Source organism: Pseudomonas sp. NFACC13-1 (assembly GCF_900104425.1).
Classification (GTDB): Bacteria; Pseudomonadota; Gammaproteobacteria; order Pseudomonadales; family Pseudomonadaceae; genus Aquipseudomonas; species Aquipseudomonas fluorescens_AA.
In genome coordinates, this window is record NZ_FMXV01000037.1 from 1 (window position 1) to 54,586 (window position 54,586).

48 protein-coding genes, 1 tRNA gene and 1 pseudogene are annotated in these 54,586 nt (G+C 61.2%); 15 read left to right on the plus strand and 35 right to left on the minus strand.

Translation table 11 applies throughout. The features are described from left to right. Positions 1 to 76, minus strand: a tRNA-Glu gene (locus tag BLQ55_RS28550). Positions 77 to 447: 371 nt separating this feature from the next. Between BLQ55_RS28550 and BLQ55_RS28555 the strand changes: the two genes are divergently transcribed. Beyond that, positions 448 to 1,206, plus strand: coding sequence for a hypothetical protein (locus tag BLQ55_RS28555; RefSeq protein WP_072406400.1), 759 nt, complete (start codon positions 448 to 450; stop codon positions 1,204 to 1,206). A gap of 226 nt (positions 1,207 to 1,432) precedes the next feature. On the opposite strand, the gene BLQ55_RS33015 is transcribed toward BLQ55_RS28555, so the two are convergent. The 4 genes and pseudogenes from BLQ55_RS33015 to BLQ55_RS28570 all read right to left on the minus strand — a co-directional run bounded on the left by BLQ55_RS33015 (position 1,433) and on the right by BLQ55_RS28570 (position 5,867). Beyond that, on the minus strand, positions 1,433 to 2,314 hold the full coding sequence (locus BLQ55_RS33015; RefSeq protein ID WP_371128556.1) for a methyl-accepting chemotaxis protein: 882 nt from the start codon (positions 2,312 to 2,314) through the stop codon (positions 1,433 to 1,435). Between the two features lie 27 nt (positions 2,315 to 2,341). Beyond that, a pseudogene (locus tag BLQ55_RS33020) lies at positions 2,342 to 3,400 on the minus strand (methyl-accepting chemotaxis protein); the annotation flags it as partial. Between the two features lie 110 nt (positions 3,401 to 3,510). Further along, the gene (locus BLQ55_RS28565; RefSeq protein ID WP_092201841.1) at positions 3,511 to 4,899 is read right to left on the minus strand and encodes an aminotransferase-like domain-containing protein; all 1,389 of its coding nucleotides are present in this window, start codon (positions 4,897 to 4,899) and stop codon (positions 3,511 to 3,513) included. A gap of 206 nt (positions 4,900 to 5,105) precedes the next feature. After that, positions 5,106 to 5,867 (minus strand): SDR family oxidoreductase, encoded by a 762-nt coding sequence (locus tag BLQ55_RS28570; RefSeq protein WP_092201840.1) that lies wholly within the window; start codon positions 5,865 to 5,867, stop codon positions 5,106 to 5,108. Between the two features lie 224 nt (positions 5,868 to 6,091). Between BLQ55_RS28570 and BLQ55_RS28575 the strand changes: the two genes are divergently transcribed. Continuing rightward, on the plus strand, positions 6,092 to 7,096 hold the full coding sequence (locus BLQ55_RS28575) for an NADP-dependent oxidoreductase (protein ID WP_092258833.1): 1,005 nt from the start codon (positions 6,092 to 6,094) through the stop codon (positions 7,094 to 7,096). 117 nt (positions 7,097 to 7,213) lie between these two features. Here BLQ55_RS28575 and pyrF read toward each other — a convergent pair whose 3' ends face one another. Next, positions 7,214 to 7,912: an orotidine-5'-phosphate decarboxylase gene (pyrF, locus tag BLQ55_RS28580; RefSeq protein WP_060741184.1), complete on the minus strand. Its 699-nt coding sequence runs from the start codon at positions 7,910 to 7,912 to the stop codon at positions 7,214 to 7,216. A gap of 289 nt (positions 7,913 to 8,201) precedes the next feature. On the opposite strand from pyrF, the gene BLQ55_RS28585 reads away from it, so the two are divergent. Then, positions 8,202 to 8,960: a response regulator gene (locus BLQ55_RS28585; protein WP_092258836.1), complete on the plus strand. Its 759-nt coding sequence runs from the start codon at positions 8,202 to 8,204 to the stop codon at positions 8,958 to 8,960. Further along, complete coding sequence (locus BLQ55_RS28590; RefSeq protein WP_092258839.1) at positions 8,960 to 10,003, plus strand: sensor histidine kinase; 1,044 nt, start codon at positions 8,960 to 8,962, stop codon at positions 10,001 to 10,003. The genes BLQ55_RS28585 and BLQ55_RS28590 overlap by 1 nt, the downstream gene beginning before the upstream one ends. Positions 10,004 to 10,038: 35 nt before the next feature. Here BLQ55_RS28590 and BLQ55_RS28595 read toward each other — a convergent pair whose 3' ends face one another. From BLQ55_RS28595 to BLQ55_RS28630, 8 genes are all read right to left on the minus strand, one after another. Continuing rightward, positions 10,039 to 11,076, minus strand: a complete 1,038-nt coding sequence (locus tag BLQ55_RS28595) for an AI-2E family transporter (protein ID WP_092258841.1) — start codon at positions 11,074 to 11,076, stop codon at positions 10,039 to 10,041. Positions 11,077 to 11,139: 63 nt separating this feature from the next. Beyond that, positions 11,140 to 11,958, minus strand: a complete 819-nt coding sequence (locus BLQ55_RS28600; RefSeq protein ID WP_092201830.1) for a DUF4892 domain-containing protein — start codon at positions 11,956 to 11,958, stop codon at positions 11,140 to 11,142. A 129-nt stretch (positions 11,959 to 12,087) separates the two neighbouring features. After that, on the minus strand, positions 12,088 to 12,939 hold the full coding sequence (locus BLQ55_RS28605) for an alpha/beta hydrolase (RefSeq protein ID WP_092201828.1): 852 nt from the start codon (positions 12,937 to 12,939) through the stop codon (positions 12,088 to 12,090). Next, entirely contained in the window at positions 12,936 to 13,730 is a 795-nt protein-coding gene (locus tag BLQ55_RS28610) for an alpha/beta fold hydrolase (protein ID WP_092258844.1), read from the minus strand. Before BLQ55_RS28610 ends, BLQ55_RS28605 begins: the two co-directional genes overlap by 4 nt. A gap of 292 nt (positions 13,731 to 14,022) precedes the next feature. Further along, positions 14,023 to 14,466: a hotdog fold thioesterase gene (locus tag BLQ55_RS28615; protein WP_092258847.1), complete on the minus strand. Its 444-nt coding sequence runs from the start codon at positions 14,464 to 14,466 to the stop codon at positions 14,023 to 14,025. Between the two features lie 52 nt (positions 14,467 to 14,518). Beyond that, complete coding sequence (gene sixA, locus BLQ55_RS28620) at positions 14,519 to 14,971, minus strand: phosphohistidine phosphatase SixA (RefSeq protein ID WP_092201824.1); 453 nt, start codon at positions 14,969 to 14,971, stop codon at positions 14,519 to 14,521. Then, positions 14,968 to 15,315, minus strand: coding sequence for a DUF4389 domain-containing protein (locus BLQ55_RS28625; RefSeq protein WP_053123936.1), 348 nt, complete (start codon positions 15,313 to 15,315; stop codon positions 14,968 to 14,970). Before BLQ55_RS28625 ends, sixA begins: the two co-directional genes overlap by 4 nt. A gap of 30 nt (positions 15,316 to 15,345) precedes the next feature. Further along, a complete protein-coding gene (locus tag BLQ55_RS28630) occupies positions 15,346 to 16,371 on the minus strand; it encodes an NAD(P)H-dependent glycerol-3-phosphate dehydrogenase (protein WP_092201822.1) in 1,026 nt (341 codons plus the stop codon). Positions 16,372 to 16,570: 199 nt separating this feature from the next. Between BLQ55_RS28630 and BLQ55_RS28635 the strand changes: the two genes are divergently transcribed. The 5 genes from BLQ55_RS28635 (at position 16,571) to fabB (ending at position 23,521) form a co-directional block, all read left to right on the plus strand. Beyond that, positions 16,571 to 18,694 (plus strand): TonB-dependent receptor plug domain-containing protein, encoded by a 2,124-nt coding sequence (locus BLQ55_RS28635; RefSeq protein WP_092258850.1) that lies wholly within the window; start codon positions 16,571 to 16,573, stop codon positions 18,692 to 18,694. Next, complete coding sequence (locus tag BLQ55_RS28640) at positions 18,695 to 19,627, plus strand: ABC transporter substrate-binding protein (protein ID WP_092201818.1); 933 nt, start codon at positions 18,695 to 18,697, stop codon at positions 19,625 to 19,627. Beyond that, positions 19,624 to 21,525, plus strand: coding sequence for an ATP-binding protein (locus tag BLQ55_RS28645; protein ID WP_092201816.1), 1,902 nt, complete (start codon positions 19,624 to 19,626; stop codon positions 21,523 to 21,525). Before BLQ55_RS28640 ends, BLQ55_RS28645 begins: the two co-directional genes overlap by 4 nt. Before the next feature lie 248 nt (positions 21,526 to 21,773). Beyond that, the gene (gene fabA / locus BLQ55_RS28650) at positions 21,774 to 22,289 is read left to right on the plus strand and encodes a 3-hydroxyacyl-[acyl-carrier-protein] dehydratase FabA (protein WP_003204400.1); all 516 of its coding nucleotides are present in this window, start codon (positions 21,774 to 21,776) and stop codon (positions 22,287 to 22,289) included. An 11-nt stretch (positions 22,290 to 22,300) separates the two neighbouring features. Then, a complete protein-coding gene (fabB, locus tag BLQ55_RS28655; protein WP_092201814.1) occupies positions 22,301 to 23,521 on the plus strand; it encodes a beta-ketoacyl-ACP synthase I in 1,221 nt (406 codons plus the stop codon). 240 nt (positions 23,522 to 23,761) lie between these two features. On the opposite strand, the gene BLQ55_RS28660 is transcribed toward fabB, so the two are convergent. Together BLQ55_RS28660 and BLQ55_RS28665 are read right to left on the minus strand one after the other, a co-directional pair. Continuing rightward, on the minus strand, positions 23,762 to 24,226 hold the full coding sequence (locus BLQ55_RS28660) for a DUF3859 domain-containing protein (RefSeq protein WP_018610122.1): 465 nt from the start codon (positions 24,224 to 24,226) through the stop codon (positions 23,762 to 23,764). A 136-nt stretch (positions 24,227 to 24,362) separates the two neighbouring features. Then, positions 24,363 to 25,379 (minus strand): amidohydrolase family protein, encoded by a 1,017-nt coding sequence (locus BLQ55_RS28665; RefSeq protein WP_092258853.1) that lies wholly within the window; start codon positions 25,377 to 25,379, stop codon positions 24,363 to 24,365. A 126-nt stretch (positions 25,380 to 25,505) separates the two neighbouring features. On the opposite strand from BLQ55_RS28665, the gene BLQ55_RS28670 reads away from it, so the two are divergent. Beyond that, positions 25,506 to 26,366 carry a pirin family protein gene (locus tag BLQ55_RS28670; protein WP_092201810.1) on the plus strand — a complete coding sequence of 287 codons (861 nt, stop codon included), beginning with the start codon at positions 25,506 to 25,508 and terminating at the stop codon, positions 26,364 to 26,366. A 159-nt stretch (positions 26,367 to 26,525) separates the two neighbouring features. On the opposite strand, the gene BLQ55_RS28675 is transcribed toward BLQ55_RS28670, so the two are convergent. The 4 genes from BLQ55_RS28675 to BLQ55_RS28690 form a co-directional block, all read right to left on the minus strand. Further along, complete coding sequence (locus tag BLQ55_RS28675; protein WP_060741166.1) at positions 26,526 to 27,254, minus strand: dienelactone hydrolase family protein; 729 nt, start codon at positions 27,252 to 27,254, stop codon at positions 26,526 to 26,528. 146 nt (positions 27,255 to 27,400) lie between these two features. Continuing rightward, entirely contained in the window at positions 27,401 to 29,305 is a 1,905-nt protein-coding gene (gene htpG / locus BLQ55_RS28680; protein ID WP_092258862.1) for a molecular chaperone HtpG, read from the minus strand. A gap of 87 nt (positions 29,306 to 29,392) precedes the next feature. Continuing rightward, complete coding sequence (locus BLQ55_RS28685) at positions 29,393 to 29,854, minus strand: PaaI family thioesterase (RefSeq protein WP_092258856.1); 462 nt, start codon at positions 29,852 to 29,854, stop codon at positions 29,393 to 29,395. After that, on the minus strand, positions 29,851 to 30,327 hold the full coding sequence (locus tag BLQ55_RS28690; protein ID WP_092201806.1) for a PaaI family thioesterase: 477 nt from the start codon (positions 30,325 to 30,327) through the stop codon (positions 29,851 to 29,853). The genes BLQ55_RS28685 and BLQ55_RS28690 overlap by 4 nt, the downstream gene beginning before the upstream one ends. Before the next feature lie 158 nt (positions 30,328 to 30,485). Between BLQ55_RS28690 and BLQ55_RS28695 the strand changes: the two genes are divergently transcribed. After that, complete coding sequence (locus BLQ55_RS28695; RefSeq protein ID WP_092201804.1) at positions 30,486 to 30,737, plus strand: hypothetical protein; 252 nt, start codon at positions 30,486 to 30,488, stop codon at positions 30,735 to 30,737. Between the two features lie 70 nt (positions 30,738 to 30,807). On the opposite strand, the gene BLQ55_RS28700 is transcribed toward BLQ55_RS28695, so the two are convergent. From BLQ55_RS28700 to sdhC, 11 genes are all read right to left on the minus strand, one after another. Next, complete coding sequence (locus BLQ55_RS28700) at positions 30,808 to 31,545, minus strand: DUF599 domain-containing protein (RefSeq protein ID WP_092170908.1); 738 nt, start codon at positions 31,543 to 31,545, stop codon at positions 30,808 to 30,810. A 232-nt stretch (positions 31,546 to 31,777) separates the two neighbouring features. Next, positions 31,778 to 33,091 (minus strand): branched-chain amino acid transport system II carrier protein, encoded by a 1,314-nt coding sequence (gene brnQ / locus BLQ55_RS28705; RefSeq protein ID WP_092201802.1) that lies wholly within the window; start codon positions 33,089 to 33,091, stop codon positions 31,778 to 31,780. Between the two features lie 399 nt (positions 33,092 to 33,490). After that, positions 33,491 to 34,375, minus strand: a complete 885-nt coding sequence (gene sucD, locus BLQ55_RS28710; RefSeq protein WP_003179236.1) for a succinate--CoA ligase subunit alpha — start codon at positions 34,373 to 34,375, stop codon at positions 33,491 to 33,493. Beyond that, positions 34,375 to 35,541, minus strand: a complete 1,167-nt coding sequence (sucC, locus tag BLQ55_RS28715) for an ADP-forming succinate--CoA ligase subunit beta (RefSeq protein WP_003179235.1) — start codon at positions 35,539 to 35,541, stop codon at positions 34,375 to 34,377. Before sucC ends, sucD begins: the two co-directional genes overlap by 1 nt. A 196-nt stretch (positions 35,542 to 35,737) precedes the next feature. Then, positions 35,738 to 37,174: a dihydrolipoyl dehydrogenase gene (gene lpdA, locus BLQ55_RS28720; protein ID WP_092201800.1), complete on the minus strand. Its 1,437-nt coding sequence runs from the start codon at positions 37,172 to 37,174 to the stop codon at positions 35,738 to 35,740. A gap of 111 nt (positions 37,175 to 37,285) precedes the next feature. After that, complete coding sequence (gene odhB, locus BLQ55_RS28725; RefSeq protein ID WP_092258859.1) at positions 37,286 to 38,512, minus strand: 2-oxoglutarate dehydrogenase complex dihydrolipoyllysine-residue succinyltransferase; 1,227 nt, start codon at positions 38,510 to 38,512, stop codon at positions 37,286 to 37,288. Between the two features lie 43 nt (positions 38,513 to 38,555). Beyond that, entirely contained in the window at positions 38,556 to 41,387 is a 2,832-nt protein-coding gene (locus tag BLQ55_RS28730; protein WP_092201796.1) for a 2-oxoglutarate dehydrogenase E1 component, read from the minus strand. Between the two features lie 262 nt (positions 41,388 to 41,649). Beyond that, a complete protein-coding gene (locus BLQ55_RS28735; protein ID WP_053123967.1) occupies positions 41,650 to 42,354 on the minus strand; it encodes a succinate dehydrogenase iron-sulfur subunit in 705 nt (234 codons plus the stop codon). Between the two features lie 11 nt (positions 42,355 to 42,365). After that, positions 42,366 to 44,138, minus strand: a complete 1,773-nt coding sequence (sdhA, locus tag BLQ55_RS28740; protein ID WP_092170923.1) for a succinate dehydrogenase flavoprotein subunit — start codon at positions 44,136 to 44,138, stop codon at positions 42,366 to 42,368. A 3-nt stretch (positions 44,139 to 44,141) separates the two neighbouring features. Then, complete coding sequence (gene sdhD, locus BLQ55_RS28745) at positions 44,142 to 44,510, minus strand: succinate dehydrogenase, hydrophobic membrane anchor protein (protein WP_003204438.1); 369 nt, start codon at positions 44,508 to 44,510, stop codon at positions 44,142 to 44,144. Further along, positions 44,504 to 44,878: a succinate dehydrogenase, cytochrome b556 subunit gene (gene sdhC, locus BLQ55_RS28750; RefSeq protein WP_003179220.1), complete on the minus strand. Its 375-nt coding sequence runs from the start codon at positions 44,876 to 44,878 to the stop codon at positions 44,504 to 44,506. The genes sdhD and sdhC overlap by 7 nt, the downstream gene beginning before the upstream one ends. A 365-nt stretch (positions 44,879 to 45,243) precedes the next feature. Between sdhC and gltA the strand changes: the two genes are divergently transcribed. Continuing rightward, positions 45,244 to 46,533: a citrate synthase gene (gene gltA / locus BLQ55_RS28755; protein ID WP_003204440.1), complete on the plus strand. Its 1,290-nt coding sequence runs from the start codon at positions 45,244 to 45,246 to the stop codon at positions 46,531 to 46,533. Positions 46,534 to 46,838: 305 nt separating this feature from the next. On the opposite strand, the gene BLQ55_RS28760 is transcribed toward gltA, so the two are convergent. From BLQ55_RS28760 to BLQ55_RS28770, 3 genes are all read right to left on the minus strand, one after another. After that, positions 46,839 to 48,497 (minus strand): cation acetate symporter, encoded by a 1,659-nt coding sequence (locus BLQ55_RS28760; protein WP_092201794.1) that lies wholly within the window; start codon positions 48,495 to 48,497, stop codon positions 46,839 to 46,841. Further along, positions 48,494 to 48,805 (minus strand): DUF485 domain-containing protein, encoded by a 312-nt coding sequence (locus BLQ55_RS28765; protein WP_092201792.1) that lies wholly within the window; start codon positions 48,803 to 48,805, stop codon positions 48,494 to 48,496. The genes BLQ55_RS28760 and BLQ55_RS28765 overlap by 4 nt, the downstream gene beginning before the upstream one ends. A gap of 318 nt (positions 48,806 to 49,123) precedes the next feature. Continuing rightward, a complete protein-coding gene (locus BLQ55_RS28770; protein WP_092201790.1) occupies positions 49,124 to 49,978 on the minus strand; it encodes a glycine betaine ABC transporter substrate-binding protein in 855 nt (284 codons plus the stop codon). A gap of 423 nt (positions 49,979 to 50,401) precedes the next feature. On the opposite strand from BLQ55_RS28770, the gene BLQ55_RS28775 reads away from it, so the two are divergent. Beyond that, a complete protein-coding gene (locus tag BLQ55_RS28775; RefSeq protein WP_092201788.1) occupies positions 50,402 to 51,700 on the plus strand; it encodes an alpha/beta fold hydrolase in 1,299 nt (432 codons plus the stop codon). Beyond that, on the plus strand, positions 51,693 to 52,481 hold the full coding sequence (locus BLQ55_RS28780) for an MlaA family lipoprotein (protein WP_092201786.1): 789 nt from the start codon (positions 51,693 to 51,695) through the stop codon (positions 52,479 to 52,481). The genes BLQ55_RS28775 and BLQ55_RS28780 overlap by 8 nt, the downstream gene beginning before the upstream one ends. Positions 52,482 to 52,613: 132 nt before the next feature. Here BLQ55_RS28780 and BLQ55_RS28785 read toward each other — a convergent pair whose 3' ends face one another. Then, positions 52,614 to 53,528 (minus strand): DUF808 domain-containing protein, encoded by a 915-nt coding sequence (locus tag BLQ55_RS28785; RefSeq protein WP_092201784.1) that lies wholly within the window; start codon positions 53,526 to 53,528, stop codon positions 52,614 to 52,616. 131 nt (positions 53,529 to 53,659) lie between these two features. Here BLQ55_RS28785 and BLQ55_RS28790 point away from each other — a divergent pair, with 131 nt between their 5' ends. Continuing rightward, complete coding sequence (locus tag BLQ55_RS28790) at positions 53,660 to 54,265, plus strand: TetR/AcrR family transcriptional regulator (protein ID WP_092201782.1); 606 nt, start codon at positions 53,660 to 53,662, stop codon at positions 54,263 to 54,265. The last annotated feature ends 321 nt before the right edge of the window (positions 54,266 to 54,586 follow it).

Consider the following 54,586-nt stretch of genomic DNA (forward strand, 5'->3'; position numbering starts at 1 on the left):
TGGCGTCCCCTAGGGGACTCGAACCCCTGTTACCGCCGTGAAAGGGCGGTGTCCTAGGCCACTAGACGAAGGGGACACACGTACAACATTCACTGCCTAGAGCGTTTGGCTGAGTGCTTTACGCTGTAAGTGGCGCGCATTCTATGGATGGATTGAAGGGTCGTCAACCCCCAGATATAAATTTATTTAAATCAATGACTTCGCCCGGTTTGGGGGCGATCCGCGCATTTTGCTCGTCCGGTCTCTGACGCCTATATTCTGTCGCCCGCCGAGACGCTATAGTCGCGCCCGACAAATGATGGCAATGTGCTCTTACCCGATCATGCATCCTATAAACAGCACGACGCCCGTCTAATCACGTCGCTCGGGCCTATGCGCTTAAAAGCCAAGCCACTACACTCATGACATGCGTACCCTAATAAAGAGGTCTTACCGGTGACACCACTCATGATCACCCTGCTCGTCGTAGCCGGGATCGCCCTGTTGATCGCCATTGGCTACATGAACCACGTGGTGGAAAACAACAAGCTGGAAAAGGCCCGCACCAAGGTAGAACTCAACGACCGCATGCGTCGCTGTGGCGAGCTCACCGAAACATTCCCCGGGCAGTTGATGACCCCTGCCCTGAAGTTGTTGATGACGCGCCTCGAGATGAATGTCTGCCAGCGCCTGCTGAACCTGGAAAAAACCAATTCCGCGGTCAAGGCACGCCTGGATGAACTGAGCGCACTGGCTGCCCAGGGGGAGTCGATCCCGGTGAGCAATCCACCGGCACCGATCCAGACCGAAGCCAAGGCCAAGGACGTTCGCTTTCTGCTCGAGGCCTTGCATGGCCAGATCACCCGCGCCGCCCAGGACGGTTTCCTGCCGCCCAACGAAGCCAAGCGCTGGATCCGCGAAGTGCGGCACATCCTGGTGCTGCTGCACATCGAGTTCTTCAACAACCTCGGCCAGCAGGCTTTGCAGCAAGAACAACCCGGTCAGGCTCGCCTGGCCTTCGAGCGCGGCGTGCAGTACCTGCGCAAGCAACAGGAACCACAGGTCTACGCCGAGCAACTGGCCTACCTGGAGAAACTCCTGGCCCGCGCCAATGCCCAGGTCCTGGCCAGCACCCAGCCGGTCGAGGGCGAGGTCAACCAGTTGACCGAAGGCTTGAAGGACGACGAAATAAACGACGAGTGGAAGAAGAAGAAGGTCTACGACTGAGGCAACGCAGCCTCATCGTGGCGAAAGTACGAGCTTGTAGGAGCTGTCGAGTGCAACGAGGCTGCGATCTTTTGATCTTTCGCTTGAGGCTCAAGCGTTAGGGGAAAGATCGCAGCCTCGTTGCACTCGACAGCTCCTACGGTTCCTACGGCTCACAAGTTCATACCGCCCCATGAGGGCGCGGCACCCAACGGATGCCCTCTCGTAACAAGCTCTCGTTACTGCGTCACAACTTGAAATGCCCCACCATTCCTTTCAACTCAACCCCCAACTGCGCCAGCTCGATGCTGGAAGCGGCATTGCCGCGCATCGCCAGGGACGATTGATCAGCACTGGCGCGAATGCTGGTGACACTGCGGTTGATCTCTTCGGCCACCGAGCTCTGCTGCTCGGCTGCCGCGGCGATCTGTTGGTTCATCTGCTGGATCAACGACACCGCCGCCGCAATGCTGCCCAACGCGCTCTCGGTCTGCAGCGCGTCGCTGACCGCCATCTTCACCAGCTCGCCACTGCTCTGGATCTGCTGCACAGAAGCCTGGGCCGCTGAACGCAAGGCGCTCACCAGTCGCTCGATTTCCTCGGTGGACTGTTGCGTGCGCCTGGCCAGGGCCCGCACCTCATCGGCCACGACCGCGAAGCCCCTGCCCTGCTCCCCGGCACGGGCCGCCTCGATAGCGGCGTTGAGGGCCAACAGGTTGGTTTGCTCGGCCACGCTCTTGATCACACTCAGCACCGTGCCGATGTTCTGGATCTCGGCGCTGAGACTTTCGATGCTGGAACTGGCCGACGTGGCCGAATCGGCCAGTTGTTCGATGCGCACCATGCTCTGGCGCACCACCTGCTGGCCGCTTTCGACCTTGTCGTCGGCCGTCTGGGCCGCTTGTGCCGCTTCTTCGGCATTGCGCGCCACATCGTGCACGGTGGCCGTCATCTGGTTCATGGCCGTGGCGACCTGCTCGGTTTCCTCTTTCTGGCTGCTGACTTCCAGGTTGGTCTGCTCGGTCACAGCCGACAGCGACTGCGCCGAATTGGCCAACTGCTCGATCCCGGCCTGCAAGCCGCTGACGATACTGCTCAGCCCTGCGCCCATCTGTTGCATCGCCTGCATCAACTGGCCAATCTCGTCCCGGCGCGTCACTTCCACCGTGGCGCTCAAGTCACCCGCCGCGATCCGCTGGGCAACACGAATGACACTGCGCAGCGGCGTCACGATCAGCCGGGTGATGACCCACGCCGCGATCAATCCCACCAGCAACGCCAAGGCCGACGAACCAATGATCAGCAGCGAATTCTTCTTCAGTTCGGTCTGCATGGCCTGGTCTTCGGCACCGAAGGCCTGGTCGACCCGCGCCACCACTTGGTCGGCACGCTCGTGCAGTTGCTGGTAGACGACTTTTTCCTTCGCCAACAGGCCGGTGTACTCGGCCAGTTGCTCATTGAACCCAGCGATATGCCCGGCCACTTCATTAAGCACGGTCTGGTAACCGGGGTCCTTGACCGTGGTCTTGAGCGCTTCAGCCAGTTTCATGGCCTGCTCGGCCTGTTCGATGCTACCTTCTCCGGCGCCCTCGACATTGCCTTTGCGGCTCTGGTCCAAACGGACCCGCGCTTCGTTCATGGCCTGCAACATCAACCGCGACACTTCGCTGATCTGGTTGGCCTGCTCGATGAACTCGGCCCCTTCCTTGCCTTCGGAGTCCTTCAAGGCATAGGTACCGTCATCCGCCAGCCCGGCCTGCAATACATCGAGATTGTTGGCCACGCTGGACACCGACCAACTGGCCATTTCCAGCGCCAGGTCCTTGCTCTGGCTCAACCCGACAAACTCGTCGAATGCCTTGCGATACGCGCCCAGCGCCTGTTCAACGTCGTTCATCACCGGCACGTTGGCAGGCGACTGCGCCTTGAGCTCGTTCGCCATGGCCAGCAGCCCGTCGACACCCTGGCGCAGGGCATCGGCCGTCTTGGGGTCGGAGCGCGAGGCGTACTCCTGCTCCAGCAGCCGGACCTTGAGCAACCCGCTGTTGAGGGACGACATCTGCTTCAGGCCATCGAAGCGATAGCTGATGGTCTGCAGGGACCAGACGCCGATGGCCGCGACCACAGCGGTCAACAGCAGCACCAGGACAAATCCGATACCCAGTTTTTTTGCCATACCCAGGTTGGCAAAACGTCCTTGCACGGCCGAAATCATTGCGCTCAGTCCTCTGCCAGTGTGTGTTGATTGCAGATTCGCAACGAGACGCCCTGCAACACAAGATGCTGGCGTCGGAATAATGGCAAAAAGCTACAGCCGCGTCGTTTTCAGGACACTTGAGGTCGATCCAGAGCCGCGGCCCGGAAAAAACCCAGCGCCCGGGGATCACGGGCATAGGCTACGTTGATCCGTAGCCAGTCGCTGTCGGCGCCCGAAGGGCTGAAGGCCGTGGGCGAAGACAACAATACGCCGAACCGCTTGGCCAGACGCTGTAATCCAGCGTAGTCACTGATTGGCGGTCTTGCCCAAATGAAAAGCCCGCCGGCCGGTTTGCCAAAGACCTCCCAGTCGGCATCCTCCAATACCTGCAACAACGCCGCCGTATCGACGCCCAAACGCTGGCGCTGGCGCTGGACCAGTTTGCGATAGGCCCCATTGGCCAGGAGATTGGCCAGCACCGACTCACAGAACCGCGACCCACCCATGCTGGTGATGCCCTTGACCTCGCTCAGGCGCGCGATGATGGACGGCCCGGCCACCACGAAACCGACGCGCAACGAACTGCTCAGGGTCTTCGAGAAACTGCCCACGTAGACCACGTCGGCATCCAGCGCTGCCAACCGGGTCCGTGCCGAGTTCTGGAAGTCGCCATAGGCGTCGTCTTCGATCACCAGCACGGCGTGTTGCTTCGTCAGTTGCAACAACCGTTGGGCCACGGCCGGGGCCAGGTTGCTGCCGGTCGGGTTGTGACAGGCACTGTTGACGAACAGCGCACTGGGCCGGTGGGTCGCCAACAAGTCTTGCAACACATCGACGTCCGGACCGCGCGGGGTCCTGGGCAGCTCGATCATATCGATCTTGTGCAACCTGAGCAGGTCGAACAGGCTTGAATAGCCAGGGCTCTCCACCACCACGCAGGCGCCTGGCTGCAACAGTGTCCGCACGATCAGGTCCAGCCCATGGGTCGCCCCGGTGGTGGTCAGGATCAGGTCTTTATCGGCCTCGATATTGAATTGCTTCAGGCGCCTGGACAGTTGCTCACGCAGGGCGGGCAGCCCCAGCGACGTGCTGTAGTTGAACAACCCCGCCATGTCGGTGCGAGTGACCTGCCGGATCGCATAACCCAGGTCATCGCTTTCACGCCAGCTCTCGGGCAACCCGCCACACCCCAGCTTCAACGCCCCGGACGGGGAATCACCGCCCTCGGCGGGCCTATCCTGCCGCCGATCCGGGTCGATGCACGCGTGCCCGGATGTGGCGGCTGGCGCGACAAAAAAGCTGGAGCCATGCCGGGACGCCAACAGGCCTTGGGCAACCAGGCGCTCACACGCTTCATTGACGCTGGACTGGCTGAGCAGGTTCTGCCGCGCCAGTTGGCGCACCGACGGCAGGCGAGTCCCCGGTTGCACCGCATCCTGTCGGATCCAGCCGGTCAGTGCGTCGACGATTTGCTGCACGACAGGCACCAAGGCCTGCCGGTCGATTCTCAACTCCATGAGTAACCAAACTCCTAAGCGTTTGTTTTATTTCCGGAAACAGTTAAGCACAGGCCACCCGCGAACGATGTACGACAACGTCGCCAAAACCGCCGATTCTCACCCTTTGAAACACATTGATAGGCCGCTCCGAGGATGTTTCCCCCGGCCAAAGAAAAAGCCCGCAACCAGTGCGGGCTTCTTCCTACAAGCTCAGGGAAACGTCCTCAGAACGCCGTGACGCCGCCGTCCACCGCCAGGGAGTGGCCGGTGGTGAACGCCGCGCCATCGCTGCACAAATAGAGCACGGCGCTGGCGATTTCCTCGACCTTGCCGATACGCCCCACCGGGTGCATGGCATTGGCGAACTCGCCCTTTTTCGGATCCGCCTCATAGGCACGACGGAACATGTCGGTATCGATCACCGCCGGACACACTGCATTCACGCGGATCTTCTTCTTGGCGTATTCGATGGCGGCCGATTTGGTCAGGCCGATCACAGCGTGCTTGGAAGCGGCATAGATGCTCATCTTCGGCGCAGCGCCCAGGCCCGCCACCGAGGCCGTGTTGACGATGGCACCGCCGCCCTGGGCCAGCAGCAGGGGCAGCTGGTACTTCATGCACAACCAGACGCCCTTCACATTGACCCCCATGATCGCGTCGAACTCATCGAGGGTACCATCGGCCAATTTGCCCTTCTCGATCTCGATCCCGGCGTTGTTGAAGGCGTAGTCAAGGCGCCCATAGGTCTTGATCACCTGGTCCATCAGCTGCTGCACATCGCTTTCCAGCGTCACGTTGCAGCGCACGAATACCGCTTCGCCGCCCGCATCGCGAATCGACTGCACCGTACGCTCGCCGCCTGCCACGTCCAGGTCGGCCACGACCACTTTCAGGCCCTCTGCCGCGAACGCCTGGGCCGTGGCGCGGCCAATGCCGGCGGCGCCGCCGGTTACCACGGCGACCTGTCCGGAAAACGTCATGCTCATTGTCTGTTCCTCGAAGAATGCGGGGTCGCGCCAGTGTAGCCACAGCCTGGCGCGGCACGGCAGCACTATCCAGATGCCGGTTGGGCGTTCATGGGCGCCAGTGATAAGAGCCCTGGAGGCACTATCACTGGGTTGGATCGAAGTGCATTCGCTGGGGCGGCGAACCTTGCGGCAAACGCCTCGAAGGTCTATCAACAAGTCTTCATTCATCTTGAGTGCCAACCATGACTGCCCAGACCAATCGCCAGTTCCTGCTCGCCAAACGCCCGGTAGGCGCCGCGACCCGCGAGACTTTCACCTATCAGCAAGTACCGGTGGGCGAACCGGCAGCCGGCCAGATCCTGGTGAAGAACGAATACCTGTCCCTGGACCCGGCCATGCGCGGCTGGATGAACGAGGGCAAGTCCTACATCCCGCCGGTAGGCATCGGTGAAGTGATGCGGGCGCTGGGTGTCGGCCAAGTGATTGCCTCGAACAACCCGGGGTTCGCGGTCGGGGACTACGTCAACGGTGCCCTGGGTGTGCAGGATTATTTCCTCGGCGAGCCAAGGGGTTTCTACAAAGTCGATCCGAAACTGGCACCGCTGCCACGTTATTTGTCCGCCCTGGGCATGACCGGCATGACCGCTTATTTCGCTCTGTTGGAGGTCGGCGCGCCCAAGGCCGGCGAGACCGTGGTGCTGTCGGGCGCCGCCGGTGCGGTGGGGAGCATCGCCGGGCAGATTGCCAAGATCAAAGGCTGTCGTGTGGTGGGCATCGCTGGCGGTGCCGACAAATGCAAATTCCTGGTCGATGAATTGGGCTTCGACGGCGCCATCGACTACAAGAACGAAGACGTCCACGCCGGCCTCAAGCGTGAATGCCCCAAAGGCGTGGATGTGTATTTCGACAACGTCGGGGGCGACATCCTGGATGCCGTGCTCAGCCGCCTGAACCTCAAGGCCCGCGTGGTGATTTGCGGTGCCATCAGCCAGTACAACAACAAGGAAGCGGTGAAGGGCCCCGCCAACTACCTGTCACTGCTGGTCAACCGGGCCCGCATGGAAGGTTTCGTGGTGATGGACTACGCCGCGCAGTTCGCCGCCGCCGGGCAGGAAATGGCCGGCTGGATGGCCAAAGGGCAGCTCAAGAGCAAGGAAGACATTGTGGAAGGGCTGGAGACCTTCCCCGAGACGCTGACCAAATTGTTCAGCGGGGAAAACTTCGGAAAACTCGTACTCAAGGTCTGACACAAAACAACTGTGGGAGCGAGCTCGCTCGCGATGAGGCCCTGTCAGTCAACATTGCTATTGATTGACATACCGCTATCGCGAGCAAGCTCGCTCCCACAAGGGATATCAGTTTGCTCAGGCCAGTTCGGCCACGACCGCCGCCAGCGCCTGCGCCGGATCGGCGGCCTGGCTGATCGGGCGACCGATCACCAGGTAGTCGGAACCGGCATCCAGCGCCTGACGCGGGGTCAGGATGCGACGCTGGTCGTCCTGGGCGCTGCCCGCCGGACGAATCCCCGGGGTCACCAGTTGTAACGACGGGTGGGCCGCTTTCAGGGCGCCAGCTTCCAGGGCCGAACAGACCAGACCGTCCAGGCCGGCCTTCTGCGCCAGCGCCGCCAACCGCAGCACCTGCTCCTGAGGCTCGATGTCCAGTCCGATCCCGGCCAGGTCCTCGCGCTCCATGCTGGTCAGCACGGTCACGCCGATCAGCAACGGTTTCGGGCCGCTGCGCTGATCCAGCACTTCACGGCAGGCCGCCATCATGCGCAGGCCACCGGAGCAATGCACGTTGACCATCCATACGCCCATCTCCGCAGCCGCCTTGACCGCCATGGCGGTGGTGTTGGGAATGTCGTGGAACTTCAGGTCCAGGAACACTTCGAAACCCTTGTCACGCAGGGTCCCGACAATTTCCGAAGCGCAACTGGTGAACAGTTCCTTGCCGACTTTGACCCGGCAAAGCGTGGGGTCCAACTGGTCGGCCAGCTTCAGGGCGGCGTCACGGGTGGGGAAATCCAGGGCGACGATAATGGGCGTCTGGCAGGCGGACATGAGCGGGCTCTCAGGCAAGTCGAAATCGGCGCGCATTGTAGCGGAACGAGCGCCCGTGCGGGACCCGATGATCGGTAAATCTCATCGCCCCCCAGCAGCATGGACGATAGCGGCCTTTGTGTCGAAGCCGATACATTCATGACATGCGTACAACACGTCGACACGCTACCGTCCGCCGCCGCAACCCGCTCTTTCAGCGCTTCACGCCGCGCGGCACGACGCCTATGCTGAAGCCTCTACCTCGCCGCCTTCTTCGCGGTTGGCAGCCTACCTGGCAGATGATGCATCCATGCAGAACACCCCTGTTGCAAATTCTGACTATCAAAAAGTGTCCGACGACGAAAAGCGCTGGAGCACCCGTGCGCTGATCGTCGACGACGACGTGCCGATCCGCGAGCTGCTGATCGACTACCTGGCCCGTTTCAGCATACGGGCCAGCGGCGTGACCGATGGCGCGGCCATGCGCCAGGCGATGCAGGCCGAGCACTTCGACGTGGTCGTGCTCGACCTGATGCTGCCGGGTGAAGACGGTTTGCAGTTGTGTCGCTGGTTGCGCGCCGAATCGGACATCCCGATCCTGATGCTCACCGCCCGCTGCGAACCCACCGACCGCATCATCGGCCTGGAACTGGGCGCCGATGACTACATGGCCAAGCCGTTCGAACCCCGTGAACTGGTGGCGCGTATCCAGACAATCCTGCGCCGGGTACGTGACGACCGTACCGAGCAACGGGCCAATATCCGTTTTGACAACTGGCGGCTCAACAGCGTGCTGCGCCAACTGATCTCGGTCGATGGGCTGGTGGTCCCCCTGTCCAACGCCGAGTTTCGCCTGTTGTGGGTCTTCATCGAACGGCCGCGCCGGGTGCTCAGCCGCGAACAGCTGCTGGACGCGGCACGCGGCCGCTCCATCGAAGCGTTCGACCGCAGCATCGACTTGCTGGTATCGCGCCTGCGCCAGAAGCTGGGCGACGATCCCAAGGCCCCCCAACTGATCAAGACCGTACGCGGTGAGGGCTACTTGTTCGATGCCCGGGACATCGGTTGATGCGACTGCGCCTGGACTCACTGTTTGGCCGCCTGTTTGGCGTGCTGCTACTGGCGATTGTCCTGGCGCATCTGTTGGCCTTTGCCTGGTTTTTCCATTACGACCAGCCGCCCCCCGGGCCACCGCCAGGAATGAGCCAACAAGGCGAAGCCCCCCCGCGCTTCGGCCCGCCCCCCAACCATCGTCCGCGTCCCTGGTTCGGTGGCCCGGTGGTGCCACTGACCTTTCAATTCGTGTTCCTGATCATCGCGGCCTGGTACGGCGCCAAGCTCCTGACCCGACCGATCCAACGCCTGAGCGATGCCGCCGAGCGCCTGAGCGAAAACCTCGACAGCCCGCCGCTGGATGAAAACGGCCCCCGTGAGGCACGGCAGGCAGCCCATACGTTCAACCTGATGCAGCAACGGATCCGCGAGCAGGTGCAGCAGCGTTCGCGCATGCTCGGCGCGGTGTCCCACGATCTGCGCACGCCGCTCTCGCGGCTCAAGCTGCGCCTGGAACAGATCGATGACATCAAGCTGCAAGGCCAGATGCGCCAGGACCTGGACGACATGATCGGCATGCTCGATGCCACCCTGACTTACTTGCACGAACAACGCACCAGTGAAGCGCTGCAATGGATGGACGTGCAGGCCTTGGTGGAGTCATTGAGCGAAAACGCCCAGGACCAGGGCGCCGATGTGCAGGTCAGCGGCGCTTGCGCCCCACTGCAGGTGCAACCCATGGCACTGCGCTCGTGCCTCAACAACCTCATCGACAACGCCCTGCGCTACGCCGGCCATGCCTTGATTGCCCTGCAAGACCAGCCACACCAGGTATCGATCCGGGTCATCGACCACGGCCCCGGTATTGCGGCGGACAAACGCGAGGCGGTGTTCGAGCCCTTTTTCCGCCTGGAAGGCTCGCGCAATCGCAACTCCGGCGGTGTCGGCCTGGGCATGACCATCGCCCGGGAAGCCACCGAACGCCTGGGCGGGCAGTTGAGCCTGGATGAAACGCCGGGGGGTGGGTTGACGGCGGTGATCAGCCTGCCTCGCCGCTAAGCCCTTGTCTGCCCTGTGGGAGCGAGGCACTCAAACTATCGCGCCTGGCTCTTGCTCCAGTCCGTCAACAGGCTGTACGCCACCGCCAACAGGGTCGGGCCGATGAACAGGCCGATGAAACCGAAGGCGATCAACCCGCCGAACACCCCCAGCAACACGATGACCAGGGGCAGGTTTCCGCCACGGCTGATCAGGTAGGGTTTGAGCACGTTGTCCACGCCACTGATGATGAAGGTGCCCCAGATGCCGAGGAACACCGCCATCCCGTATTCCCCCTTCCACACCAGCCAAGCCGTGGCGGGGATCCATACCAGGGGCGGCCCCATGGGGATCAGGCTCAGCAGGAACGTGGCGATCCCCAGTACCAGCGCCCCCGGCACCCCGGCGATCAGGAAGCCGATCAGCGCCAGCACGGCCTGGGCCGCCGCGGTGCCGATCACGCCGTTGACCACCCGCTGCACTGTACCGGCCACCAGTTCGATGTAGTAACCGGCACGGTCGCCAATCAGACGTTCCAGCAAACCATGGACGAACGCCGCCAGGCGCGGGCCGTCGCGATAGAAAAAGAACACGAACACAATACTCAGGGTCAGTTCGAGTATGCCGCCGCCAATCTGCGCACTGCGGGCCAACAGCCAGTTGCCGACCTGTCCCAGGTACGGCTTGATGGACACCATCATGGCCGCGCCCTGCTGATCGATGCTGTTCCAGATGCCCACCAACCGCCCCCCCACCAGGGGAATAGCGGCAAGCCAGTCAGGGGCTTCGGGCAAGCCATCGACTTGGACGTCCCTGATGAACGCGGTGGCATCGCGCACATGGTCGGCCAGGTTGAAACCCAACCACACCAGCGGCACCGCCACCAGCAGCATCCAGCCCACCGTCAGTAACGCCGCCGCCAGGGATTCGCGACCATTGACCCAGCGGGTCAGCAGGCGCATCAACGGCCAGCTGGCGAACGCCAGCACCGCGCCCCAGAACAGCGCCGACCAGAACGGCGCCATGACCCAGAGGCTTGCGCCGAACAACACCAGAAGCAGGATCTGCACCAACAGCCGATCGTTATTGAGCATGTAGGGTCTCGAAAAAATGAACAGGACCGGGGCACGGCTGTGAAACCACCGCCCCGAGACAGCTTAGCGCAGCAACTCCAGGTGCAATCCCGCCGCCTCGCCGCTGGCGGCCTCCATGCGCGCCGCCCGGACGCCCTGGCCCGCCAGCGCCTCGAGCCAGTCCTCGGCCCGGGGCCCGGCGATACTGACCCGCAGGCCCGTGTCCAGGTTCAGCGCCCGGGACAACAGGCGCAACCAGGTGTCGTCCGGCTCGCCGGCAAGACGCGGCAAGTCCAGGACTCCGGTGTCCTTGAGCTGGCGCAACAGGGTGGCCGATGTCGGCAGCAAGTCCCCCAACGCAGCATTCGCCTCGAACTGCTCGACGTGCAGGTAGGCCTTGCGATTGCCACGGGTGATGGCATACAGCGCAATCAGCGTGTTGTCCGCGGGCGGCGCCAGGCGCAGCAGCAGGAAGGCCTGGCCGTTGTCGGCGCCATAGAGCTTGGCATTGCCGAAGACGTCGTTGGCCCACAGGCTGCTTTCGCCGCAATCGCGGGCCTGGCACCAGAACAACAGCTCGGCGCCCTGTTTCTGCAACGCTTCGCGCGCCGCGGTGAAGGCCTGGGTCGCGGAATGTTCCGGCGGCAGCTCATAGGTGACCGACGTGACATTCCCACGGGCATCGACTTGGCCGTCAAAGCGCAACTGGCCGCTGATCTTGCGGATCGAGCCCATGGGGTAGACACGTTCCAGGTCGCTGGTTTGCCGATAATCGACGATCTGTGCATCGGGCATGCGTGGCACGCGATCCAGGTCGCGACTGCCCGGCACATCGGCCGCGAACGACGCCGGGCTGAAGCAGGCCAGCACCAGCAGGACGAGTAAGTGAACGGATAATTTCATCGGATCGGCTTGGCCTGGGACGCTTGGACGCGACGGGCGTCGCCGATGCACCGCGAGGCTGGCAAACAGAGGTCTGTCATGGTTGTCTCCCTTTCAACCCGCCCAGCCTCGACAGTTGCCCGGCGCAAGTCAAGGAACAGTGAAGAACCGATTGAAACAGTCTGCTACAAGCCCGGCACCGACCTCATCGTTAAGGTGCAGATGATGGCCGCCCGGCAACTGCTCATGACTGAAGGGTAGACGCTCCAGCAGTTCCGGGTGCTGGGCCAGCATGCCGTCGGCCGCCACCACCAGATGCGCCGGACAAGCGACCCGCGCAACGAACGCCATGGCCTGCTCCTCGGTCAGGCGCAGGGGCGATGGCAGGGTCAGGCGGTTGTCGGTGCGCCAGGTATAGCCCCCGGGCACCGGCATCAGGCCACGCTGGGCCAGTAACTCGGCGGCCTCGCGGCTGACCGCTACCAACCCCTTCATACGCACTTCGATGGCCCGGTCGAGGGTTTTATAGACCGGCTTGCGTTTTTGCTGCAAATCCAACTGGGCTTGCAGGGCCATGCCCATGCGTTCGGCCGCGTTATCGCCTTTGGCTGTAGGAGGAATCACTCCGTCGATCAACCCCAGGTGCGTCACCCGTTCCGGCAGGGAACCGGCCAGCACCAGCGAGACAATGGCGCCCATGGAATGCCCCAGCAGGGCGAAGCGCTTCAAGCCCAGTTGTTCGGCCACTTGCAGCACATCATGGACATAGTCCCACAAGGCATAGCTGGCGCCCGGCGGTCGATGCCCGGAATGACCGTGACCGGCCATGTCCAGGGCGATCACCCGCAGCCCCGCGAGCCTGGGCGCCAGACGGGCGAAGCTGTTGGCGTTGTCCAGCCAACCGTGCAGGGCAATCACCGGCAGCCCGTCTTCCGGGCCGAACAAATGAGCCGCCAACTCGATGTGAGGCAGGCTCAGGCGGACCTCCTCGACCATGCTCATGCGCTACGCCCTTCCCAGCGCTGGAACAGGTTCTTGAGCAGATTGGCCGTGTCTTGTGGGCGTTCGAGGGGAAACATATGGCCGCCGGGCATGCTCAGGGATTCGCCATGGAGCATACGCCCCACCGAACGGGTGTGATGCCGCATCACCACGCGACTCTGCCGGCCGCGCACCACCGCCAGCGGCACCTTGAGCTTACGGGGCCGTCCCGGGCTGGTGTGCGGCACGCCGCGGTAGATACTGATTTCCGTGGCCGGGTCGAAGCGCAGGCGCAACCGGCCGCCGACTTGTTGCAGGCCGTGTTGCAGGTAGGCGTCGAAGCAATCCGGGTCAAAGCCGCGAAACAGTGTCTTGCCGGCAAAATACTGCCGGGCGGATTCCAGGTCAGCGAACTCCTCGCGCCGCCCCAGCGTCCGGCCCGCCGGGGTCAGGCGATCGATGAACCCCAGGCGCTTGGCGGCCAGGATCACCCACTGGTCGGTACGGGTCAGCACTGGCGAATCGAGCATGACCACGCCGCGATACAACTGCGGGCAGCGCAACGCCGCGTGCAGGTGCAGCACGCCGCCCAGGGAGTGGCCAACGCCCCACACCGGCGCCGGTTGCTGTTCCAGGTGATGGATCAGTTCGTCCACCAGGTTGTGCCAGTTATCGTCCACCGGAAAACGCGGGTCATGGCCATGCAGTTCCAGATGCGCGACCTGGTACTGCGGCGCCAATGCGGCGAACAGCTTGCCGTAAGTGGCCGAGGGGAAACCGTTGGCGTGGGCGAAAAAAATCTGTTGCGACATGACAGCCGATCCATTGGGGGAACTGCGGCAGATTGTCCGCAGAACCCGACGGCGCGGCAATGACCGTAACTGACAGGAATGATGACAGTCGGGCTTGGGCTATGGTGTCGGGCGATGCAAGCCTGCGCCGTAGGAGCTGCCGAAGGCTGCGATCTTTTGATCTTTCACTTGGGACTCAAGTGTCTGGGGAAAGATCGCAGCCTCGTTGCACTCGACAGCTCCTACACACCCCAGCGGGAGCAAGCGCTCTCGCCACAAGAGCTGCCCATCCGTCACAAACATCAATCGGGCTTCACCGTCCCGGCGGCTGCTCACCCACCGGCACCACCGCCATGGTCAGGCGCGACACGCAGTTGACCTTGCCCTCGTCGTTGACCAGGCGGATGTCCCAGACCTGGGTGGTGCGCCCCAGGTGGACCACCCGGGCCGTGGCGGTCACCCGTCCACTGCGCACACCGCGCAGATGGTTGGCGTTGATCTCCAGGCCCACGCAATAGAACTTGCTGGTGTCCACGCAGAGATAGGCAGCCATGGAGCCGACCGTTTCGGCCAGCACCACCGAAGCACCGCCATGCAGCAGGCCGAACGGCTGATGGGTGCGCTGATCGACCACCATGCTGGCGGTCAGGGATTCGTCGTCGAAGGACTCGAACCGAATGTCCAGCACTTCGCTGATGGTGTTTTTACCGGCCGCGTTCAGTTTCTCGATGTCGGGGGTGGTGCGCCACAGACTCATCGTTGCCCTTCCTGTGTGATTGTTGTCTTGCCCAGTCCTGCAACCGCTCTGTTCAGGGGTGCCTGATGCCCTTGAGCACCATCGCCCCGGCCAGCGGCATATCGCCTTCCAGCTCGGCCAGGCCGGCGGTTTGCACTTGCTCGGGTTGTTGCAGATGGCCGTGCTGCAGCAAGCCCAGCAGGCTGCCCACCAATGGGTTATGGCTGACCAGCAGTACATCGTCCTGATCCTCCAGATGCCTTAGCACCTCCGCCGGCCGGGTCTCTGGCGTGAGCCAATCAACGGTGATCAGTTCAGGTTCGAACCCCAGTGCTTCACGTACCAGTTGCGCGGTCTGCTGGGCCCGCACATAAGGGCTGGCGTAGATGGCCCGCAACGGCTCGCCCATCAACCGGCCGGCGCTGAGCAACACCTCCTCGCGGCCGTGCACCGTCAAGACTCGTTCCGGATCGGGACGGACACCATGGGGCTCTGCCTCACCGTGACGCAATACCCACAGTTTCATAGCTTCGGCTCCTCGTCCCGGACGGGATGCGGTGCCGGAGCCACGGCGTGTGGCGCTTCGCCTTCAGGCGTGCGTGGGGTCGGCCAGTCGGCGAACGGCCAAGGCTTCTGGTCGCTGTGGAAGGTGCCGAAGCGGCCGATCTGCGCCAGGAACTGGCTCAGGCTGTCGCCGAAATTCATCAGGCTGGCACTGGGCGCGCCGTAGATCAGCCGATAAATCAATTGCACCAGAACCACGGCGCCGAGGATGAATTGCGCCACCTGCCAGACCAGCAGATAGACCACCATCCACAGCACACGCAGCAGGATGGATTCGTATTGGGGTTGCCCTTGCGGATCGTTCATGGCTCGCTCCTGCTTGCGGTCAATAGCGGTTCAGTTGAAACCGCTGGTGGAAATGAAATCGACGTCGGTCTTCGGTTCGCCACGCATCAACAGCTCGATCACCTGCTCAAGCGTGCGCCCTTCGAACAGAATCGCGTGCAGCCCGGCGACCAGCGGCATATACACCCCCGCCTCCTGGGACTTGGCCTTGAGCACCTTGAGGGTGTTGACCCCTTCAGCCACTTCACCCAGGCGCGACACGGCCTCGTCAAGGCTCAAGCCTTGGCCGAGGGCAAAACCGACTTGGTAGTTGCGGCTCTTGGGCGAGGAACAGGTGACGATCAGGTCGCCCACCCCGGCCAATCCCAAGAAGGTCATCGGATTGGCACCCTGGCTGACGGCGAAGCGGGTCATTTCCGCCAGCGCGCGAGTGATCAGCATGCTCTTGGTGTTCTCCCCCATGCCCAGCGCCACCGCCATGCCGGCGATGATGGCATAGACATTCTTCAACGCCCCGCCCAGCTCCACCCCGAAACGGTCGGCGCTGGCATAGACCCGAAAGGTGCGGCCATGGAGTGCGGCCTGGACCCGTTGGCACAGCGCTTCGTCCTCGCTGGCGACCACCGTGGCGGTCAAGGCGTGCTCGGCGATTTCCCGCGCCAGGTTCGGCCCGGAAATCACACCGATCCGCGCCTTGGGGGCGATTTCTTCGAGAATCTCGCTCATCAGCTTGAAGGTCTGGGCTTCGATGCCCTTGGTCAAGCTCACCAACAACTTGCCGCTCAAGCGCTCGGCATGGGACGCCAGCACCGAGCGCAAGGCACTGGACGGCAAGGCGACGAAGAACAGGTCGCTGCCCTCCAGGGTGGCCTGTAAGTCAGTCACCGGTACCACTTCCGGGCGGATCTTGATGCCCTTGAGGTAACGCGGGTTTTCGCGGTTGACCCGGATGGCCTCGGCCTGTTCCGGGTCACGCATCCACTGGCGCACCGGGTGACCGTTCTCGGCCAGCAGGTTAGCCACGGCGGTACCGAAACTCCCACCCCCCAGGACCGCAATCGGGCGCTGTTCAGTCATATGCAATCCGTTCATCCATACCAAGTGGCAATGCGGGGCATTATACGGAGCGGCCGGATGGCGACCAGCCCCGGCAACAATTACCGCCAGCTGTAGGAAGCTGACCATTAATTCCTAGGAAAATGCTGTCAACGTGAATGGAAAAGTCGTTCAGCTCAGTTAACATGCCCGTCACCCACCCATTCCCGTAGGCTGTGCCGTGTCCGTTGGCCCTTCCCGCTCAGGTTCGTCCCTGCTATTGGCACTGATCATCAGCCCGCCAGTGCTGGCTGACGACTTGTTCGTGGACAGCCAGCCCCTGCCCCAGGTGCTGACGGCCACGCGCCTGAAGCAATCGCCAGCGGCGGTGCCGGGCAGCATGACCGTGCTCGACAGCGAGTTGATCAAGGCCAGCGGCGCCCGGGACATCAGCGAACTGCTGCGCCTGGTGCCGGGCATGATGGTCGGCAACATCACAGGCAACCAGGCGGCCGTGAACTACCATGGCACCAATGCCAGCGAAGCCCGGCGCATGCAAGTGCTGATCGACGGCCGCTCGGTGTACCGCGCCGGCCTGGCCACGGTGGACTGGAGCGATATTCCGGTGGCCATGGAAGACATCGAGCGGATCGAAGTCTTCCGCGGCCCCAACACCGTCAGTTATGGCGCCAACGCGCTGATGGCGGTGGTCAACATCATCACCCGCGCCCCGGCCGACAGCCACGGCACCCGGCTGAAAATCACCCGGGGCCAGCGTGGCATCAGTGACTGGTACGCCAGCCAGGGCAGCGGCTGGGAAGGCGGCGACCTGCGGCTGTCGCTGTCCGGCCAGGAAGACGATGGCTTTGACAGCGACCGCAACGGCGCCGACTACCGCGACAGCCGCCGCCTGAACCGCTTCAACCTGTCCGTCAGCCAGACCCTGGACGAACGGCAGAGCCTCGACTGGCAATTGAACGCCAAGGATGGGACCAACCAGCGGCCTTATACCTACCATCCCGTGTTTGCCGGGATTACCGCCGCTGGGGATAACTCCGACGTCATCGCCAAGGACTACGCCGGCTCACTGCGCTGGAACCTGGACCTGGACCCCGATCACAGCCTTTATGTACAGGGCTCGATCCAACACTGGGATCGCCAGCAGACCTGGCGCGCCTGTGACGCCGAGGTGTCCTTCAGCCCGCAACTGACCGACCTGTGGCAGCTCAACCCCAACTATGCCGAGAAGCTGGCGCGCAATATCCCCAGCTACACCAGCACCGGCGCGCCACCCGGCACGCCACAGGAACAGGCGCTGGCCAATCAGGTGCTCGACCAGTGGCGCAACGGCGCCTCGCAAACCCTGTGTGGCGATATCGACCAGAGCACCCGGGAATCGCGCTACGACCTGGAGATCCAGGACACCCTGAGCCTGTCCGACAGCCTGCGACTGGTCACCGGGGCCAACTATCGCTACGACCGGGCCGACTCGGAGACGTACTTCAACGGCACCCTGGATGACACCACCTGGCGCCTGTTCGGCCAGCTCGAATGGCGGGCCACCGAGCATTGGCTGTTGCAGGGCGGCGCGATGTTCGAAGACACCCGCCTGACCGGCAGCTCGCTGACTCCGCGGATCGCCGTCAATTACCTGATCACTCCACGCCATGGCCTGCGGGCGGTGTACTCCGAAGCCGTGCGCTCGCCGGACATGTTCGAGAACAACGTCAACTGGAGCTATCAGGTCACCAACCTGCAACCCGCCGCCTTCGGCCAGAACAGTGCCCGTTACTTCGTCCAGACCCGCGGCCCGGGCAACCTGGAACAGGAACACATGCGCTCGCGGGAGCTGGGCTACAACGGCTACTTCGTGGACCTGGGCCTGGCGGTCGATGTGAAACTGTTCCATGACGAAATCACCGGCATGATCAGCGAGCCGCTGCGCAACAATCAGTACATTGCCAGCAACTCCAACGAATCACAGTTCTCCGGGGTCGAGACCCAGTTCGACTGGCGCATGACCAGCGCCGACCGCCTGCGCCTGACCTATGCCTATGTCGACGCCCAGGCCAGCAACCCCCTCGACGAACAACTGACCGCCCGCAACAGCGGCTCGGTCGGCTGGCTAAGGGACTGGGGCCAAGGCTGGAACAGCGCGCTGTTCTATTACGCCGCCGACGACCTCAACGGCTATCGCTTCGAACGGGTGGACACCCGCATCGCCCGGCGCATTCCCCTGGGCAAGGCCAGCCTGGAACTGGCAGGCGTCCTGCAGCAGCGCCTGGACAACCAGCCTATGACCTTCGTCGACAACCGCTACGACGCCCGCCATGTCGTGTACTTCAGCGCGGAGTTGTCGTTCTAGATGTCCCGGCACTCCCTCCGCAAGATGCCATTTCATGGCCACCTGACGCTGGCCCTGTGCCTGGTGTTTGCCGGTTGGCTGACAACCCTCCAAGCCCGGGCCGCCGAAATCCTGTTGACCGGCGCCGAGGACAGCCCCGGCGTGCAGTCTTTCACCCAGGCCCTGAAAGCCCTGCGCCCCGAAGACAGCGTGCGGTTTACGCCGCTGGCCAACCTGCCGGCGCCGGACAAGTTGCCGGATAATGTCCGCCTGGTTCTGCTTGACCTGCCCAGCCTGGATTGGCGCCTGCAAGACGCCCGGGGCCCGGCCACCCTGGTCCTGCGCATCAGCCGCCAGCAAGCCCGCGAGCGCCTGGGCGAGGCCACGCCCGCGCACCTGAGCCTGCTGTGGAGCGATCCACCGATGGCCCGGCAATTGCGGCTGATCCGCACCATCCTGCCGCAAGTGCGACAGGTCGGCGTGCTGTACGACGCCCACAGTGAATTCCTGCTCAAGGAGATCCGCCAGGCAGCGGCACCGCTGGGCCTGGTGATCGTCAGCGAACGCTGGGACGACACCAGCGACAGCCGTCCCCTGCAAAACCTGCTGGGCCAGAGCGACGTGCTGCTGGGCCTCGATGACCCCGACTTGTACAACCCCAAGACGGTGAAGAACCTGTTGCTCAGCAGCTATGCCCGGCAACGTGCGCTGATCGGGCCCAGTGCGGCATTCGTCAAGGCCGGTAGTCTGGCCAGCACTTACAGCGACCAGCAAGACTGGCTGGCGATTCTCGACGAGCTGCTCGACCGCCCCGCCACGACCTGGCCACGCACGCTGTATCCGGACCGCTTCAAAGTCCTGGGCAACCGGCAGGTCTCCCGCTCGCTGGGGATCGAACCGATTGACGCCGAATCCGTCGCGGCAACGTTGGCCGAAGGAGAACACCGCCCATGACCTTGCGTCGTCGTTGGGACATCAATACCCGCACCCAGCTCATCGCCCTCGGTCCGGCGTTGCTGCTGACCGTGCTGCTGATCAGCTTCTTTACCTTCGTGCGGATCCAGGACTTGCGCCAGGAGCTCAATCACACCGGGCAACTGATCGCCAACCAACTGGCCCCCGCCACGGAGTACGGGGTGATTTCCGGCAACAACGAAGTGCTGGAAAGCTTGCTCACCGCGACCCTGGCGACCCCGCACGTGCGCTTCCTGGAGGTCCAGGACAGCACCGACAAGGTCCTGGTGTACGTCGAACAACCCGAGCAGGCCCACAGCCGTGCCCAACAGATCGAAGTCTTCCAGGCCCCGGTGCGCCTGCAGCGCATTGCCCTGAACAATGACTTCCTGCAAGGCAACAGCACCGCCGTCGAGGCGCCCGGCGAAGATTACCTGGGCCGTGTGATCGTCGGCATGTCCAGTGACGCCTTCAGCCAGCGGCAGCAGGAGATCCTGTTCAAGGCGGCCATCCTGGCACTGTTCGCCCTGCTGTTCACCTTCCTGGTGGCGCGCCGGCTGGCGACCAACCTGTCCCGGCCGATCCGCGACATCGGCAACGCGGTCAAGGCCATCCAGCAAGGCGACTACAGCACCCCGCTGCCCGTCGTCGATGATGCCGAACTGGGGGCCTTGTCGCGGCACATCAACAACCTGGCCGACGGCCTGGAACAAGCCAGCCGCGAACAGCACCAGGCCATGGCACAGTTGATCAAGACCCGCGAGGAAGCGGAAAAAGCCAACAGCGCCAAGTCCGAGTTCCTGGCGATGATGAGCCATGAACTGCGCACGCCCATGAACGGTGTACTGGGCATGCTGCAGCTGCTGGAAACCACCCGCATGACCGACGAACAGCACGAGTACACGGCACTGGCGTCGGAATCCACCGAGCACCTGCTGAAGGTGATCAACGACATCCTCGACTTCTCGCGCATCGAACGCTCGGCCTTGGAACTGGAGCACATTCCGTTCAACCTGGCCGAACTGGTGGGCAGTTGCGCGCAGTCGTTCCAGCACAGCGCCGCGCAGCGCAAGCTGGGCCTGGACCTGCTGGTCCCGGACGACATGCAGGCCTTGCAGGTGCAGGGCGATCCGACGCGGATACGGCAGATCCTGGTGAACCTGATCGGCAACGCGCTGAAATTCACCGAGCAAGGCCGTGTCACCGTGCAATGCCAATGGCAGGCCCTGGACCACGAACTGCTGTGGTTCACCTGCACGGTGCGCGACAGTGGCATTGGTATCCCCGCCGAAAGCCTGGAGCGCATGTTCGACGCCTTCCAGCAGGCCGACAGTTCGATTTCCCGGCGCTACGGCGGCACTGGCCTGGGCCTGCCGATCGCCCGCACCCTGGCCGAACGCATGGGCGGGACGCTGCGGGCCCAGAGCGAAGAAGGCCAGGGCTCGGTGTTCACCCTCGAGATCCCCCTGGCCCTGTCGCGCCAGGCGCCGCCGACCCTGGCACCGCGCCTGCCCACCGGTAGCGGCGATGGCGAAGGTCGCAACGTGTTGCTGGTGGAAGACAATCCGGTCAACCAGACGGTGATCGAAGCCATGCTGCGCAGCCTGGGTTTCACCGTCAGCGTCGCCACCGATGGCGCCCAGGCCGTACGCAGCGCCGAAAGCCTGATCTTCGAAGCGATCCTCATGGATTGCCGCTTGCCCATCATCGATGGCTACGAAGCCACCCGGCAGATCCGGCAGTTGCCGGGCTGCGGCGAGGTGCCGATCATCGCCCTGACGGCCAACGCCTTGCAGGGCGATCGCGAAGCCTGCCTCGCGGCGGGCATGAACGATTACCTGGCCAAGCCGTTCAAAAGGAACGACCTGCAGCAGATTCTGCAGCGCTGGGTGAATTAGAACCGCTCACCGGACCATCTGTGACTGGCGTGAAAGGCGAAAGTGCGGCAGTCTTAGGCACCCGAACAAGCCTCGATCGGGGCTTGAATAAAAATTTCAGTGCACAGGTGTACATTCATTTCCCGTGTGCTGTGACTTTCACTACAACGCAATAGTCTATGAGTAGGCTGTCGATTCGAGGCATGAACGCTTCGATCGGCCGGGAAGATTTGCCCCACCCTGCCGCATGGGACTATTGAGGAGCTCGCATGACCAAACAAAACGCCTTTACCCGGGAAGACCTGCTGCGCTGCAGTCGCGGTGAGCTGTTCGGCCCAGGTAACGCGCAACTGCCCGCCCCGAACATGCTGATGGTGGATCGCATCACCCATATCAGCGAAGAGGGTGGCAAGTACGGCAAAGGTGAATTGGTCGCCGAGCTGGATATCACTCCGGACCTGTGGTTCTTCGCCTGCCACTTCGAAGGTGATCCGGTGATGCCGGGCTGCCTGGGCCTGGACGCCATGTGGCAACTGGTCGGTTTCTTCCTCGGCTGGCAAGGCCTGCCGGGCCGCGGTCGCGCCCTGGGTTCGGGCGAAGTGAAGTTCTTTGGTCAGGTCCTGCCGACCGCCAAGAAAATCACCTATAACATTCATATCAAACGCGTCCTCAAGGGCAAGCTGAACATGGCCATTGCCGATGGTTCGGTTGCCGTTGACGGTCGCGAGATCTATACCGCCGAAGGCCTCCGGGTCGGCGTTTTCACCTCCACTGACAACTTCTAAGGGTTATCCGCATGCGCCGCGTCGTTATCACTGGTCTGGGCATCGTTTCGTGCCTGGGCAATGACAAAGAGACCGTCTCCGCTAACCTGCGTGCAAGTCGCCCTGGCATCCGGTTCAACCCGGAATACGCCGAAATGGGTCTGCGTAGCCAGGTTTCCGGCTCCATTGACCTCAATCTCGAAGAACTGATCGATCGCAAGATCTACCGTTTCGTCGGCCATGCGGCGGCCTACGCCTACCTGGCCATGAAGGACGCCATCGCTGATTCCGGCCTGACCGAAGAGCAAGTGTCCAACGTGCGTACCGGCCTGATCGCCGGTTCCGGCGGCGCCTCGACCCTGAACCAGATGGAAGCGCTGGACATCCTGCGCGAAAAAGGCGTCAAGCGCGTTGGCCCCTACCGCGTCACGCGGACCATGGGCAGCACCGTTTCGGCCTGCCTGGCTACGCCCTTCAAGATCAAGGGCATCAACTATTCGATCTCCTCCGCCTGCGCCACCAGTGCTCACTGCATCGGCAACGCGGTCGAGCAGATCCAGTTGGGCAAGCAGGACATCGTGTTCGCCGGTGGCGGTGAAGAAGAACATTGGAGCCAGTCGTTCCTGTTCGACGCCATGGGCGCCTTGTCCAGCAAGCGCAACGACACCCCGGAAAAAGCTTCCCGCGCCTACGATGCCGACCGTGACGGCTTCGTCATCGCCGGCGGTGGTGGCATGGTCGTGGTCGAGGAGCTGGAACACGCCTTGGCCCGTGGCGCGAAGATCTACGCGGAAATCGTCGGCTACGGCGCGACTTCCGACGGCTACGACATGGTCGCGCCAAGCGGTGAAGGTGCCGTGCGTTGCATGCAGATGGCCATGGCCACCATCGATGCACCGATCGACTACCTGAATACCCACGGCACCTCGACCCCAGTGGGCGACGTGATGGAAATGAAAGGCGTACGCGAAGTGTTCGGCGACAAGGCTCCGGCCATCAGCTCCACCAAGAGCCTGTCGGGTCACTCCCTGGGCGCCGCTGGCGTTCACGAAGCGATCTACTGCATGCTGATGATGGAAGGCAACTTCATGGCCGGTTCCGCCAACATCGACGAACTGGATCCGGAAGTGGCCGACCTGCCCATCCTGACCAAGACTCGCGAAAACGCCACCATCAATACCGTGATGAGCAACAGCTTCGGCTTCGGTGGCACCAACGCCACCCTGGTGATGAAGCGCTGGCAGGGCGCGTAGGAGCTGCCGCAGGCTGCGATCTTTTAAGCGAAAAGATCGCAGGCTTTGCCAGCGCCTAGCAAATCAATAAAAAACGCCCCGACTGGTTCGGGGCGTTTTTTTTGCCTGCCAATCCGCCACCGTTCCCCTGTGGGAGCGAGCTTGCTCGCGATTGCAGTGTGTCCTGCAACAGATAAGTTGACTGGCCTACCGCAATCGCGAGCAAGCTCGCTTCCACATTGGGTCTGTGGTGAATGAAATTCAGCGCACCACAAACCGCTGCTGCGTCAGCAACCGATCGCCCTGGAACACCATGAACCGCCACTCCCCCGGCACCACTTCGTGGCTTTCGGTGAATTCATAGGCCATGACGTCCTGAGGCGCGCCGGGCACCAGTTTCTGGATGACTTCGAACTTGTCGTGGCGCACACCATCAGGGGTGCGGATACCGGGAGTGAAGTACAACAGGGTCAACGGCTGGTCGTCTGCGACCTTGCCCGCCAACTGATAACGCATGCCGAACTTGGTGCCCAGCTTCGCCGGCACGCTTTCGGTCTGGCGGATCTGCTCATTGCTGCGCCGCAGGACCCGCTCCCCCGATTGCAGCTCGGCTTGCGGCCCTTCGAAGACACCGTATTCCACCGGGCCTTCGACACGGACTTCGGCCTGTGCCAGGCCGCAGGTCAACAACAGCGCGACCAGTGCGCTTGAACGGGTGAGGTGCATAGTGCGCTCCTTGATTGAGATGAGCGCGAGGGTATGACGTGGGAGTGACAGGCTGATGACAGAGCGATGTTGGTCTGTGGGAGCAGAGCTTGCTCGTGATGCAGGCACCTCGTTTCCCCGGAAACCAGCGTCGTCTTCATCGCGGGCAAGCCTTGCTCCCACACAACACCGCCAGGAAATTATCCCGCGCCACTTTCCTGGCCACCTCTTCCGGCAAGGCATCGAGGAACGGATCGAAGCCGTGCAACGTCTTGCCCAACTTGTTGAAACGCCCGACCACATCCGAGCCCACCATGAAGCGCTCAGGAAAGCGCTCCACCAGCTTTACCCACTCGTCCCGAGGCTTACCCGCCTCGTCCAGCAAGTACGGCGTGAGCAGGCTCCAGGACAGGTCGATGTATAGATTGGGATAGGCCTCGAGCATGCGGGTCAGGGTCGGCAACAGAAAATCCAGTTGGGTCTGGTGGCGATGGATTTCCATGCTGGTGCCGGCATGGGCCCAGATGAAACGCGTATGCGGGTGGTTACGCAACGGCTCCTCGATCTCCGCCAGGTACAGGGGATTTCTTTCACGCTTGGAGGTGATGTTGGAATGCAGCATCACCGGCAGGTCGTTCTCGGCCGCCAGGTGATAGATCCGGGTCATGGCTTCGTTGTTGGCCCGCGGGGTATCGCCCGAGGTCAGCGCCGTCAGGTCGTCATGACGGGTGAAGACTTCGCCGATGCCTTGCCACAACCCCGGGTAGAGATCGAGCATGCGCTGGATGTGGGCGGCGGAGTTCTTGTCGTTGGGATTGAAGCCCGACAGGAAAGGATGGAAGTGCTGGCGTTGTTCCTCGGTCAGCTTGCTCACTGCTGCCGCAACGATCACATCGGTGGCGCTGTACCAATAGGCGTCGGCATCGTCACCGGCGTAATACCGCGGGCGCTTGGGCTCGTCTTCATGCCATTTCTTGGCCACCGGAACACCGGAAATCATCACATGCTCGATGCGATTGTCCGCCATCGCCTGGAGCAGCTTGGGCATGCCGGCGGTTTCCTGAAAGAAATCGACGTAATGCAGGTGCGCATCGCTGTAGGCATATTCGCGAGCCGCGGCGCCGCCACTCGAAACAACCAGCAGCCAGGCAAAGATCAAACGGGACAAAGGCACGGGCAGTCTCCAGAAGCCATGAGCAGCATAGACCCTCACCGTCCCGCTGGGGTTCAAGGCGCATCTGCCGCGTCTGCCGGCGACGGGTTATGCTTCGCGCAACCGTTGTTCAAACTGGAAGACAACATGACCACGCCCCTGACCGTTCGCCCCCGCGCCGAAGACGTCGAAGGCCAGCCGATTCTTCGCCCGCTGCCGTCCGCCAAATGCCGCAGCGTCGGACCTTTCGTGTTTTTCGATCACATGCTGCAAACCACCTACCCGGCCGGCAAAGGCATGAACATCCGCCAGCACCCGCATATCGGCCTGTCCACCCTCACCTACCTGTTCGAAGGCAAACTCCAGCACAAGGACAGCCTGGGTTCCGACCAGGTGGTGGACGCCGGGGATGTCAGCTGGATGACCGCCGGCAGCGCCATCGCCCACGTCGAACGCACCCCCGAGTCCCTGCTGGGCAGCCCTTTCGTCATGCACGGGTTGCAAGTCTGGCTGGCCTCGCCCAAAGCCTACGAACAAGGCCCGGGGCACTACAGCCATCATCCGGCACAGAGCCTGCCGGTCAGTGAGCACCTGGGGGTCAGCATCCGCATGATCGCCGGGTCAGGCTTTTGCCTGGAATCGCCGGTGCCGGTGCTCTCGCCCACGCTGTATGCCGAACTGCACCTGCAGACCGCGACGACGTTGCTGATTCCCACCGAGCACGAAGAGCGGGCCCTGTATGTGTTGAGCGGCGAGGCGTTACTGGATGGCGAGCCGGTAGAAGCCCATTCCCTGGTGATATTGCCAACAGGGGAAGAGATGACGCTGTTTGCCGACAGCGATTGCCATGCCGTGCTGTTCGGTGGCGCGCCACTGGATGGACCGCGTCGGATGAACTGGAACTTCGTCGCCAGCGACCCGGCCCGGATCGACGAAGCCCGCCGGCGCTGGGCAGCCGGAGACTGGCCGACCGTGCCCGGGGAAAGCGAGCGGATCGAGTTGCCCTGATTTCAGGATTGCTTGTCAGGCCGCCATCGCGAGCAAGCTCGCTCCCACAATGATCCGCTGTGAACGCAAATCCGTGATCACTCAAATCCAATGTGGGAGCGAGCTTGCTCGCGATGGCTTTATGTCAGACAACAAGAGATTCAAATCCAGAACCCGACTTCAGCCCTTGAATACTTCATCCAGCAAGTTATGCATCGACCGGAACGCGCGTCCGGCGACCTTGGCGTTGTACATCATCTTGCCCGGCATATTGGCCTGCGGGTCGGTGAACGAGTGCACCGCACCGCCGTAGCTCAGCAATTGCCAATCCACCCCGGCCGCGTTCATTTCATCTTCGAAAGCCGGTAGCTGCTCTTTCGGCACCAGCGGGTCGGAGGCGCCATGCAGCACCAATACCGCACCCTTGATGTTCTGCGCATCGGCCGGGTTCGGTGTATCCAGGGTGCCGTGAAAGGAGATCGCCGCCTTCAACGGGGCGCCACTGCGAGCCAGCTCCAGGGCACAGCAACCCCCGAAGCAGAAGCCGAACGTGGCCAGTCTCGCCGTGTCGACCTGTGCATCACCCTGGCTCTGCAATTGTTCGAACGCGGCCTGCATGCGCTTGCGCAGCAAGGCCCGGTCGTTCTTGAGGGGCATCATCGCCGCCCCCGCTTCATCGGCATTGCTCGGGCGCACCGTCTGCCCGTACAAGTCGGCGATCAACACCACATAGCCGTTGGCCGCTACCGACTTGGCAATCTCCTCGGCACCTGCCCCTACGCCCATCCAGTTCGGCGCCATCAGCAAACCCGGACGCGGGCCCTGCTGGTTGACGTCGAAGGCCAGGCGACCTTCATAACTTTGACCATCGATCTGATAGACCAGCGAACGAACCGTAACCTGACTCATGACAGACTCCTCCTGATGAAACATTCAAGAAGCCCTTGTGGGAGCGAGCTTGCTCGCGATGACGGTAGACCAGTCAACGTATCTGTTGAATGTTGGACCGAAATCGCGAGCAAGCTCGCTCCCACAAGGGACTTTCCTGCGTCAGATTAAGCTGACAGTTCAACCAACAGCTTGTTCAGGCGACGCACATACGCCGCCGGATCCTTCAGGCTGTCGCCGGCCGCCAGGGCCGCCTGGTCGAACAGGATGTGCGACAGATCGCCGAAACGCTCTTCGCTCTGCTCGTTGTCGAGTTTTTCCACCAGTGGGTGGGCCGGGTTGAATTCGAAGATCGGCTTGGAATCCGGGACTTTCTGGCCGCTGGCTTCGAGAATCTGGCGCATCTGCAGGCCCAGGTCCTGCTCACCGATGGCCAGGATCGCCGGAGAATCGGTCAGGCGGTGCGAGACACGCACTTCGCTGACAGCATCGCCCAGGGCCGTCTTGATCCGCTCGACCAGGCCTTCCTTGCTCTTGGCGACTTCTTCGGCGGCTTTCTTGTCTTCTTCCGAATCCAGGTTGCCGAGGTCCAGGTCGCCACGGGCCACGTCGACGAAGCTCTTGCCGTCGAATTCGTTGAGGTAGCTCATCAGCCACTCGTCGATGCGGTCGGTCAGCAGCAGCACTTCGATGCCTTTCTTGCGGAAGACTTCCAGGTGCGGGCTGTTCTTGACCTGTGCATACGTTTCACCGGTCAGGTAGTAGATCTTGTCCTGGCCTTCCTTGGCGCGGGCCAGGTAATCGGCCAGGCCAACAATCTGCTCGCCATCGTCACCCTGGGTCGACGCAAAGCGCAGCAGGCCGGCGATTTTCTCTTTGTTGGCGAAGTCCTCGGCCGGGCCTTCTTTCATGACCTGGCCGAAGTTTTTCCAGAAGCTCTTGTACTGCTCGGGCTCGTTCTTCGCCAGTTTTTCCAGCATGTCCAGCACGCGCTTGGTCAGTGCCGACTTCATGGAATCGATGATCGGATCTTTCTGCAGGATTTCCCGCGAAACGTTCAGCGACAAATCGTTGGAATCCACCACGCCCTTGATGAAGCGCAGGTACAGCGGCAGGAACGACTCGGCCTGGTCCATCACGAACACACGCTGCACGTACAGCTTCAGGCCACGTGGCGCTTCGCGCTGGTACAGGTCGAACGGCGCACGGGCCGGCACGTACAGCAGCGAGTTGTATTCCAGCTTGCCTTCGACCTTGTTATGGCTCCAGCTCAGCGGGTTCTCGTAGTCGTGGGCGATGTGCTTGTAGAACTCCTGGTATTCCTCGTCTTTCACTTCGGTGCGCGGACGGGTCCACAGGGCACTGGCGCGGTTGACGGTTTCCCATTCCACTTCAGGCTTTTCTTCGCCTTCGGCAGCGGTAACTTCCTTCGGCAGCTCGATGGGCAGCGCGATATGGTCGGAGTACTTCTTGATGATGTTGCGCAGGCGCCAGCCATCGGCGAACTCGTCTTCACCGGACTTGAGGTGCAGCACGATGCGGGTGCCGCGATCAGCCTTGTCGATGGTGGCGACTTCAAACTCGCCCTCGCCCTTGGACGACCAATGCACGCCTTCGCTCGCAGCGAGGCCGGCACGGCGGCTGAATACTTCGACCTGGTCGGCCACAATGAACGCGGAATAGAAACCGACGCCGAACTGACCGATCAGGTGGGAATCTTTCTTCTGGTCGCCGGACAGGTTCTTCATGAAGTCGGCAGTGCCAGACTTGGCGATGGTGCCCAGGTGCGTGATCACCTCTTCGCGGCTCATGCCGATGCCGTTGTCTTCGAGGGTGACGGTTTTCGCGTCCTTGTCGAAGCTCACACGGATTTTCAGCTCGGCGCCGCCTTCCAGCAGTTCAGGCTTGGAAAGGGCTTCGAAACGTAATTTGTCGACAGCGTCAGAGGCGTTCGAAATCAGCTCGCGAAGGAAAATTTCCTTATTCGAATACAGCGAGTGAATCATCAGGTGCAGCAGTTGCTTCACCTCGGTCTGGAAGCCCAGGGTTTCCTTTTGAGTTTCCACGCTCATGGTCATCAAACTCCAAGTGGATGGTGGTGTCCGCCTCGCAGAGATTGGCGGCGGGATGTCCTCAAGGTGGGGGCGACGCTGATGATTTCAAGGGCGTTCCGGTTTCGAAGGCTCCTGGATCTTGAAATGCGCCCGGGCGGTGGCGATGGGTTCGGCCTCGACATCTTGCCAGGCGGTGATCGCGACATTGGCGACCCGCCGGCCCTGGCGCCAGACCTGGCATTTGGCATAGGTGTCGCGAAACTGCCCGGTGCGCAGGTAATCCAGGGAAAAGTCGATGATCTTTGGCACCCCCGGCGTGCCGGTGGCGATCAACAGATGAACGGCGGCCGCCAATTCCATGAAGCCGGCGATGACTCCGCCGTGGATAGCCGGCAGTAAAGGGTTACCAATGTTGTCCTTGTTGGCCGGCAGGCGAAACACCCAGTCGTCGCCCTGGCGCGTGCACTCGACGCCGATGAGCTGGGCATAGGGGATCGAGGCGAGCAGCAGCGCGTAGTCGCCCTGTTCACAGGCCCGGCGCAGTTGTTCCTGGGTGGTCTCGGTCATGGCTGGCCCACGGCAGTCAACGGACTGGCCTTCCCCATGCCCCTGGCATGCTGGCCCAGGCGCATGAACGTGCCCACCACATGGGCGATGGGTTGCTCGGGGTCGTCCTGATAGGCGAAACCGCGGGTGAAGATCACGTCCGGGGTTACCCGATAGCATTGGGCGAAACCGTAGACGTCCTTGTGGGGCTCGGCGGCGTGCATGTAGTCGATGCGCAGGTCGAGGGTGGGACAGACTTCGAATTGCGGCAGCACACACAAGGTCGACATGCCGCACGCGCTGTCCATCAATGAGGTCAACGCGCCACCATGGATGATGCCCGTCAGGGGATTGCCGACGATTTGCGGGCTGAACGGCAGGATGAGCGTCAGCCCATCACGACTGGCGCTGTGCAACTTCAAGCCCAACACCTGACAATGCCGCAGGGCCGATAAAAAACGGGTGGCACGCTCAAAAACGGGATCTTCAGCCATGTCCATCAATGCCCTTGTTTATTTAGAGGCCTGGCAACAGGCGAGTTCGCTAAAGTTCCGCGACCGTGCGAAGTTATATATCTGTAGCAAAAGAGGAACTTAACCCGAGGGGGGTCGCTCAAAAGGCCAGTAGTTATTTCCATAAGGAGAAACACCCCATGCGTAAGACTTTTGCTATTGCCTTGATGTTGGCCGCCTCCCTCGGTCTCGCTGCCTGCGATAAAAAATCCGAGGACAAAGCTCAAGATGCCCAACAACACGCTGAGCAAGCTCAGCAAGACATGAACAAAGCACAGGATAAAGTGAACGACGCGGCTAAAGAAAACGCCGAAGCCGCCAAAGCTCAGTCTGAATCGAACAGCGCCGCCCAGCAGGAACAAGCACCTGCCACCGCGCCTAAAACCAACTGATACGGTTTTAGCTGTAAAAGAAAACCCGCCTGGTGCGGGTTTTCTTTTGCCTGTGATTTGGCGGCGCCTGTCAGGCCGCTTCCTTGCCAACCTCGGGCACTGGTGCTTGCGTGGGGGTATAGACCATCACGTCCAGCACATCGGAGTGAAACTCGCGCTGATACAGCACGAACACCACGCCGGCACTCATCAACATGAATAACCAGGGGCTGACGAACCACGCCAACATGGTCATGCCGAAATAGTAGGAACGCAGGCCGAAGTTGAATTGGTTGGCCGCCATGGAAATGACTCGCGCCGCCCTTAGGGCAAAGGCCTTGCGCTCCTGCTCCGAGACATGCCGCTCACCGATCATCGGTGCCGAGCCAATCAGTACCGCCGCGAAGTTGTACTGGCGCATGCACCAACTGAAGGTGAAGAACGCATACACGAACACCAGTGCCAGGCACAGCAACTTGACCTCCGCCATGCCCTGGGAAGCCTGTTGCACCATGGGGATGTCCGCCAGTAACGACACCGCCCGATCCGACGCCCCGAGCACCGTCAGGATGCCAGCCAGGATGATCAGCGTGCTGGAGGCGAAGAATGAGGCGTTGCGCTCCAGGTTGCCGATCACGCTGGCATCGGCGATGCGGTTTTCGCGCAGCAGCATGCGGCGCATCCAGTCTTCGCGGTACAGGTGCATGACACTGGCCAGGCAGGCCGTATCGCGGGCCTTCCAGGTCGCGTAACGGGTGTAGCCCGCCCAGCAGATGATGAACCAGGCGGCGGCAAGCAGATGGATCAGGTTGGCTTGGATGAATGACATTCGATTTCCTGTGACAAAACAAAATCTATCGCAATGGTATCAGCGAACCCTGTGGGAGCGAGCCTGCTCGCGATAGCGGATTAACTTTCACTTCGATGTCAGCAGTTCCGGCGCTATCGCGAGCAAGCTCGCTCCCACAGCCCACGAAAAAAGACACCGCACTCAAAAAAATGCCCCGTATCGATTGATACGGGGCATTTCGGTGGTGGCCGGTGAATCTGCCTGAAGTTGTTTAAGCCAGTGCTTCGCTGCGCTTGCCCAGCAGGCGATCACACACCACCGCGACCGCCAGGGTCATCACCGAAGGCACCAGCCAGGCCAGGCCTTGTTCGCTCAGCGGCAAGTGGGCCAGTTGCGTCGGCATCCAATCCGCCAGCCCGGCGCCCTTGAGCGCATCGATCAGGCCAAACAGGAACGACACCAGCATCACCGGGCCAACGATGCGCCCCTGCTCGTGCCAGAAGTCCTTGCAGAAGCTCAAGGCCACCAGGGCGATGCACGGCGGGTAGATCGCGGTGAGGACCGGAATAGAGAATGCGATCAGCTTGGTCAGGCCCAGGTTGGACACCAGCAGCGAAAAGGCCGCCAGGATCACCACCAGGGTCTTGTAGGACAGCGGCAAAACGCGGCTGAAATACTCGGCGCAGGCGCAGGTCAGGCCGACCGCAGTCACCAGGCACGCCAGGGAGATCAGCACCGCCAGGAAACCGCTGCCCAGGCTGCCGAAGGTGTGTTGCACATAGGCATGCAGCACCGCCGCGCCGTTGGTCGCGCCCATGGCCACTTCATGACTGCCCGAACCGAGACGGAACAAGCTGACGTAGACCAGCGCCAGGCCCACCCCGGCAATCAGCCCGGCGATGATCGCGTAGCGGGTGATCAAGGCCGGCGACTCGACGCCCCGGGAACGGATCGCGTTGACGATGACGATCCCGAACACCAATGCGCCCAGGGTATCCATGGTCAGGTAACCATTGATGAAGCCCTGGGAGAACGGCGCCGCCACGTATTCGGGGGTCGCCACGCCGATATCGCCGGCCGGCAAGGCAAACGCGGCGATACCGAGCACGGCCAGGGCGATGATCTTCAGGGGAGCGAGGAAACGTCCGACGGTGTCCAGCAGCCGGCCCGGGTAGAGCGAGATGAAGAACACCAGCAGGAAATACGCGGCGCTATACAGGAACAGTGCCAGCGGGCTTTCGCCCGTCAATGGCGCCAGGCCGACTTCGAACGAAACGGTAGCGGTACGCGGTGTGGCGAACAACGGGCCAACGGCCAGGTAGCACACCGCCGCCAGCAACCCGCCGGCGACCTTGCCGATGGGGCTGCTCAAGGCGTCCATCGCCCCGCCCACCTTGGCCAGTGCCACGACCGTGATGACCGGCAGCCCGACCGCCGTGATCAAAAAGCCCAGCGCCGCCATCCAGACATGAGGCCCGGACTGCAAACCGACGATAGGCGGGAAGATGATGTTGCCAGCCCCGACGAACAGGGCAAATGTCATGAAACCAAGCGCCAGGATGTCCTGGCCTTTCAACACTTTCATTAAGGAAACCACACTACTGAATCGGAATTTAGAGAGGGATTTCCCCGAGGGTAAAGGGAAATGCTGCCGATCCGTATGGGACCGACCCGTTTAGCGCGGCGCTTCCTTGTGGGCAGCGGTCGCAAAAATGGCTGCTAGCCTAACGAATCTGGCGATAAAACGCACTGTAAAGGGGCGAACTATCCGATGCGCGACGTCCCCGTGTCGCGTTTTTGCATGTAAATGGTTGGCGGGCTGTCATTCCGTCATCGCGAGCAAGCTCGCTCCCACAATGAAATGCGCTCGACTGTGGGAGCGAGCTTGCTCGCGATGAGGCCCTTCCTGGCGCCACGGATCCAGAAACGACAAAGGCCACCCGAAGGTGGCCTTTGTTGCTGGAACGAAAAGGTCAGCCGAAGCTTACTTCTTCATTTCCCAGCCAGTCAGCTCGGCCAGGGCCTTGCCGATGTCTGCCAGCGAACGCACGGTTTTCACGCCTGCGTCTTGCAGTGCAGCGAATTTCTCGTCTGCAGTGCCTTTGCCGCCAGAGATGATTGCGCCAGCATGGCCCATGCGCTTGCCCGGAGGAGCAGTCACACCCGCGATGTAGGACACAACCGGCTTGGTCACGTTGGCCTTGATGTAGGCAGCGGCTTCTTCTTCAGCCGAACCGCCGATCTCACCGATCATGACGATCGCTTCGGTCTTCGGGTCTTCCTGGAACAGCTTCAGGATGTCGATGAAGTTCGAGCCCGGGATCGGGTCACCGCCGATGCCGACGCAAGTCGACTGACCGAAACCGGCGTCAGTGGTCTGCTTCACAGCTTCGTAGGTCAGGGTGCCGGAACGGGAAACGATACCGACCTTGCCTGGCAAGTGAATGTGACCTGGCATGATGCCGATCTTGCATTCGCCTGGGGTGATCACGCCTGGGCAGTTAGGGCCGATCAGGGTGATACCCAGCTCGTCGCACTTGACCTTGGCTTCCAGCATGTCGATGGTCGGGATGCCTTCGGTGATGCAGACGATCAGCTTGATGCCGCCGAACGCTGCTTCAAGGATGGAGTCCTTGCAGAAAGGAGCCGGAACGTAGATCACGCTGGCGGTGGCGCCAGTGGCAGCTACAGCGTCTTTCACGGTGTTGAACACGGGCAGGCCCAGGTGCTCGGTGCCGCCTTTGCCTGGCGTTACGCCGCCAACCATCTTGGTGCCGTATTCGATGGCTTGCTGGGTGTGGAAACTACCTTGCGAACCGGTAATGCCCTGGCAGATAACCTTGGTGTCTTTATTGATCAGGACGCTCATTATTTGCCCTCCGCAGCTTTGACGACTTGTTGAGCAGCGTCGGTCAGGCTGGTAGCAGCGATGATGTTCAAACCGCTTTCTGCCAGTACTTTAGCGCCCAGCTCAGCGTTGTTGCCTTCGAGGCGAACAACAACCGGGATTTTCACGCCGACTTCTTTCACGGCGCCGATGATGCCTTCGGCAATCATGTCGCAGCGAACGATGCCGCCGAAGATGTTGACCAGTACTGCGGCGACGTTGGTGTCGGACAGGATGATCTTGAACGCTTCGGTAACGCGTTCCTTGGTAGCACCGCCGCCCACGTCGAGGAAGTTGGCTGGCTTGCCGCCATGCAGGTTGACGATGTCCATGGTACCCATGGCCAGGCCGGCACCGTTGACCATGCAGCCGATGTTGCCTTCCAGGGCTACGTAGTTCAGTTCGAACTTGGCAGCGTGCGCTTCGCGCGGATCGTCTTGCGACGGATCGTGGAAAGTCTTCAGCTTAGGCTGACGGTACATGGCGTTGGCGTCGATATTGATCTTGGCATCGAGGCAGTGCAGGTCGCCGTCGGCCTTGATCACCAGCGGGTTCACTTCCAGCAGTGCCAGGTCGTGGTCCTGGAACAGCTTGGCCAGACCTACGAAGATCTTGGCGAACTGAGTGACCTGCTTGCCTTCCAGGCCCAGCTGGAATGCCAGCTCGCGACCCTGGAATGGCTGTGCGCCAACCAGTGGATCGATGGTGGCCTTGAGGATTTTCTCAGGGGTATCGTGAGCGATTTTCTCGATGTCCACGCCACCTTCGGTGGAAGCCATGAACACGATACGGCGGCTCGAACGGTCAACGACCGCGCCCAGGTACAGCTCTTTAGCGATATCAGTGCACGATTCAACCAGGATCTTGGTGACTGGCTGACCGTTGGCATCAGTCTGGTAAGTCACCAGACGCTTGCCCAGCCACTGCTGTGCGAAGGCTTTGGCGTCTTCTTTGCTGCGAACCAGCTTGACGCCGCCCGCTTTACCGCGACCACCGGCGTGAACCTGGGCTTTGACAACCCATTCGCTGCCGCCGATTTTGTCGCAAGCTTCTGCTGCCGCTTCCGGGGTGTCTACCGCGTAGCCGGTGGATACTGGCAGGCCGTATTCAGCGAACAGCTGCTTACCCTGATACTCGTGAAGATTCATGCTTATTACCGTCTTCGTTAGGTACTGCGCATTCGGTGCTGCACCGTTCTGGTGCCGCACCACCTGTGACTGCTGCTTGCGTAGCGTTCCGGTCAACCGGTGCCGCTACGCAAGGCTGCGTCCAGCGGATATTCCGCGGTGAGTCTTGCTCGCAAGGCTCACGACGGGCCATACCGCCGTGGTTTCTTATTGTCTATTAACGCTTCTTGCGGTTGGCCACGTGGATGGCGCCGCCATTTACGGCCAGGGCCGCTTCGTGCAAGGCTTCGGACAGGGTCGGATGGGAGAAGACCATCATGCCCAGGTCTTCAGCGCTGGTGCCGAATTCCATACCGATCGCGCCTTGCTGTACCAGCTCGGCAGCGCTTGGGCCAATTACGTGAACGCCCAATACGCGATCCGTCTTGGCATCGGCGATGACTTTCACGAAACCACCGGTATCGTTGGCTGCCATGGCACGGCCACTGGCGGCGAACGGGAAGGTGCCGACGTTAACTTCAACGCCTTCGGCTTTCAAGGCCTGCTCGGTTTTACCGACCCATGCGATTTCCGGGTGGGTGTAGATAACCGATGGGATCAGGTCGTAGTTCATCTGGGCCTTGTGGCCCTTGATGCGCTCGACGACCATGATGCCTTCCTCGGACGCCTTGTGCGCCAGCATCATGCCGCGGACCACGTCACCGATGGCGTAGACGCCTGGCACAGTGGTGGCGCAGAAATCGTCAACCTGGATGAAACCACGCTCATCCAGCGTCACTTCACAGTCGGCAGCCAGCAGGTCGGTGGTCACCGGACGACGGCCGACCGCAACGATCAGTTTGTCGAAAGTGATGGTCTGTTCGCCATTGGCGTCGGTGTAGTTGACCACGACTTCTTCGCCGTTGACCTTCGAACCGGTCACGCGAGCGCCCAGCTTGATGTCCAGGCCCTGTTTGGTCAGGGTTTTCAGCGCTTCCTTGGAAACCGCAGCGTCAGCGGCCATCAGGAAGGTGTCGAGGGCTTCGAGAACGGTCACTTGCGCGCCCAGGCGCGACCATACCGAACCCAGCTCGAGGCCGATCACGCCGGCGCCGATCACGCCCAGGCGTTTTGGTACGCTCTGGAATTCCAGGGCACCGGTGGAATCGACGATCACCTTCTGGTCGACCGGAGCCGGCGGAATGTCGATCGGACGCGAGCCTGGCGCCAGGATGACGTTTTCGGCTTCGATCACTTCAACCGAGCCGTCTGGCTTGGTCACTTCGACTTTCTTGCCCAGCAGCAGCTTGCCGTGGCCCTGGATCGAGGTCACACCGTTGGCCTTGAACAGGGTGGCAACACCGCTGGTCAGGTTCTTGACGATGCCAGCCTTGCGGCCAACCATCGCGGCGACGTCCATCTTCACTTCACCGGTAGAGATACCGTGAACGTTGAAGCTTTCTTTCGCTTCCTTGTATTTCCAGGAGCTGTCCAGCAGCGCCTTGGAAGGAATGCAACCGACGTTCAGGCAAGTACCGCCGAGGGCCAGCTTGCCCTCGCCATCGGTGTATTTCTCGATGCAGGCAGTGGTAAGGCCCAGTTGCGCAGCCTTGATGGCCGCTACGTAGCCGCCAGGGCCCGCACCAATCACTACCACGTCGAATTTCTGAGTCATGAGTCATTCCTTTTCGAATCAAACCGGACGATCACTTGTGATGACCGTCGAGGGACGAAACCGGTTGTTTCAGCAAGAGGCCGGTCGACAGACCGGCCCTCGCGGCGAAAATCAGATATCCAGCAGCAGACGAGCCGGATCTTCAAGCAGGTTCTTGATGGTGACCAGGAACGTCACGGCTTCTTTGCCGTCGATCAGGCGGTGATCGTAGGACAGTGCCAGGTACATCATCGGACGAATCACGACTTGACCGTTGATCGCCATCGGACGCTGCAGGATGTTGTGCATGCCCAGGATAGCCGCCTGTGGCGGGTTGACGATCGGGGTCGACATCATCGAACCGAATGTACCACCGTTGGTGATGGTGAACGTACCGCCGGTCATCTCTTCGATGGACAGCTTGCCGTCACGGGCCTTCTTGCCGAAGGTGGCGATGCCGCCTTCGATTTCGGCCAGGCTCATCAGTTCGGCGTTGCGCAGCACCGGAACCACCAGGCCACGGTCGCTGGAAACCGCGACGCCGATATCGGCATAACCGTGGTAGACGATGTCGGAACCGTCGATCGACGCGTTGACCGCCGGGAAGCGTTTCAGCGCTTCGGTGGCAGCCTTGACGAAGAACGACATGAAGCCCAGGCGTACGCCATTGTGGGACTTCTCGAACAGATCCTTGTACTTCGAACGCAGGGCCATGACTTCGGTCATGTCGACTTCGTTGAAGGTGGTCAGCATCGCCATGTTCGACTGTGCTTCGACCAGACGCTCGGCAACCTTGGCACGCAGGCGGGTCATCGGAACGCGTTTTTCAACGCGATCACCGGCAGCGAACACCGGAGCGGCGGCGGCAGGTGCGGCTGGCTTGGCCGGTGCGGCGGCTGGCGCGGCTTTCTTGGCGGCAACGGCTGCCACCACGTCTTCTTTGGTCACACGACCGCCCTTGCCGGTGCCGGCAACGGAAGCGATGTTGATGCCGTTCTCTTCGGCGATCTTGCGCGCGGCAGGCGCGGCGACTGGATCGTCTTCGCCATCGGCAGCAGGCGCTGCGGTCTGGGCAGCGGCAGGAGCAGCAGCAGCGGCAGCCGGAGCAGCGGCAGCGGCGCCGCCCTCTTCGATCGAGCCCAGTACCTGGTTGGACAGGACGGTAGCGCCCTCTTCGGCAACGATTGCGCCGAGCACGCCGTCAGCTTCGGCCAACACTTCCAGAACGACTTTGTCGGTCTCGATGTCGACGATCAGGTCGTCACGCTTTACAGCTTCGCCTGGTTTCTTGTGCCAAGTGGCAACGGTGCCATCGGCAACCGATTCCGGGAATGACGGGGCTTTGATTTCGATAGCCATTATCTGTGGGTCCTTAAAATTCGGTTTCAGTCAGCACGAAGGCTTAAACAGTGAAAGCATCTTGCAGCAGTTTTTCCTGCTGCTCGGCGTGCATCGACGCATAACCACACGCAGGTGCAGCGGAAGCATCACGGCCGGCATATTCCAGGCCCAGGGCCTTGTTATGGTTGCCGATGCTGCGACGCAGGTGATGCTGGCTGCTGTACCAGGCGCCCTGGTTCATCGGTTCTTCCTGACACCACACCACGTGGGTGAGGTTGGTGTAAGGCGCGATGGCCTCCATCAGGTCTTCTTCCGGGAACGGGTAGAGCTGCTCGATACGCACGATGGCGATGTCTTCGCGGCCTTCGGCACGACGTTTTTCCAGCAGGTCGTAGTAGACCTTGCCGCTGCACAGGATCAGGCGAGTCACCTTCGCCGCGTCCAGCGTGTCGATTTCCGGAATAACGGTCTGGAACGAGCCTTCGGCCAGGTCTTCGAGCGTGGAGATCGCCAGTTTGTGACGCAGCAGCGACTTCGGTGTCAGCACGATCAGCGGCTTGCGCAGCGGACGGATGACCTGACGACGCAGCAGGTGGTAGATCTGCGCCGGCGTCGTCGGTACGCAAACCTGGACGTTGTGCTCGGCGCACAGCTGCAGGTAGCGCTCCAGACGTGCCGACGAGTGCTCCGGCCCCTGCCCTTCATAACCGTGTGGCAACAGCATGGTCAGACCGCAGAGACGGCCCCACTTGTGCTCGCCGCTGGTGATGAACTGGTCGACAACCACCTGGGCGCCGTTGGCGAAGTCGCCGAACTGGGCTTCCCAGATCACCAGCGCATTCGGCTCGGTGGTGGAGTAGCCATATTCGAACGCCAGGACGGCTTCTTCGGACAGCAGCGAATCGTACAGGTCGAAACGTGGCTGGCCCTTGTACAGGTGCTGCAGCGGGATGTAGGTGCTGGCGTCTTTCTGGTTGTGCAGCGCCGCGTGGCGGTGCGAGAAAGTGCCGCGGCCTACGTCCTGGCCGGTGATGCGGACCGGGTGACCTTCGAACGCCAGGGTCGCGTACGCCATGGTTTCGGCGTAACCCCAGTTGATCGGCAGGCCGCCGGCTTGCATCTTCTGCCGGTCTTCGTAGATCTTCGCGACCTGGCGCTGGACCACGAAGCCTTCCGGGATCTCCAGCAGCTTGGCGGACAGCTCCTGCAAGGTCTTGAGGTCGAAGCGGGTGTCGTGACGCGCGGTCCAGGCGTGGCCCAGGTATGGACGCCAGTCCACGAACAACTCTTTGTTCGGTTCCTTGACCAGGCTTTTTACCACGTGCAGGCCGTTGTCCAGGGCATTGCGATATTCATCGACTTTTTCCTGGACGCGGGCGGCATCCAGAACGCCGCCCTGGGTCAGGCGCTCGGCATACAGCTCACGGGTGGTGCGCTGCTTGGCGATCTGCTGGTACATCAGGGGCTGGGTGCCGCTTGGCTCGTCGGCCTCGTTGTGGCCGCGACGACGGTAGCAGACCAGGTCGATCACCACGTCGCGCTTGTACTGCATGCGGTAGTCGATGGCCAACTGGGTCACGAACAGCACGGCTTCCGGATCATCGCCATTCACATGGAGAATCGGCGCCTGGATCATTTTCGCGACGTCGGTCGCGTACTCGGTGGAGCGCGAGTCAAGCGGGTTGCTGATGGTGAAGCCAACCTGGTTGTTGATCACGATGTGCACGGTGCCGCCGGTCTTGAAACCGCGGGTCTGCGACATCTGGAAGGTTTCCATGACCACGCCCTGACCGGCGAATGCCGCGTCACCGTGGATGGAAATCGGCAGTACCTTCTCGCCGGTCGGATCGTTGCGACGATCCTGGCGGGCGCGGACCGAACCCTCGACCACCGGGGAAACGATTTCCAGGTGAGACGGGTTGAACGCCATGGCCAGGTGCACTTCGCCACCGGTGGTCATCACGTTGGACGAGAAGCCCTGGTGGTATTTCACGTCACCGGAACCCAACTCGACCTTCTTCTTGCCTTCGAACTCGTCGAACAGCTCGCGCGGGTTCTTGCCGAAGGTGTTGACCAGTACATTCAGGCGGCCACGGTGGGCCATGCCGATGACGACTTCCTTGGTGCCGTAGGAACCGGAACGCTGGATCAGCTCGTCGAGCATCGGAATCAGGCTTTCGCCGCCTTCCAGGCCGAAACGCTTGGTACCCGGGTACTTGGTGCCCAGGTATTTCTCCAGGCCTTCACCGGCGGTGACGCGCTCGAGCAAGTGGCTCTTGATGTCGGCGGAGTACGTCGGACGGCCACGAACGCTTTCCAGACGCTGCTGGAACCACTGGCGCTGCTCGGAATCGGTGATGTGCGTAAATTCAGCGCCGATGGTGCGGCAATATGTCTGCTGCAACGCTTCGTGAATTTCGCGTAGGCTCGCTTCCTCTTTGCCGATGAACAGGTCGCCGGCACGGAAGGTCGTATCAAGGTCGGCATTGGTCAAGCCGTAGTGAGTGATCGACAGGTCTGCAGGTGCAGGACGCTGCCACAGCCCCAGCGGGTCAAGCTGGGCTGCCTGGTGGCCACGCATCCGGTAGGCCTGGATCAGTCGCAATACTTCAACTTGCTTCTTCTCGTGCTCGGAGCTCACGCTGCCGGCAGACACCGGTTGAGCGCGGCGCTGGTTCTTTGCCAGCAACACGAAATGATCGCGAATCGTCGAGTGCGAAACATCAGTGGCAGAATTACCGTCGGCCGGTAGCTTCTGAAAGTAGGTGCGCCATTCTTCTGGCACAGCGTTAGGGTCGTGCAGGTAGAGCTCGTAGAGCTCTTCCACATAGGCAGCGTTACCACCGGAGAGGTGGGCACTGTTCCACATGCGCTGCATCACGCTTTCTTGCATGCTTGGTCACCCTCGATTAGGGGAACACCACCGGCGAAAACACCGAGCAAACTTGCAGAAGTCCGAGTGCAGCGACTAAAACAAGCCACTTAGGATCACGCTGATAGTCCGGGTACCAGCCCGGATGCCCCTGCTTGTCTCATTTCTTCAAAATAAGAACCACCGCTTTGTGAGCGGCTGTTCTGGTTATAGCCAAGACGCGGGTTGAAGCCCGCGCCCTGGCCTTTACGGGTACAACGGTCCTACGGGTACAGCAGCTGAATCACACGCCGCTTTGCAGCAGCATGTTACGAATGTGACCGATGGCCTTAGTCGGGTTCAGGCCTTTCGGGCAGACGTTGACGCAGTTCATGATCCCGCGGCAGCGGAATACGCTGAACGGGTCATCCAGCGAAGCCAGACGCTCGGACGTCTTGGTGTCACGGCTGTCTGCCAGGAAGCGGTACGCTTGCAGCAGGGCGGCCGGACCCAGGAACTTGTCCGGGTTCCACCAGAAGGATGGGCACGAGGTCGAGCAGCAAGCGCACAGGATGCACTCGTACAGACCGTCGAGCTTCTCACGCTCTTCCGGAGACTGCAGACGCTCGATGGCCGGAGCCGGCGTGTCGTTCTGCAGGAATGGCTTCACCTTCTCGTATTGCTTGTAGAAGATGCTCATATCGACGACCAGGTCACGGATAACCGGCAAACCTGGCAACGGACGAACCACCAGCTTGTTGCCCTTGACCACGGCCGACAGCGGCGTGATGCAGGCCAGGCCGTTCTTGCCGTTGATGTTCATGCCGTCGGAGCCGCAAACGCCCTCGCGGCAAGAGCGACGATAGGAAAAACCCTCGTCCTGCTCTTTGATCAGGGCCAGTACGTCCAGCACCATCAGGTCTTTACCACCGGTATCGACCTGGAAGTCCTGCATGAACGGCGCAGCGTCCTGATCAGGGTTGTAGCGATAAACACTGACTTGCAACATAGCGGTCACCCTTAATAAGTCCGGACTTTTGGTTCGAAAGTCGGAACAGTCTTCGGCGAGAAGTTCACGGCACGCTTGGCGACGCGTTTTTCACCCGGGAAGTACAAGGTGTGGCACAGCCAGTTTTCGTCGTCACGGTCTTCGAAGTCTTCGCGGGCGTGGGCACCACGGGACTCTTTACGCACTTCTGCGGCGATGGCGGTGGCTTCGGCCACTTCCAGCAGGTTCTGCAATTCCAGCGCTTCGATACGGGCAGTGTTGAACGCCTGCGACTTATCGTTGATCTTCACGTTGGCGATTCGTTCACGCAATTGCGCCAGCTGGGCGATACCCTTCTGCATGTATTCGCCGGTACGGAACACACCGAAGTAGTTCTGCATGCAGTTCTGCAGCTCGCGGCGCAGGGTTGCCACGTCTTCGCCTTCGGTACGCTCGTTCAGAGCGGACAGACGCGCCAGGGCGGCTTCGATGTTGGCGTCGGTGGCATCGTCATATTCGATACCGTCGGTCAGCGCTTTCTCCAGGTGCAGGCCGGCAGCGCGACCGAAGACCACCAGGTCGAGCAGCGAGTTGCCGCCCAGGCGGTTGGCACCGTGGACCGATACGCACGCCACTTCACCCACTGCGAACAGGCCAGGGATGATTTCGTCCACGCCTTCGGCGTTTTGGGTGATCGCCTGGCCGTGGATGTTGGTGGCAACGCCGCCCATCATATAGTGGCAGGTTGGAACCACTGGAACCGGCGCGACGACCGGGTCGACGTGGGCGAAGGTCTTCGACAGCTCACAGATACCTGGCAGGCGGCTGTGCAGCACTTCCTCGCCCAGGTGATCGAGCTTGAGCATCACGTGGTCGCCATTCGGGCCACAGCCGTTGCCGGCGATGATCTCTTTAACCATCGAACGAGCCACAACGTCACGACCGGCGAGGTCCTTGGCGTTCGGCGCATAACGTTCCATGAAACGCTCGCCGTGCTTGTTGATCAGGTAACCACCTTCACCACGGCAACCTTCGGTCACCAGTACACCGGCGCCGGCGATGCCGGTCGGGTGGAACTGCCACATTTCGATGTCTTGTACCGGCACGCCAGCACGCAGGGCCATGCCGACGCCGTCACCGGTGTTGATCAGGGCATTGGTGGTGGATGCGTAGATACGGCCTGCACCGCCGGTCGCCAGTACGGTGGCCTTGGCGCGGATGTAGGTGGTTTCGCCGGTTTCGATGCAGATCGCGATCACACCGACGAAGGCGCCGTCCTGGTTCTTCACCAGGTCGACGGCGTAGTACTCGTTCAGGAACGTGGTACCGGCTTTCAGGTTGCCCTGGTACAGGGTGTGCAGCAGTGCGTGACCGGTACGGTCGGACGCCGCGCAAGTACGCGCGGCCTGGCCGCCCTTGCCGTAGTCCTTGGACTGGCCACCGAACGGACGCTGGTAGATACGACCTTGCTCGGTACGCGAGAAGGGCATGCCCATGTGGTCCAGCTCGAACACCGCGGCCGGGCCTTCCTGACACATGTATTCGATAGCGTCCTGGTCACCGATGTAGTCGGACCCCTTGACGGTATCGTACATGTGCCAGCGCCAGTCATCGTTCGGGTCGGCCGAAGCGATGGCGCAGGTGATGCCGCCCTGGGCGGAAACGGTGTGCGAACGCGTCGGGAAAACCTTGGTGATCACGGCAGTCTTGTGACCGCCCTGTGCCAGTTGCAGCGCTGCGCGCATGCCGGCACCGCCACCACCAATGATGATGGCGTCGAAAGAAATCGTTGGAATGTTAGCCATGGATCAGATACCCCAGAGAATCTGCACACCCCAGACGAAGTAAGCGAACATCGCAACGCCGCATACTGCCTGGAAAAGGAAACGTACGGCAGTCGCCGACTTGCCGAACGCCATGGGCGTCAGGTAGTCGGTCGCGATGGTCCACATGCCGACCCAGGCGTGAGCGCCCAGTGCGACAAGTGCCAGCAGACTGAAGATACGCATCCAGTTGTTTGCGAACAGTTCATGCCATTGGGCATAGCCCAGGCCAGGGTTTGCCACGACATATCCGATCAGGAAAATGAAGTAAGCCGCGAGAACGACCGCAGACACACGCTGGGCCATCCAGTCGTAGAGGCCCGAACGCGAAAGGTTCGTGACGTTGGTTACCATATCCAGACTCCTGCCAGAACGATCAGCACCGCAGACACGGCGATAATGATTTTCGAGCCCAGCTTGCCGCCTTCCAGCGTCTCACCGATGCCCATGTCCATGATCAAGTGGCGCACACCGGCGACCAAGTGATACAGCAAGGCGGACAGGATGCCCCAAATCACTAGCTTGGCTAGCGGACTGGTCAGACACGCTTTCACCTGACCGAAGCCTTCTTCCGAATCGAGCGACTTGTCCAATGCATAAAGCATGATGGCCAGGCTGACGAAGAGGATGACACCGGAAATACGGTGAAGAATGGACGTGTAAGCAGTGACTGGGAGTTTGATGGTCCTTAGGTCTAGGTTTACAGGTCGTTGGCTTTTCACGGCTTTTTTTTCACACTGAAGAGCCCCTAACAATCAGGGCAAAGTTGTTGGGGCGCGCACTGGTCAGGTACTCACCACCCAGGGAGTGACGACCCCCAAGAAAGCAGGCCCAAAAGCCCCTGGCGGTCGGTGGCCGAGTATAGACAGTTAGGCTACTAATGACAACGCGTTCACCTTCCCCTAATAGCGCATTGCACATATGGCACAAAAGGCGTAAACGGCAGGTAATTTCGCGGAAAAAGTGCGGTTAAAGCCTTCTGGAGCAAGACTTTAGGCAAATTGACTTTCGGATTTATCTCACTATAGTGGTGCGGGCCCTGCGTGGGGGGTCTGTCTGATGATTTCAAGCATTAATAGGAGGCCACATGGCTGACAAAAAAGCGCAGTTGATCATCGAGGGCGCAGCCCCCGTCGAGCTGCCCATTTTAACCGGCACCGTTGGTCCCGATGTAATCGACGTACGGGGCCTGACGGCCACGGGCCGTTTCACCTTTGACCCAGGTTTCATGTCGACCGCCTCGTGCGAGTCGAAAATCACCTACATCGATGGCGACAACGGCATCCTGCTGCACCGCGGCTACCCGATCGAGCAACTGGCTGAAAAATCGGACTACCTGGAAACCTGCTACCTGCTGCTCAACGGCGAGCTGCCAACCGCAGAGCAAAAAGCCCAGTTCGTCAGCACCGTGAAGAACCACACCATGGTTCACGAGCAGTTGAAGACCTTCTTCAACGGCTTCCGTCGCGATGCCCACCCGATGGCCGTCATGTGCGGCGTTGTCGGCGCTCTCTCGGCTTTCTACCACGACTCCCTGGATATCAATAACCCCCAGCATCGCGAAATTTCCGCGATCCGCCTGGTGGCGAAGATGCCGACCCTGGCAGCCATGGTCTACAAGTACTCCATGGGCCAGCCCATGATGTACCCGCGCAACGACCTGACCTATGCAGAGAACTTCCTGCATATGATGTTCAACACCCCGTGCGAGATCAAACCGATCAGCCCGGTGCTCGCCAAGGCCATGGACCGGATCTTCATCCTCCATGCCGACCACGAGCAGAACGCCTCCACGTCCACCGTACGCCTGGCCGGCTCCTCGGGTGCCAACCCGTTCGCCTGTATCGCCGCCGGTATCGCCGCACTCTGGGGCCCTGCCCACGGCGGTGCGAACGAAGCGGTGCTGACCATGCTCGATGAAATCGGCGATGTCTCGAACATCGACAAGTTCATCGCCAAGGCCAAGGACAAGAACGATCCGTTCAAGCTGATGGGCTTCGGTCACCGGGTCTACAAGAACCGCGACCCGCGCGCCACCGTGATGAAGCAGACCTGCGACGAAGTGCTCAAGGAACTGGGGATCAAGAACGATCCGCAACTCGAACTGGCCATGCGCCTGGAAGAGATCGCCCTGACCGACCCTTACTTCATCGAACGCTCGCTGTACCCGAACGTCGACTTCTACTCGGGGATCATCCTCAAGGCGATCGGCATTCCAACCAGCATGTTCACCGTGATCTTCGCCCTGGCGCGGACCGTCGGCTGGATCTCCCACTGGAAGGAAATGCTCTCCAGCCCGTACAAGATCGGCCGCCCGCGCCAGCTGTACACCGGCTACGAGTCGCGTGACATCACCCAGCTGGAAGACCGCAAGTAAGACCTGCCTTGCAATAAGGTCTCAAGCTGCACCGAAACAGCCCCTGCTTCTTATATAAAAGCGGGGGCTGTTTTGTTTATGCCTCTTTTCATCTGATCCAGAAGCGGCATTGACAGACCCGACGCCATCGCGAGCAAGCTCGCTCCCACAGTTGACCTGTTGTGAATAAAAACCCCGTGCTCACTGGAGATCCCCTGTGGGAGCGAGCTTGCTCGCGATGACGGCAGCCCTGCCACCCTTAAACCCGGCACAAAAAAAACCCCAGCCTTTCGACCGGGGTATTTCTTCAAGCACTGACCGCTACATCAATGTTTAACCGCCCCACTCGCCCCCAGGCCAGTCTGTGAACGCACGAACTGCGGGAAGAACAGCGCCCGTTCGTTTGCGCCTTCAGCCGACTTGTCGGTGATGGAGAAGAACCAGATGCCGACGAACGCAATGGCCATCGAGAACAGCGCCGGGTATTCATACGGGAAGATCGCCTTCTCGTGCCCCATGATCTGCACCCAGATGGTCGGGCCGAGGATCATCAGGCCCACGGCACTGACCAGGCCCAGCCAGCCGCCAATCATGGCGCCACGAGTGGTCAGCTTCTTCCAGTACATCGAAAGCAGCAGTACCGGGAAGTTGCAGCTCGCCGCGATGGAGAACGCCAGGCCCACCATGAACGCGATGTTCTGCTTCTCGAACAGGATACCCAGGCCGATCGCCAGCACCGCCAGGGCGATGGTGGTGATTTTCGAGACGCGAATCTCGTCCTTCTCGTTGGCCTTGCCTTTCTTGATCACGCTGGCATACAGGTCATGGGACACCGCCGAGGCACCGGCCAGGGTCAGGCCCGCCACTACCGCCAGGATGGTGGCAAAGGCTACCGCCGAGATGAAGCCCAGGAAGATGCTGCCGCCCACGGCGTTGGCCAGGTGCACCGCCGCCATGTTGTTACCGCCCAGCAAGGCACCTGCCGCGTCCTTGAAGGCCGGGTTGGTGCTGACCAGCAGGATCGCGCCGAAGCCGATGATGAAGGTCAGGATGTAGAAGTAACCGATGAAGCCGGTGGCATACAGCACGCTCTTGCGCGCTTCCTTGGCGTCGCTCACGGTGAAGAAGCGCATCAGGATGTGCGGCAGGCCAGCGGTACCGAACATCAGCGCCAGGCCCAGGGAGAAGGCCGAGATCGGATCCTTCACCAAGCCGCCGGGGCTCATGATCGCCTCGCCTTTAGGGTGAACCTTCACCGCTTCGGCAAACAGCATGTTGAAGTCGAAGTTGACGTGTTTCATGACCATCAAGGCCATGAACGAAGCACCCGACAGCAGCAAGACCGCCTTGATGATCTGCACCCAAGTGGTGGCCAACATGCCGCCAAACAGCACGTAGAGGCACATCAGGATACCCACCAGGATCACCGCAACGTGGTAGTCCAGGCCGAACAGCAACTGGATCAGCTTGCCGGCACCGACCATTTGTGCGATCAGGTAGAACGCCACCACCACCAGCGAGCCGCAGGCGGACAGACTGCGGATCTGGGTTTGCCCGAGGCGATAGGACGCCACGTCGGCAAAGGTGTATTTACCCAGGTTACGCAGGCGTTCGGCGATCAGGAACAGGATGATCGGCCAACCCACCAGGAAGCCGATGGAGTAGATCAGGCCGTCATAACCGGAGGTGAACACCAGCGCGGAAATGCCCAGGAAGGACGCCGCCGACATGTAGTCGCCCGCGATTGCCAGGCCGTTCTGGAAGCCGGTGATCTTGCCGCCGGCCGCATAATAGTCGGCCGCCGAGTTGTTTTTCTTGGACGCCCAGTAGGTGATATACAAAGTCGCGCCGACGAAGGCCACGAACATCAGGATAGCCGCGACGTTGAGGGGTTGTTTCTGCACGGCACCGGTCAGGGCGTCAGCCGCCCAGGCGCCCGGTGCGAACGCCGCGATGCTCAATAGAGCCAGTAGACGCCGGATCATTGCTGAGCCTCCTTGAGAATCGCATTGTTCAGGTCGTCGAACTCACCGTTGGCGCGCCGTACGTAGATGCCGGTCAGGATGAAGGCCGAGACAATCAGGCCGACACCGATGGGAATACCCCAGGTGATGGTGGACTCAGGCGTGATCTTGGCCCCGAGAATGTGTGGCCCGTAGGCGATCAGAAGAATGAAGCCGGAATACAGACCAAGCATGATCGCCGAGAGAATCCAGGCGAACCTTTCCCTTTTTCTCACCAGCTCCTTGAAGCGCGGGCTGTTTTGAATCGAGAGGTAAATGCTGTCGTTCATTGTTTTTATCCTCGCAGCACAGATTTAATTGGAACGACCCTACTCTATGCGGCTCAAGGCCAGGTTCCAGACGACCTTAGTATTAGAACGACATGACGGTTTTGCCAGTTTCCCGCACATTATTCGCAATCCCCCCCTGTGGGAGCGAGCTTGCTCGCGATGACGGCGCCACATTCAACATCGATGCAAGCAGACACATCGCTATCGCGAGCAAGCTCGCTCCCACAAGGGGTCCGGCGCCCATCGAAGAATTGCAGGCACAAAAAAGCCGCATGACACAACGTCATGCGGCTTCGCGAGCCAGCTAAATCAGATTGATTACTTGCCGGTCCACTCCTTCACGCGGTCCGGGTGCTTGGCGACCCAGTCCTTGGCAGCGGCGTCCGGCTTGGCGCCTTCCTGGATCGCCAGCATGACTTCGCCGATCTCGTCTTTCGACGCCCACTGGAATTTCTTCAGGAACTCGGCCACTTCCGGGGCCTTGGTGCCCAGTTCCTTGCTGCCGATGCTGTTTACAGTCTCAGCCGCGCCATAGACGCCTTTCGGGTCTTCCAGGAAGCGCAGTTTCCACTTGGCGAACATCCAGTGCGGCACCCAACCGGTGACCGCGATGGATTCGTTTTTCTTCTCGGCACGGGTCAGCTCGGCGATCATGCCGGCGCCGGAACTGGCCTTGAGTTGATAACCGGTCAGGTCGTAATCCTTGATCGCCTGTTCGGTCTTGAGCATCACGCCTGAACCGGCGTCGATGCCGACGATGCGCTTCTTGAAGGAGTCGTCAGTCTTGAGATCCTCGAGCGACTTGGCCTTGACGTACTCCGGCACGATCAGGCCGATTTTTGCGTCCTTGAAGTTGGGGCCGTAATCGACCACCAAGTCCTTGTTCTTGGTCCAATAATCGCCGTGAGTCACCGGCAGCCAGGCCGAGAGCATCGCGTCGAGTTTGCCGGTGGCCACACCTTGCCACATGATCCCGGTCGCGACCGCTTGCAGCTTCACGTCATAACCGAGTTTTTGCTTGATCACTTCGGCGGCCACGTGGGTGGTCGCGACGCTGTCGGACCAGCCGTCAACGTAACCGATGCTCAGGGTTTTGGTTTCGGCGCTGGCCAAGGTGGAACTGATGGCCAGTACCAGTGCGGCACCTGCGCCCAAGAGTCGTCGCATCTTCATCGTTACTTCCCCGAAAGTGCTGCGCCCGGCGGATGCCGGGCGGCGTCAACGTATAGTTATGATGCTCAGCGCCCCCATCACGCTCGCCTCAAACCGGTCTGAACGCCAGTGGAGTACTGACAGGATCGATCATCAACCTGTGACGCTACGGAACCTGCTCTGTCTGCGACGTCGAAGCAACGAGAAACGACATCAGAACGCCAGCTATTGTTTCCAGGCAATTGGCGCCTCCTCACACGTGAGATTTGCAGGCCAAATCCGGTAAATGCCAGATAACTAGCCGCGACTGCGCATGACCGTGTATCGTCCCGCTACTATCGCGCCCCGTCCGTGCCTGTTTTGTGCCCATCATGGCACTTGGCTCCGCTTCGGTGGTCATAGGCTGCGAACTTCATTCGGCACCTTCCTCTAAGGGATCCAGTCATGCTCCGTTCCTTGCGCTTCGCTGCCCTCCTCGGCGGCCTTATCCTGAGTGCGTCCGCGCTGGCGGCAGATATAGACGCCGCCAGCTATGGCTACCCCTTGACCAACCCGTTCGAGGCGACCATCGCCACTACGCCGCCGGACCTGCGTCCGGAGCTGCCGCTGATCGAAGACATCAATCAGGCGGACCACAACCTGACCCTGCGCCCGGAACGCGAGTTCATCCTGCCGGACAACTTCTGGCCAGTAAAAAGCCTCACCTACCGCATGGCCACCCAGGACAAGCCCGCGCCGCTGATCTTCCTGATCGCCGGCACCGGTGCACGCTACGACAGCACCCTCAACGAATACCTCAAGCGCCTTTACTACAAGGCCGGCTACCACGTGGTGCAGTTGTCCTCGCCCACCAGTTTCGACTTCATGAGTGCCGCTTCGCGCTTTGCCACGCCGGGCATTTCCAAGGAAGACGCCGAGGACATGTACCGGGTGATGCAGGCCGTGCGCGCACAGAACCCCAAGCTGCCGGTGACCGAGTACTACCTGACCGGCTACAGCCTCGGCGCCCTGGATGCGGCCTTTGTCGCCCACCTGGACGAAACCCGGCGCAGCTTCAATTTCAAGAAAGTGCTGCTGCTGAACCCACCGGTGAACCTCTATACCTCGATCACCAACCTGGACAAACTGGTCCAGACCGAAGTCAAGGGCATCAACAGCACCACGACTTTCTATGAACTGGTACTGAACAAGCTGACCCGTTACTTCCAGCAAAAAGGCTACATCGACCTCAACGATGCCCTGCTCTACGACTTCCAACAGTCCAAGCAGCACCTGAGCAATGAACAGATGGCGATGTTGATCGGCACCTCGTTCCGTTTCTCGGCGGCGGACATCGCGTTCACCTCGGACCTGATCAACCGTCGCGGCCTGATCATCCCCCCCAAGTTCCCGATCACCGAAAGCACCAGCCTGACGCCGTTCCTCAAGCGTGCGCTGCAATGCGATTTCGACTGTTACCTCACCGAGCAGGTGATCCCGATGTGGCGCGCGCGCACCGACGGCGGCAGCCTGCTGCAACTGGTCGACCAGGTCAGCCTGTACGCGCTGAAGGATTACCTGCACGACAGCCCGAAGATTGCCGTCATGCACAATGCCGACGACGTCATTCTCGGCCCGGGCGACCTGGGCTTCCTGCGCAAGACCTTTGGCGATCGCCTGACGGTTTATCCGCTGGGCGGCCACTGCGGCAACCTTAACTACCGCGTCAACAGCGACGCCATGCTGGAGTTTTTCCGTGGCTAAATATCTGCTGCTTATCGCTGCGTTAATGAGTGCGGGCATGGTCCACGCCGACAACAGCAAAGCCAATGCGCCTGTGGTGGTGGATTCGGACGGTTTCAAGGAACCGCTGACCAAACTCAAGTTCAACCCGGGGCTTGACCAGCGCGAGTTCGAGCGCTCGACCCTCAACGCGTTAAACGTCTATGACCCGCTGGAATCCTGGAACCGCCGGGTCTATCACTTCAACTACCGCTTCGACCAATGGGTCTTCCTGCCCGTCGTCGACGGCTATCGCTACATTACCCCTGGCTTCGTGCGCACCGGGGTCAGCAATTTCTTCAACAACCTGGGGGACGTGCCGAACCTGATGAACAGCCTGCTGCAATTCAAGGGCAAGCGTTCAATGGAAACCACGGCGCGGCTGCTACTCAACACCACTGTGGGCATCGCCGGCCTGTGGGACCCGGCCACCGCCATGGGCCTGCCGCGCCAGAGCGAAGATTTCGGCCAGACCCTCGGCTTCTATGGCGTGCCGGCCGGTGCGTATTTCGTGCTGCCGATCTTCGGCCCGTCGAACCTGCGCGACACCTCGGGCCTGCTGGTGGACTACACGGCCGAATCGGCGATCAACTTCCTGAACGTCTCCGAAGTCAGCTCCAACCACCCGGAATTGCTGCTCCTGCGCGGCGTCGACAAGCGCTACCAGACCAGTTTCCGCTACGGGCAACTCAACACGCCCTTCGAGTATGAGAAGGTGCGCTACGTGTACACCGAGTCGCGCAAGTTGCAGATCGCCGAGTAACTTTCGACCACCCCAAACCCATTGTGGGAGCGAGCTTGCTCGCGATAGCGCTCTGTCAGACAACTAAATGTTGAATGTCAGGCCCTCATCGCGAGCAAGCTCGCTCCCACAGTGATCATGGGTTGCCAGGTCTCAGCCTTTCAGCGCTTTCCAGACCTTGCCAACCACCATCACCCCCGCCAACACCGCCGCCCCAGCAACGATCCCGGCCACGGCATTGAGCAACGTCGGCACGATAAACCCGGCACCACCGGCGCTGGCCGTCACGCCTTCGATCCAGTGATGCACCACTGGCACGCCATGGGTCAGGATGCCACCGCCCACCAGGAACATCGCCGCGGTGCCGATCACCGACAGGCTTTTCATCATGTAGGGTGCCGCACTCAGGATCGCACCGCCGATGCTTTTGGCGGCCTGGCCTGGCTTGTGCGTCAACCAGAGTCCCAGGTCATCGAGCTTGACGATCCCGGCCACCAGGCCATAGACGCCAATGGTCATGACGATGGCGATGCCCGACAGGACGATCACCTGCTGGGTCAATGCTGCGTCAGCGACGGTGCCGAGGGTGATGGCGATGATTTCGGCCGAGAGGATGAAGTCGGTGCGTACCGCGCCCTTGATCTTGTCCTTTTCAAAGGCCACCAGATCGACCGCCGGATCCGCCACCGCCTCGACCAGTTGCGCATGTTCGGCCTGGTCCTCGGCCTTGCTGTGAAGGAACTTGTGGGCCAGTTTTTCGAACCCCTCGAAACACAAATAGGCACCGCCCACCATCAACAACGGCGTCACCAACCACGGGACGAAAGCGCTGATCGCCAGCGCCGACGGCACCAGGATCAATTTGTTGATGAACGATCCCTTGGCCACCGCCCACACCACTGGCAGCTCTCGCTCGGCACGCACGCCCGACACTTGCTGGGCATTGAGCGCCAGGTCATCGCCGAGCACGCCGGCGGTTTTCTTGGCGGCCATCTTGGTCATCAGCGCGACATCGTCGAGCACGGTGGCGATGTCGTCGATCAGTACCAGCAAACTGCTTCCAGCCATGGAGGGGCTCCTTGAATAATAATGCCGCGCAGCATACCGCGAGCCGCGGCGCCTTGGGGCATTCTTGAGCGCCGCGCGAAGCCGGTGCTACCATGCGCCACCGCCAGAACAGGCAAGGAACCCCTGGGTTTATGAGCACAATCCGCGAGCGCAACAAAGAATTGATCCTGCGTGCCGCCAGCGAAGAATTTGCCGACAAGGGCTTCGCCGCGACCAAGACCAGCGACATCGCGGCCAAGGCAGGCCTGCCCAAACCCAACGTCTACTACTACTTCAAATCCAAGGAAAACCTCTACCGCGAGGTGCTGGAAAGCATCATCGAGCCGATTCTCCAGGCCTCGACCCCGTTCAATGCCGACGGCGTGCCCGGCGAGGTGCTGAGCCATTACATCCGCTCCAAGATCCGCATCTCCCGCGACCTGCCCTTCGCCTCGAAAGTCTTCGCCAGCGAAATCATGCACGGCGCCCCCCACCTGAGCCCCGACCTGGTGGAACAACTCAACGCCCAGGCCCGGCACAACATCGCCTGCATCCAGAGCTGGATCGACCGCGGCCAGATCGCCCCCATCGACCCCAACCACCTGATGTTCAGCATCTGGGCCGCCACCCAGACCTATGCCGACTTCGACTGGCAGATCAGCGCCGTGACCGGCAAGGCGAAGCTGGACGAAGCCGACTATGAAGCCGCTGCGCAGACGATCATTCGGTTGGTGTTGAAGGGGTGTGAGCCAGACTGATAGCCCGAGGCGGCTTCAATCGCGAGCAAGCTCGCTTGTATGTTTAGACTTGAAGGGGTGGGCGGGACTAAAAGCTCGATTCCGACTCTAGCCAGTACGGACCGTGGGAGACTTCTCGTCCCGCCCTTTCTACCTAAAGCGCCGATAAGGAATTCATCGGCAAGACCGACGATAGAGGCAAGCCAGCGCAAAGGTAGACCCCGACAAGCACCTAAACCCTAGCTCCGAGGATTCGTCATGACAATCCTTACCTCGCAAACGGTTGTTGGCATTGATGTCGCCAAGGCCGAAATAGTTGTTTATCGCTCTGACCTGCAAACC

What these genes read in the sequence shown, in the direction of transcription:
- BLQ55_RS28555 (WP_072406400.1), top strand. Translation starts at nt 448, where the DNA reads ATGATCACCCTGCTCGTCGTAGCCGGGATCGCCCTGTTGATCGCCATT.
- BLQ55_RS33015 (WP_371128556.1), bottom strand. Translation starts at nt 2,314, where the DNA reads ATGCAGGCGATGCAACAGATGGGCGCAGGGCTGAGCAGTATCGTCAGC.
- BLQ55_RS28565 (WP_092201841.1), bottom strand. Translation starts at nt 4,899, where the DNA reads ATGGAGTTGAGAATCGACCGGCAGGCCTTGGTGCCTGTCGTGCAGCAA.
- BLQ55_RS28570 (WP_092201840.1), bottom strand. Translation starts at nt 5,867, where the DNA reads ATGAGCATGACGTTTTCCGGACAGGTCGCCGTGGTAACCGGCGGCGCC.
- BLQ55_RS28575 (WP_092258833.1), top strand. Translation starts at nt 6,092, where the DNA reads ATGACTGCCCAGACCAATCGCCAGTTCCTGCTCGCCAAACGCCCGGTA.
- pyrF (WP_060741184.1), bottom strand. Translation starts at nt 7,912, where the DNA reads ATGTCCGCCTGCCAGACGCCCATTATCGTCGCCCTGGATTTCCCCACC.
- BLQ55_RS28585 (WP_092258836.1), top strand. Translation starts at nt 8,202, where the DNA reads ATGCAGAACACCCCTGTTGCAAATTCTGACTATCAAAAAGTGTCCGAC.
- BLQ55_RS28590 (WP_092258839.1), top strand. Translation starts at nt 8,960, where the DNA reads ATGCGACTGCGCCTGGACTCACTGTTTGGCCGCCTGTTTGGCGTGCTG.
- BLQ55_RS28595 (WP_092258841.1), bottom strand. Translation starts at nt 11,076, where the DNA reads ATGCTCAATAACGATCGGCTGTTGGTGCAGATCCTGCTTCTGGTGTTG.
- BLQ55_RS28600 (WP_092201830.1), bottom strand. Translation starts at nt 11,958, where the DNA reads ATGAAATTATCCGTTCACTTACTCGTCCTGCTGGTGCTGGCCTGCTTC.
- BLQ55_RS28605 (WP_092201828.1), bottom strand. Translation starts at nt 12,939, where the DNA reads ATGAGCATGGTCGAGGAGGTCCGCCTGAGCCTGCCTCACATCGAGTTG.
- BLQ55_RS28610 (WP_092258844.1), bottom strand. Translation starts at nt 13,730, where the DNA reads ATGTCGCAACAGATTTTTTTCGCCCACGCCAACGGTTTCCCCTCGGCC.
- BLQ55_RS28615 (WP_092258847.1), bottom strand. Translation starts at nt 14,466, where the DNA reads ATGAGTCTGTGGCGCACCACCCCCGACATCGAGAAACTGAACGCGGCC.
- sixA (WP_092201824.1), bottom strand. Translation starts at nt 14,971, where the DNA reads ATGAAACTGTGGGTATTGCGTCACGGTGAGGCAGAGCCCCATGGTGTC.
- BLQ55_RS28625 (WP_053123936.1), bottom strand. Translation starts at nt 15,315, where the DNA reads ATGAACGATCCGCAAGGGCAACCCCAATACGAATCCATCCTGCTGCGT.
- BLQ55_RS28630 (WP_092201822.1), bottom strand. Translation starts at nt 16,371, where the DNA reads ATGACTGAACAGCGCCCGATTGCGGTCCTGGGGGGTGGGAGTTTCGGT.
- BLQ55_RS28640 (WP_092201818.1), top strand. Translation starts at nt 18,695, where the DNA reads ATGTCCCGGCACTCCCTCCGCAAGATGCCATTTCATGGCCACCTGACG.
- BLQ55_RS28645 (WP_092201816.1), top strand. Translation starts at nt 19,624, where the DNA reads ATGACCTTGCGTCGTCGTTGGGACATCAATACCCGCACCCAGCTCATC.
- fabA (WP_003204400.1), top strand. Translation starts at nt 21,774, where the DNA reads ATGACCAAACAAAACGCCTTTACCCGGGAAGACCTGCTGCGCTGCAGT.
- fabB (WP_092201814.1), top strand. Translation starts at nt 22,301, where the DNA reads ATGCGCCGCGTCGTTATCACTGGTCTGGGCATCGTTTCGTGCCTGGGC.
- BLQ55_RS28660 (WP_018610122.1), bottom strand. Translation starts at nt 24,226, where the DNA reads ATGCACCTCACCCGTTCAAGCGCACTGGTCGCGCTGTTGTTGACCTGC.
- BLQ55_RS28670 (WP_092201810.1), top strand. Translation starts at nt 25,506, where the DNA reads ATGACCACGCCCCTGACCGTTCGCCCCCGCGCCGAAGACGTCGAAGGC.
- BLQ55_RS28675 (WP_060741166.1), bottom strand. Translation starts at nt 27,254, where the DNA reads ATGAGTCAGGTTACGGTTCGTTCGCTGGTCTATCAGATCGATGGTCAA.
- htpG (WP_092258862.1), bottom strand. Translation starts at nt 29,305, where the DNA reads ATGAGCGTGGAAACTCAAAAGGAAACCCTGGGCTTCCAGACCGAGGTG.
- BLQ55_RS28685 (WP_092258856.1), bottom strand. Translation starts at nt 29,854, where the DNA reads ATGACCGAGACCACCCAGGAACAACTGCGCCGGGCCTGTGAACAGGGC.
- BLQ55_RS28690 (WP_092201806.1), bottom strand. Translation starts at nt 30,327, where the DNA reads ATGGCTGAAGATCCCGTTTTTGAGCGTGCCACCCGTTTTTTATCGGCC.
- BLQ55_RS28695 (WP_092201804.1), top strand. Translation starts at nt 30,486, where the DNA reads ATGCGTAAGACTTTTGCTATTGCCTTGATGTTGGCCGCCTCCCTCGGT.
- BLQ55_RS28700 (WP_092170908.1), bottom strand. Translation starts at nt 31,545, where the DNA reads ATGTCATTCATCCAAGCCAACCTGATCCATCTGCTTGCCGCCGCCTGG.
- brnQ (WP_092201802.1), bottom strand. Translation starts at nt 33,091, where the DNA reads ATGAAAGTGTTGAAAGGCCAGGACATCCTGGCGCTTGGTTTCATGACA.
- sucD (WP_003179236.1), bottom strand. Translation starts at nt 34,375, where the DNA reads ATGAGCGTCCTGATCAATAAAGACACCAAGGTTATCTGCCAGGGCATT.
- sucC (WP_003179235.1), bottom strand. Translation starts at nt 35,541, where the DNA reads ATGAATCTTCACGAGTATCAGGGTAAGCAGCTGTTCGCTGAATACGGC.
- lpdA (WP_092201800.1), bottom strand. Translation starts at nt 37,174, where the DNA reads ATGACTCAGAAATTCGACGTGGTAGTGATTGGTGCGGGCCCTGGCGGC.
- odhB (WP_092258859.1), bottom strand. Translation starts at nt 38,512, where the DNA reads ATGGCTATCGAAATCAAAGCCCCGTCATTCCCGGAATCGGTTGCCGAT.
- BLQ55_RS28730 (WP_092201796.1), bottom strand. Translation starts at nt 41,387, where the DNA reads ATGCAAGAAAGCGTGATGCAGCGCATGTGGAACAGTGCCCACCTCTCC.
- BLQ55_RS28735 (WP_053123967.1), bottom strand. Translation starts at nt 42,354, where the DNA reads ATGTTGCAAGTCAGTGTTTATCGCTACAACCCTGATCAGGACGCTGCG.
- sdhA (WP_092170923.1), bottom strand. Translation starts at nt 44,138, where the DNA reads ATGGCTAACATTCCAACGATTTCTTTCGACGCCATCATCATTGGTGGT.
- sdhD (WP_003204438.1), bottom strand. Translation starts at nt 44,510, where the DNA reads ATGGTAACCAACGTCACGAACCTTTCGCGTTCGGGCCTCTACGACTGG.
- gltA (WP_003204440.1), top strand. Translation starts at nt 45,244, where the DNA reads ATGGCTGACAAAAAAGCGCAGTTGATCATCGAGGGCGCAGCCCCCGTC.
- BLQ55_RS28760 (WP_092201794.1), bottom strand. Translation starts at nt 48,497, where the DNA reads ATGATCCGGCGTCTACTGGCTCTATTGAGCATCGCGGCGTTCGCACCG.
- BLQ55_RS28765 (WP_092201792.1), bottom strand. Translation starts at nt 48,805, where the DNA reads ATGAACGACAGCATTTACCTCTCGATTCAAAACAGCCCGCGCTTCAAG.
- BLQ55_RS28770 (WP_092201790.1), bottom strand. Translation starts at nt 49,978, where the DNA reads ATGAAGATGCGACGACTCTTGGGCGCAGGTGCCGCACTGGTACTGGCC.
- BLQ55_RS28775 (WP_092201788.1), top strand. Translation starts at nt 50,402, where the DNA reads ATGCTCCGTTCCTTGCGCTTCGCTGCCCTCCTCGGCGGCCTTATCCTG.
- BLQ55_RS28785 (WP_092201784.1), bottom strand. Translation starts at nt 53,528, where the DNA reads ATGGCTGGAAGCAGTTTGCTGGTACTGATCGACGACATCGCCACCGTG.
- BLQ55_RS28790 (WP_092201782.1), top strand. Translation starts at nt 53,660, where the DNA reads ATGAGCACAATCCGCGAGCGCAACAAAGAATTGATCCTGCGTGCCGCC.